Source organism: Paenibacillus sp. FSL H7-689, from assembly GCF_000517905.1.
Classification (GTDB): domain Bacteria; phylum Bacillota; class Bacilli; order Paenibacillales; family Paenibacillaceae; genus Paenibacillus; species Paenibacillus amylolyticus.
Genome location: NZ_ASPU01000021.1, coordinates 1 through 57671, shown reverse-complemented (window position 1 = coordinate 57671; position 57671 = coordinate 1). Strand labels below are relative to the sequence as shown.

The 57671-nt window shown below is 47.7% G+C and carries 41 protein-coding genes (1 of these 41 running past the window's edge); 34 read left to right on the top strand and 7 right to left on the bottom strand.

Going from position 1 to position 57671, the window contains the following annotated elements:
• From argC to argH, 7 genes are all read left to right on the top strand, one after another.
• Positions 1-147, top strand: the final stretch of a protein-coding gene (gene argC, locus C170_RS17770) for an N-acetyl-gamma-glutamyl-phosphate reductase (RefSeq protein ID WP_036612448.1). 903 nt of this gene lie to the left of the window's left edge; the window shows 147 of its 1050 coding nt (coding positions 904-1050); the start codon falls outside the window, past its left edge; the stop codon is at positions 145-147.
• 132 nt (positions 148-279) lie between these two features.
• The gene (argJ, locus tag C170_RS17765) at positions 280-1518 is read left to right on the top strand and encodes a bifunctional glutamate N-acetyltransferase/amino-acid acetyltransferase ArgJ (RefSeq protein WP_051447267.1); all 1239 of its coding nucleotides are present in this window, start codon (positions 280-282) and stop codon (positions 1516-1518) included.
• A gap of 336 nt (positions 1519-1854) precedes the next feature.
• The gene (gene argB / locus C170_RS17760; protein WP_036612446.1) at positions 1855-2694 is read left to right on the top strand and encodes an acetylglutamate kinase; all 840 of its coding nucleotides are present in this window, start codon (positions 1855-1857) and stop codon (positions 2692-2694) included.
• A 358-nt stretch (positions 2695-3052) separates the two neighbouring features.
• Positions 3053-4306, top strand: coding sequence for an aspartate aminotransferase family protein (locus C170_RS17755; RefSeq protein ID WP_036612443.1), 1254 nt, complete (start codon positions 3053-3055; stop codon positions 4304-4306).
• A gap of 200 nt (positions 4307-4506) precedes the next feature.
• Positions 4507-5472 carry an ornithine carbamoyltransferase gene (argF, locus tag C170_RS17750; protein WP_036612439.1) on the top strand — a complete coding sequence of 322 codons (966 nt, stop codon included), beginning with the start codon at positions 4507-4509 and terminating at the stop codon, positions 5470-5472.
• Positions 5473-5758: 286 nt separating this feature from the next.
• The gene (locus C170_RS17740) at positions 5759-6994 is read left to right on the top strand and encodes an argininosuccinate synthase (protein ID WP_036612433.1); all 1236 of its coding nucleotides are present in this window, start codon (positions 5759-5761) and stop codon (positions 6992-6994) included.
• A 107-nt stretch (positions 6995-7101) separates the two neighbouring features.
• On the top strand, positions 7102-8505 hold the full coding sequence (gene argH / locus C170_RS17735; protein ID WP_036612430.1) for an argininosuccinate lyase: 1404 nt from the start codon (positions 7102-7104) through the stop codon (positions 8503-8505).
• A gap of 205 nt (positions 8506-8710) precedes the next feature.
• Here the strand turns inward: argH and C170_RS17730 are convergent, their stop codons facing one another.
• The gene (locus C170_RS17730) at positions 8711-9499 is read right to left on the bottom strand and encodes an alpha/beta hydrolase (RefSeq protein ID WP_036612428.1); all 789 of its coding nucleotides are present in this window, start codon (positions 9497-9499) and stop codon (positions 8711-8713) included.
• A gap of 274 nt (positions 9500-9773) precedes the next feature.
• On the opposite strand from C170_RS17730, the gene C170_RS17725 reads away from it, so the two are divergent.
• From C170_RS17725 to C170_RS17710, 4 genes are all read left to right on the top strand, one after another.
• Positions 9774-10397 carry a YhbD family protein gene (locus C170_RS17725; RefSeq protein ID WP_036612427.1) on the top strand — a complete coding sequence of 208 codons (624 nt, stop codon included), beginning with the start codon at positions 9774-9776 and terminating at the stop codon, positions 10395-10397.
• A gap of 14 nt (positions 10398-10411) precedes the next feature.
• Positions 10412-11140 (top strand): polymer-forming cytoskeletal protein, encoded by a 729-nt coding sequence (locus C170_RS17720; protein WP_036612425.1) that lies wholly within the window; start codon positions 10412-10414, stop codon positions 11138-11140.
• A 34-nt stretch (positions 11141-11174) separates the two neighbouring features.
• Complete coding sequence (locus tag C170_RS17715) at positions 11175-11858, top strand: hypothetical protein (protein WP_036612422.1); 684 nt, start codon at positions 11175-11177, stop codon at positions 11856-11858.
• A 72-nt stretch (positions 11859-11930) separates the two neighbouring features.
• Positions 11931-13484: an MDR family MFS transporter gene (locus C170_RS17710; protein ID WP_036612421.1), complete on the top strand. Its 1554-nt coding sequence runs from the start codon at positions 11931-11933 to the stop codon at positions 13482-13484.
• 230 nt (positions 13485-13714) lie between these two features.
• Here the strand turns inward: C170_RS17710 and C170_RS17705 are convergent, their stop codons facing one another.
• Positions 13715-15148, bottom strand: a complete 1434-nt coding sequence (locus C170_RS17705; RefSeq protein ID WP_036612419.1) for a VanW family protein — start codon at positions 15146-15148, stop codon at positions 13715-13717.
• 254 nt (positions 15149-15402) lie between these two features.
• On the opposite strand from C170_RS17705, the gene ftsE reads away from it, so the two are divergent.
• The 5 genes from ftsE to C170_RS17680 all read left to right on the top strand — a co-directional run bounded on the left by ftsE (position 15403) and on the right by C170_RS17680 (position 21465).
• The gene (ftsE, locus tag C170_RS17700; RefSeq protein ID WP_024631580.1) at positions 15403-16089 is read left to right on the top strand and encodes a cell division ATP-binding protein FtsE; all 687 of its coding nucleotides are present in this window, start codon (positions 15403-15405) and stop codon (positions 16087-16089) included.
• Positions 16079-16996, top strand: coding sequence for a permease-like cell division protein FtsX (gene ftsX / locus C170_RS17695; protein WP_036612410.1), 918 nt, complete (start codon positions 16079-16081; stop codon positions 16994-16996). The genes ftsE and ftsX overlap by 11 nt, the downstream gene beginning before the upstream one ends.
• A 187-nt stretch (positions 16997-17183) precedes the next feature.
• Positions 17184-18464 (top strand): murein hydrolase activator EnvC family protein, encoded by a 1281-nt coding sequence (locus tag C170_RS17690; RefSeq protein ID WP_036612408.1) that lies wholly within the window; start codon positions 17184-17186, stop codon positions 18462-18464.
• A 135-nt stretch (positions 18465-18599) separates the two neighbouring features.
• Positions 18600-20072: a S41 family peptidase gene (locus C170_RS17685; RefSeq protein ID WP_036612405.1), complete on the top strand. Its 1473-nt coding sequence runs from the start codon at positions 18600-18602 to the stop codon at positions 20070-20072.
• Between the two features lie 64 nt (positions 20073-20136).
• Complete coding sequence (locus tag C170_RS17680; RefSeq protein WP_036612403.1) at positions 20137-21465, top strand: PDZ domain-containing protein; 1329 nt, start codon at positions 20137-20139, stop codon at positions 21463-21465.
• A gap of 95 nt (positions 21466-21560) precedes the next feature.
• Here the strand turns inward: C170_RS17680 and C170_RS17675 are convergent, their stop codons facing one another.
• Positions 21561-22250 carry a response regulator transcription factor gene (locus C170_RS17675; protein ID WP_051447266.1) on the bottom strand — a complete coding sequence of 230 codons (690 nt, stop codon included), beginning with the start codon at positions 22248-22250 and terminating at the stop codon, positions 21561-21563.
• 21 nt (positions 22251-22271) lie between these two features.
• Positions 22272-23483, bottom strand: a complete 1212-nt coding sequence (locus C170_RS17670; protein WP_036612401.1) for a sensor histidine kinase — start codon at positions 23481-23483, stop codon at positions 22272-22274.
• 211 nt (positions 23484-23694) lie between these two features.
• On the opposite strand from C170_RS17670, the gene C170_RS17665 reads away from it, so the two are divergent.
• Genes C170_RS17665 through C170_RS17655 form a run of 3 tightly spaced genes read left to right on the top strand, consistent with a single transcriptional unit; the run spans position 23695 to position 27010 of the window.
• A complete protein-coding gene (locus C170_RS17665) occupies positions 23695-24630 on the top strand; it encodes an ABC transporter ATP-binding protein (protein WP_036612398.1) in 936 nt (311 codons plus the stop codon).
• A gap of 12 nt (positions 24631-24642) precedes the next feature.
• Positions 24643-25839, top strand: coding sequence for an ABC transporter permease (locus C170_RS17660; protein ID WP_036612396.1), 1197 nt, complete (start codon positions 24643-24645; stop codon positions 25837-25839).
• Positions 25832-27010, top strand: coding sequence for an ABC transporter permease (locus C170_RS17655; RefSeq protein ID WP_036612393.1), 1179 nt, complete (start codon positions 25832-25834; stop codon positions 27008-27010). Before C170_RS17660 ends, C170_RS17655 begins: the two co-directional genes overlap by 8 nt.
• Before the next feature lie 100 nt (positions 27011-27110).
• Here C170_RS17655 and C170_RS17650 read toward each other — a convergent pair whose 3' ends face one another.
• Both C170_RS17650 and C170_RS17645 read right to left on the bottom strand, forming a co-directional pair.
• Positions 27111-27953: a flagellar motor protein MotB gene (locus C170_RS17650; protein WP_036612391.1), complete on the bottom strand. Its 843-nt coding sequence runs from the start codon at positions 27951-27953 to the stop codon at positions 27111-27113.
• Complete coding sequence (locus C170_RS17645) at positions 27937-28734, bottom strand: flagellar motor protein (RefSeq protein WP_036612388.1); 798 nt, start codon at positions 28732-28734, stop codon at positions 27937-27939. The genes C170_RS17650 and C170_RS17645 overlap by 17 nt, the downstream gene beginning before the upstream one ends.
• 169 nt (positions 28735-28903) lie before the next feature.
• Between C170_RS17645 and uvrB the strand changes: the two genes are divergently transcribed.
• The 15 genes from uvrB (at position 28904) to ligA (ending at position 55414) form a co-directional block, all read left to right on the top strand.
• Positions 28904-30895 carry an excinuclease ABC subunit UvrB gene (uvrB, locus tag C170_RS17640; protein WP_036612386.1) on the top strand — a complete coding sequence of 664 codons (1992 nt, stop codon included), beginning with the start codon at positions 28904-28906 and terminating at the stop codon, positions 30893-30895.
• Positions 30896-31401: 506 nt separating this feature from the next.
• Positions 31402-34260, top strand: a complete 2859-nt coding sequence (gene uvrA, locus C170_RS17635; protein WP_036612384.1) for an excinuclease ABC subunit UvrA — start codon at positions 31402-31404, stop codon at positions 34258-34260.
• Between the two features lie 337 nt (positions 34261-34597).
• A complete protein-coding gene (locus C170_RS17630; RefSeq protein ID WP_017692026.1) occupies positions 34598-34810 on the top strand; it encodes a hypothetical protein in 213 nt (70 codons plus the stop codon).
• 278 nt (positions 34811-35088) lie between these two features.
• Entirely contained in the window at positions 35089-36258 is a 1170-nt protein-coding gene (locus tag C170_RS17625) for a S1C family serine protease (protein ID WP_036612382.1), read from the top strand.
• A gap of 43 nt (positions 36259-36301) precedes the next feature.
• Positions 36302-38197, top strand: coding sequence for a stalk domain-containing protein (locus tag C170_RS17620; protein WP_235200792.1), 1896 nt, complete (start codon positions 36302-36304; stop codon positions 38195-38197).
• A 327-nt stretch (positions 38198-38524) separates the two neighbouring features.
• Positions 38525-41038, top strand: a complete 2514-nt coding sequence (locus C170_RS17615) for a U32 family peptidase (protein ID WP_017692029.1) — start codon at positions 38525-38527, stop codon at positions 41036-41038.
• A gap of 110 nt (positions 41039-41148) precedes the next feature.
• Positions 41149-44799 carry a DEAD/DEAH box helicase gene (locus C170_RS30470; RefSeq protein WP_081745976.1) on the top strand — a complete coding sequence of 1217 codons (3651 nt, stop codon included), beginning with the start codon at positions 41149-41151 and terminating at the stop codon, positions 44797-44799.
• Between the two features lie 296 nt (positions 44800-45095).
• Positions 45096-45974: a UTP--glucose-1-phosphate uridylyltransferase GalU gene (gene galU / locus C170_RS17605; RefSeq protein WP_036612381.1), complete on the top strand. Its 879-nt coding sequence runs from the start codon at positions 45096-45098 to the stop codon at positions 45972-45974.
• Positions 45975-46155: 181 nt separating this feature from the next.
• A complete protein-coding gene (gene rfbC / locus C170_RS17600) occupies positions 46156-46704 on the top strand; it encodes a dTDP-4-dehydrorhamnose 3,5-epimerase (RefSeq protein WP_036612378.1) in 549 nt (182 codons plus the stop codon).
• Between the two features lie 54 nt (positions 46705-46758).
• Positions 46759-47784, top strand: coding sequence for a dTDP-glucose 4,6-dehydratase (gene rfbB / locus C170_RS17595; RefSeq protein WP_036612376.1), 1026 nt, complete (start codon positions 46759-46761; stop codon positions 47782-47784).
• A complete protein-coding gene (gene rfbD, locus C170_RS17590; protein WP_036612373.1) occupies positions 47781-48662 on the top strand; it encodes a dTDP-4-dehydrorhamnose reductase in 882 nt (293 codons plus the stop codon). The genes rfbB and rfbD overlap by 4 nt, the downstream gene beginning before the upstream one ends.
• A 122-nt stretch (positions 48663-48784) precedes the next feature.
• Positions 48785-49660: a phosphatidylinositol-specific phospholipase C/glycerophosphodiester phosphodiesterase family protein gene (locus C170_RS17585; RefSeq protein WP_036612370.1), complete on the top strand. Its 876-nt coding sequence runs from the start codon at positions 48785-48787 to the stop codon at positions 49658-49660.
• A gap of 115 nt (positions 49661-49775) precedes the next feature.
• A complete protein-coding gene (locus tag C170_RS17580; RefSeq protein ID WP_036612366.1) occupies positions 49776-50471 on the top strand; it encodes a heptaprenylglyceryl phosphate synthase in 696 nt (231 codons plus the stop codon).
• Positions 50472-50827: 356 nt separating this feature from the next.
• Positions 50828-53182: a DNA helicase PcrA gene (pcrA, locus tag C170_RS17575; RefSeq protein ID WP_036612363.1), complete on the top strand. Its 2355-nt coding sequence runs from the start codon at positions 50828-50830 to the stop codon at positions 53180-53182.
• Positions 53183-53392: 210 nt separating this feature from the next.
• The gene (gene ligA, locus C170_RS17570; RefSeq protein ID WP_036612360.1) at positions 53393-55414 is read left to right on the top strand and encodes an NAD-dependent DNA ligase LigA; all 2022 of its coding nucleotides are present in this window, start codon (positions 53393-53395) and stop codon (positions 55412-55414) included.
• 134 nt (positions 55415-55548) lie between these two features.
• On the opposite strand, the gene C170_RS17565 is transcribed toward ligA, so the two are convergent.
• Complete coding sequence (locus C170_RS17565; RefSeq protein ID WP_036612357.1) at positions 55549-56922, bottom strand: molybdopterin-dependent oxidoreductase; 1374 nt, start codon at positions 56920-56922, stop codon at positions 55549-55551.
• Positions 56923-57671: the final 749 nt, after the last annotated feature.

Below are 57671 nucleotides of genomic sequence, written 5' to 3'. Positions count from 1 at the left end.
GTGGATCCTCGCACAGGGCGTTTAACGATTATTTCGGTCATCGACAACCTGGTGAAGGGTGCTTCCGGGCAAGCGATTCAAAATATGAACCTGATGATGGGATGGGAGGAGAACCTCGGGCTGAACATGACACCGGTATATCCATAAGGGATTGGAATTCAGGAGGAGCACTGGGACATTCGGTGTAAGAGTGCTCTCTCTCAGAGTCTTCTAGGGAGAACGGATCAGGTTAAGCAGGCGATCATCAGCATATAGCTGAACGCATACGGGGGATATGATATGGGAACGAATGTGGAGCAACAGACTTTTACCGTGGTTGAGAACGGAACAATTGTAACCCCTGAGGGATTCACTGCTGGTGGACTTCACTGCGGATTGAAAAAGACATCTCGCAATGACATCGGAGCGATCCGATGTGATGTACCGGCTACAGCTGCTGCTGTATACACAACGAACGTGTTTCAAGCGGCACCACTCAAAGTAACGCGCGAAAGCTTGAGCAATGGACGCCTTCAGGCTGTTATCGTTAACAGTGGTAATGCTAATGCATGTACAGGGCAACAAGGGGAAGAAGATGCTTATGCGATGCGTTCGGCGGCTGCGCGTGAGTTGGGTGTGGCAGAAGAGGACGTGGCTGTGGCATCCACAGGTGTCATTGGTGAATTGCTCAAAATGGATGCTGTACATTTAGGCATTACTGGTCTTCCAGCGCATATGGGCAAGGAGTCGAATGAGGCGGAGCAATTTTCACAAGCGATTCTGACAACGGATTTGGTGAAAAAGGAAGCTTGCGTCTCCGTTCTGGTTAACGGCAAGACGGTTACGATTGCGGGAGCCGCCAAAGGCTCGGGTATGATTCATCCGAATATGGCGACAATGCTCGCTTTCATGACCTCTGACGCGGTCATTGGTGCAGAAGCGTTGCAGCGCCTGTTGCGTCAGGCAACGAATCATACATTCAACATGATTACAGTCGATGGGGATACAAGTACAAACGACATGCTGGTAGCGATGTCTAGTGGATATGCAGGCAATGAAGAGCTGACGATGGAGCACCCGGATTGGGATGCTTTTGCAGCTGGATTCACCTATGTATGCCAAGTGCTGGCCAAAGCCATTGCTCGCGATGGCGAAGGAGCAACCAAACTGGTTGAGGTAGAAGTTACAGGTGCGGTAAGTGATGATTCCGCGCAAGCAATCGCGAAAACTGTCATCGGTTCCAGTCTGGTGAAATCCGCCATGTTTGGCGCAGACGCCAACTGGGGACGGATTATTGCAGCCGTAGGGCGTGCAGGACAGCCGGTGAACCCGGATACGGTAGATATTCGTTTGGGAGATATCTCCGTACTCGCACAGTCCCGCCCGGTCGTGTTTGACGAAGAAGCAGCATTGGCCTATTTGCAGACCGATACAGTTCGCATCGTGGTGGATTTGCACCACGGCGAAGGAACAGCAACAGCCTGGGGCTGTGACCTGACGTATGACTACGTACGAATTAACGCCGCATACCGCACGTAATAAACCTTTGGGGTAAAGGTTTTGCGAAACAGCTGTCTTCTATTGTGAAGCTGTTTCGTGAGATGTTTCAAAAATTATCAATGAAATTTAAACTTGTTGTTTGGTGTTGGACATATAGCGATAGTAATGGAGAAGACGGAATTGATTCTGCAGAAGCGGAGCGGTCGCCTTTGTCTCCGGGTGTTCCCCTATATAGGGATAATTCAAGAAACCTGGAGACAACAGCGATCGAAAGAACAATCCGAATTCGGAATGGACTCCTACCAGCCTTCGTCACCTTATAAAAGTGTTATATTTTTTTGAATATAATTTTTACTATGATAGGAGCTTGCCCTCATGAATTCAATAATGCCAAACGAGAGTACCGCAACGGAAGCGAGCACAGAGAAACAGATGTTTGTCATGAAATGTGGAGGCAGCACGCTGGCAGCATTGCCCGAGTCTTTCTTTGCGGATCTGCGTGATCTGCAGTCTCAGGGCACACAGCCGGTAATCGTGCATGGCGGAGGTCCTGCGATCTCGGATAACCTGGCGAAGCTTGGTATCGAAACCGAATTCGTTAACGGCCTGCGCAAAACGACTGAACCTGTGCTGGACGTAGTGGAGATGGTCCTGGCGGGTAGCATCAACAAACAGATCGTGCGCCTGATTCAGCGTGTGGGCGGCCGTGCACTAGGCTTGTCCGGCGTCGATGGAGGTCTGATTCAGGCGAAGCCCGTATCGAACCACGCAGAGATCGGTTGGGTAGGTGATGTCACTGGTGTGAACGCAGAGATTATCCAAGGTATCGTGAACATGGGATACATGCCGGTTATCGCACCGGTTGGCGTAGATGCAACTGGACAACGCTACAACATTAACGCAGATACAGCTGCGGGTGCAGTGGCATCTCATCTCGGCGTAAGCCGGATGATTGTCGTGACAGACGTTCCTGGCATCATGAAGAACGTAGGCAGCGAGAAAAAAGTACTGCCATCCGTATCTGTACAAGAGATTGAGGACATGATCCAGACTGGAGAAATCTATGGCGGCATGATTCCCAAAGTGCGTGCAGCTATCGCTTGTATTCATGGTCAAGTACGTGAGGTCGTCATCGTAGACGGCAGCGAACCCCAAATCCTGAGCCGAGTGCTCGGCGGAGAAATCATCGGAACAAGAATCATCCGTATGCAATAATTTGCTCTCGATGCGCTAGGGTCTTAATAGCCTTATATTATATATAAAAATATGTGCACGATTTTTTGTGAATCTGGGCATAACGCGATAACGGAAGAGTGCAGACCAATCTGAAGAAAAGACGCAAGAACGGAGAGGACAGAAATAACCTGAAGAAGCGAAGCGTGCGCCTTTATCCCCGGATTTCCACCTTTAAACAATTAATCAAAGAAATCCGGGGATAACAGCGATCGGAAGGTTGTTCTGTCATCGAAGTGGAAGTATGCATACGTTCGGAAGATGGACTGCAATCGAAGAGGTTTAGTGTTATGTGTTATTCACCTTAGGCGTGCACCAACCAATAAGGAGTGATATGGTCATGGCAAAAGGCAACGAACAGCCAGGTTCTGGCACAGCGGTAGCGGGCGCAACAGCAACAGGTGCAGCGGCACAGACGGAAAGCTCGCTTTTCCAAACGTATGCGCGTTATCCAATCAGTCTGGTCAAAGGTAAAGGCAGCTGGTTGTGGGATGACCAGGGCAACCGTTATCTCGATTTTATGTGCGGACTCGCTGTAACTAGCCTGGGCCATGCACCGGAGAAAGTTGGAGCCAAGCTGAAAGCTCAGATTGATGAGTTGTGGCATGTGTCCAACCTGTTCCAGATTCCAGGCCAGGAGAAAGCAGCAGCATTGCTGACAGCCAATACATGCGCTGATGCAGTGTTCTTCTGCAACAGTGGTGCCGAAGCGAACGAAGCAGCTATTAAAGTAGCACGTCGTTATCACCAAAAGGTGAAGGGTACAGATCGCTATGAAGTGATCACATTTGCCCAGTCCTTCCATGGACGGACACTCGCTACACTGACAGCAACCGGACAGGATAAGGTGAAAGAAGGATTTTTGCCATTGCCAGCCGGATTTGTAACTGTACCTTTGCATGATATCCCTGCCCTTGAAGCGGCAATTGGACCCAACACAGCAGCTATTATGCTGGAAATGGTTCAGGCCGAGGGTGGTGTATATCCGGTTGAACCGGAATTCGTCAAACATGTACGGAAATTGTGTGACGAGCACGGATTGTTGCTCATTGTTGATGAAGTACAAACGGGAATGGGACGTACAGGCAAACTATTCGCACACGAACATTATGGCATTGAGCCAGACGTGTTCACCGTTGCCAAAGGTATCGGCAGTGGTTTCCCTGTAGGCGCAATGCTGGGTAAAGGTTTCCTGCGGGATGCGTTCACGCCAGGTAGCCATGCGACAACATTTGGCGGAACACCACTTGCTTCATCCGTTGTGATAGCAACAATCGAAACAATGCTGGAAGATCGCTTGCCAGAGCGCGCAGCGGAGATGGGTGAATACCTGATGAGCTCCCTGCGGAATCGTTTGGCGGGTAATTCCTTTGTGAAGCAAGTTCGTGGTTTGGGATTGTTAGTCGGTATTGAATGTGCTGAGCCGGTAGGTGATATTGTGCTTGCTGGGCAAAAACGAGGTATCTTGTTTGTCTCTGCAGGACCAAATGTGATTCGTTTGCTTCCGAACCTGTATGTGAGCAAAGAAGAGATCGACGAGGCCGTATCGCTGGTAGCCACATTGATCGAAGAGCACGTAGCGGCGAAAGCCTAACCTAAAAATGAGAACCTTTCTGTCTCGGGGCCATTACCGGCCTCGAAGCAGAACGAGATGATGAATCCCTGTAGCCGCGCGGTGAAACTTGCAGAAGGCGGAAAAGAATAAACTTGAGAAGCACCAAGACAAAGTGTCAATTTTGCTCTCTCTTCTGCCCATGCGGGTGCAGGGAACCGGAAATAAGGAGGACATTATACATGACAGCACAACAGACGGAAAAGATTCAGAAGATTGATTTGAGAGGCCGGGATTTTATCGAATTCACGGACTACACAGCAGAGGAAATTCGTTATCTGCTTGATCTCGCGATTGAGATTAAAGGTAAGCAAAAAAGCGGTGTACCTTTTCAACCGTTGAAAGGCAAAACGATCGGACTTATTTTTGAAAAATCATCCACACGTACGCGTGTATCCTTTGAAGTGGGTATGTTCCAATTGGGCGGACACGCGCTCTTCCTGAGCAAAAATGATATCCAGCTGGGTCGCGGGGAAACAACACATGATACAGCCAAAGTATTGTCCCGTTACCTGGACGGCATCATGATCCGTACCTTTGGACACCATAATGTAACTGAACTGGCAGAGCATGCGGATGTTCCGGTCATTAACGGCCTGAGCGATGCAGCGCATCCTTGTCAGGTACTGGCAGACTTCCAAACGGTGCTGGAGCAAAAAGGCAAGCTGGCAGGTCTGAAAATGGCCTACATCGGAGATGGCAACAATATGGCACACTCCCTGATGCTCGGTGCAGCGAAGATGGGTATGCATGTTGCTGTAGCAACGCCAGAAGGTTATGAGCCGGATAGCGCAGTTGTGGAGCAGGCGCGCATTATCGCACAGGAGAGCGGTTCTGAAGTAACTGTAACGTACAGTGCACAGGAAGCGGCGAAAGATGCAGATATCGTGTACACGGATGTATGGGCTAGCATGGGCTTTGAAGAAGAGCAGAAGATTCGGGAGCAGGCATTTGCGGCATATCAAGTGGACGAGGAACTGATGAAAGGCGCGAAGCCGGACTACATGTTCTTGCACTGTCTGCCAGCACACCGCGGCGAAGAAGTGAGTGCCGGTGTAATTGACGGACCGAACTCTCTGATCTTTGATCAGGCGGAGAATCGCTTGCATGCACAGAAAGCATTAATGGCTGCGTTAATGAGCGAATAGATGCTATTTGCCTTTATGGGTTGATTTTAGGCGCAGATTTCGCGATGATAGATTCATCTATAATGTACTTTAAAAAGTTAATTAAACAAGAAGCATACACAAAAACGAAGAGACAGAAAAAGCCTGAAGAAGCGAAGCGGTCGCCTTTATCCCCGGATTTTACCCTTTATCATAAAGGGATGAAAAAATCTGGGGATAACAGTGATCGGAAGGGTTTTCTGGCTCGTAGGATTCAGTGTATGAAGGCTCTGTTTAACTTAACTGATCTTGGGGAGGACCATTGAACATGGCTAAGGAAAAAATTGTACTCGCGTATTCAGGCGGGTTGGACACATCTGTAATTTTGAAATGGTTGAAAGAAACATATGATGCAGAGATTATCGCTTTCACAGCGGATATTGGACAAAAGGATGAATTGGACGGTTTGGAGGAAAAAGCACTGGCAACAGGCGCTTCCAAAGTATACATCGACGATCTACGCGATGAATTCGCAAAAGATTTCATCTATCCGATGTTCCAGGCAGGTGCCCTCTATGAAGGACAATACCTGCTTGGCACAAGTATTGCTCGTCCACTGATCGCTAAACGTATGGTGGACATCGCTCGTGCAGAAGGTGCTACAGCCATCGCTCACGGCGCTACAGGTAAAGGAAATGACCAAGTTCGGTTTGAGTTGAACGCGGCTGCACTGACACCAGACATTAACGTAATTGCACCTTGGCGTCTGGAAGAATTCCGTAACCAATTCCCGGGACGTGCCGAGATGATCGCGTACGCTGAGAAACATGGTATTCCGGTAACCGCTTCTGCGGCTAAACCATACTCCACAGACCGTAACTTGCTGCATATCAGCTATGAGAGCGGTGTGCTCGAAGATCCTTGGTTCGATCCAAGCGTGGACGAGAACAAAGACATGTTCCTGCTGAGCAGTGCACCTGAAGATGCACCAGATCAAGCGGAATATGTTGAACTGGAATTCGAACAAGGTGACTGTGTTGCACTGAACGGTGAGCGCTTGAGCCCACTGCAAGTGATGGAGCAACTGAACGAGTTGGGTGGCAAACATGGTATTGGCCGTGTAGATATGGTTGAGAACCGTTTTGTTGGTATGAAGAGCCGTGGCGTATACGAAACACCAGGTGGAACAATCTTGTTCACCGCACATCGCAAAATGGAGTCCATCACGATGGACCGTGAAGTGATGAACCTGCGTGACAGCCTGATCACACGTTACAGCACACTCGTTTACAACGGCTTCTGGTTCGCACCGGAACGTCTGGCGCTGCAAGCGCTGGTGACTGAAAGCCAGAAGAACGTTACAGGTACAGTTCGTGTGAAACTGTACAAAGGCAACATCATCGGCGCAGGCGTGAAAAGTCCTGTCAGCCTCTACAATCCGGACATCGCAACGATGGAAGCTGATCCAACGCAAGCCTACGATCAAGGTGATGCAACAGGCTTTATCCGCCTGAATGCACTGCGTTTGAAAGTAAACTCCGGCGTGGAGCAAAACAAAAACTAATTTCAACCTGCATCTATAGAGCTATATCAATATAAATGACAAGGCAGGCCGTTCTTGCACATCTGGCAGGAGCGGCTTTGTCCATGAGCGAAAGGGGAGTACTCACTGTGAGCAAGTTGTGGGGAGGACGTTTTACAAAACAAACCAATCATTTGGTTGAGGAATATACGGCATCGATCAATTTTGACAAGGCTTTGGCTGAGGAAGATATTCAGGGCAGTCTGGCCCATGTGACGATGCTGGGCAAATGCGGCATTCTGCCGGCGGAAGATGTAGAGACGATCAAAGAAGGATTGATCACCGTTCTGCACAAAATCCGTGCGGGCGAAGTGGAATTCTCCGTATCGGACGAAGACATCCACATGAATATTGAGAAAAACCTGATCGAGACGATTGGTCCTGTAGGCGGTAAATTACATACAGGCCGTAGCCGGAACGATCAAGTTGCAACAGATATGCACCTATACCTGCGCGAACGCGTGGTTGGATTTGTAGGCATGCTGCATTCCTTGCAGGAAGCACTGATTGGACAAGCAAAAGATAACCTAGATACCATCGTACCGGGTTATACGCATCTTCAACGGGCACAGCCAATTCTGTTCGCACATCACCTGATGGCGTATGTATCCATGTTCCAACGGGATGCGGAGCGTCTGATGGACAGCTACAAACGCATTAACATCCTGCCACTGGGCGCAGGTGCGCTCGCGGGCACAACATTCCCGATTGACCGTCATTTTGTCGCGGAACAACTGGGCTTTGATGGCGTGTACGAGAACAGTCTGGACGCAGTAAGTGACCGTGACTTTATCGTTGAGTTCTTGGCGGCGGCTTCGCTGATCATGACTCACTTGTCCCGTCTGAGTGAAGAGCTGGTATTGTGGAGCAGCACGGAGTTTGGTTTTGTGGAATTGGACGACGCATTCTGCACAGGCAGCAGCATCATGCCACAGAAGAAAAACCCGGACGTTCCTGAACTCGTGCGTGGTAAAACAGGACGTGTGTACGGCAACCTGATCGGTTTGCTGACGGTACTGAAATCTCTTCCACTGGCATACAACAAAGACATGCAGGAAGACAAAGAAGGTATGTTTGACACAGTAGCGACGCTGGAGGGTGCACTGCAACTGTTTGCTCCAATGATCGCGACAATGACAGTGAACAAGGATCGGATGCGTCAAGCGGTCAACCAGGATTTCTCCAACGCTACGGATATTGCCGACTTCCTCGTGGGAGAAGGCTTGCCTTTCCGTCAGGCGCATGAAGTGATTGGTAAAACGGTGCTGTACTGCATCCAGAACAGCAAGTATTTGCTGGATCTGACGATTGATGAATTCCGTCAGTTCTCACCACTGTTTGATGACCGGATCTATGATGTGTTGCAACCGGAAGCGGTAGTGAACGCTCGTAATGTTTACGGCGGGACAGCTTCGGGTCAAGTTGCTGAAGCGATTGGACGCAGTGAGAAGGTACTGGAGATCACCGAGCAATGGATTACGAACCGCGGTTAATACCACCGCTACTATAAGGTACCCTTACAGATACAACAGTACAACAAAGAAGCAGGCCAGAGAACTTGTTCTCAACGGCCTGCTTCTTTGTGTTGTACAGCGATGTGCTCTAGATATATTGAACTCAACCGCGAACGGAAGGTAGGTTGTTCTACTATCGGAGTACCAGTTTAGTTACTCGCGGTAGCTCCATTGTAATTCTCCACTAATCGCGCTTTTGTAAAGGCAACCATTTCAATACATCCTGAATCTTGGTATCCCAGTAGCCCCACTCATGTTCACCAGGCCCTTCCTCGTATGTCAGTTCGAAGTTCGTCTGTTCACAGGCTTGACGGAAGGTTTGATTATCCTCATACAGGAAATCTTCCGTTCCGCAGCATTGGTAGAGCAAAGGCCGAGGACTTTCGCTAGATTGTCTTTCTTTTAACAGATGAATCAGATCATTCTCGGTGCCTGCCACCTCTGGTCCGAAAATACGTTGTAACTCCGTCTGTTGCAATGCTGAGGATGCGTTTCTATCCATATGTGCAGACATATCGAGTGCTCCAGACAAACTGGCAGCTGCAGCATATTGATCTGGTTTACGAAGGGCCAGCTTGAACGCCCCATAGCCACCCATGGATAATCCGGCAACGAAATTGTCCTCCCGTTGGTCTGAGAGTGGGAAGAAAGAACGAGCAAGTGCCGGCAGTTCTTCACTGATAAAGCTCCAATAACGTCCGCCTTCTACCATATCTGTATAGAAGCTGCGGTGAACCTGTGGCATAACAACGGCGATCCCGAGGTTGGCCACATAACGTTCGATGGAAGTCCGACGCAGCCAGATGGAATCATCATCAGACAGGCCGTGCAGCAGGTACAGGGTTGGGTGCAGTCCTTTGCCAGTCACATTCTCCATACCGATCTGATTGTGGGTTTGTTGCGGCAGAATGACATGCATGCTGGTGCTAAGCCCGAGCGTATCCGAGTAAAAATCACATTTAATAAGTGCCATGAGTATAAGAAACCCCTTTCATAAGTTCGTTAACCACGTGTTCTGACATGAGACGATGGGATGGAAATTGGATGCCTAGGCCTCCAAAGTGTTTATATGTAACAGGTTATACGCATTACGCTTCCATTGCAATAACAAGATCTACAGTAGAAAACAAAGAATTTCACACCAGTGGTTAAAGTGGAAAACTGTAATCTGATCATCGATTTTTCAATCTGGTTTACAACGTAACAATGTTATGTTACACTCGTTTCAATAAAAAGGGGGACCATATATGACGGATGATTTGATCTCCAAGAAAGAATTGTTGGACCTGACAGGAATCTCATACGGCCAGTTATACCGCTGGAAGCGGAAAAATCTCATTCCGGAAGAATGGTTCATTCGGAAGTCGTCCTACACCGGACAAGAGACCTTTTTTCCCAAACAACAGATTTTACTGCGCATTGACAAGATTCTCAATATGAAAGACGGATTATCGCTGGATGAGCTGGCAGACGTGTTCTCACCTACGTTGGGTGAAGTAGAGATGTCTGCACAGCAACTATTAGAGCGAAACATTGTTTCACAAATCTCGCTGGATCTGTTAAAAGAAGCAGGTCGAGAACAACCGCTGTATGCTTTGGAGCAGATTATGATGCTCTACGTCCTTGATAAGCTGTTAATGAGCGGAGATATTACTCGGCAAGAGGGTGCGTTGCTGATCGAAGTGATGTCCGAACATTATTATCGTTTTACAGGCAAACCCAGCGAACTCGTGCTTATTCGTAAGATGGGTGTTCCTTCATTCATGCTGGTAACAGCAGGAACGGAGTTTTATTTTGACAATGGTGTGAAAGTGGTTCTTAGGCAGCCGATGGGAACATTTATGGAAGAATTAAAACTCAAATTGGGATAAGGAGAGGATCATCTATGGAAGAGCGGAATAAGCGGAATGATCTGAATGTGGCAGGCATAAGTCAAACGGCAGGCGGGAATTTTCACCGTGTATCTATTGATGGCATGGCTAAGGTGAACGGCAACCTGGACTGCACCTCTATGGAAGTGAATGGAACATTGAAGATGCACGGCGCTTTGACCTCCGAGAGTGCAGCGATTAACGGCATGTGCACGTTGAATGGACCTCTGACCAGTTCTCGTGTTCGGGTGGATGGCATGACGACGATTAACGGAGATCTCCATAGCCCTGAACTTGAAGTGAACGGAAAGTGTACCGTACGTGGAAGAGTAGATGGGGAACGAATTGATATTGGCGGTGTGATCGATATTGAAGGGGATGTCCAATGTGAGTCCCTGAATGTACGGGGCAATATTAAGATCAGCGGTTTACTGAATGCGGGAACAGTGGAGATCAGGCTGCATACATCTTCTTCGGCTAAAGAGATTGGCGGAGAGCGTATCGATATTCGTCGCAAGGAACAACAGAATGGCTTTTGGAAAAGTATTGGTCTGGGCGGGACCCCTTCATTTAAGACATCCTTAATTGAGGGTGATGAGATTGTGCTGGAAGATACCGAAGCTGACGTTGTTCGGGGGAGTAACATTTTTATCGGTCGCGGCTGTAACATCAGACTGGTTGAGTATTCAGGTGAACTTGAGGTAGATCAGGATGCCAAGGTGGGCAGCAGTCAGCGAATTTAAAGTTTGGATATGGAGAGAAAGGGATGGGATCGACATGAATAACAATCCGGGGCGTTCATTGGACAAAAAAATGGATATCAGCATCGTTGGTGATGGCAGTTCTTCTGGTGGCGTGTACGGCAAGATCAAGGTCGTAGGGGACGCGTCCTTTAACGACAATCTATCTTGTGATCGATTCAAATGTACGGGTACATCGGTCATATACGGATCGCTTGAATCCACAGATATTAAAATTACCGGAACCCTGACTCTGACAGAGCGAGAGGCCAGCAACGGTGGTGAGGATGGAATCCAGGCATCTGGCCTGCATGCCAAAGCTGAGCATATAAAAGTGGTCGGTGAACTTCATCTGTCAGGGGATTGTCAGGCGGAAAATATCAAGCTGAACGGCCGTTTGACGATAGCGGGAATGCTCAGCGCTGAACACATCATACTCAAAATCATGGGTCCATCCGAGGTCAAGGAAATGGGTGGTTCCATCATCTCGGTGAAGAGTGGCCGTTTGAATGACTTGTTTACGGGGAATAAATCAATTCTCAAGGCACAGATTATCGAAGGTGATGACATTGAATTAGAGAATACGGAGGCCGAGATTGTCCGTGGCGATAAAATAAAAATCGGTCCTGGCTGCCGGATTGGTACAGTGGAATACCGTTCATCTCTGCAAATTCATCCGCAATCGGAAGTTTTGCTGCAAAGCAATCGGTCCTTGGACTGATTAACGCAGACTTCTTTTCGGATATACTAATGCAGTCATATGAATAGAGCGTGAATGGAGAGATTGAGTACAATGGCTGCACGTAAAAACAGTATTGGATTGGTGCTGGCAGGGTTACTGCTCAGCATACTAATGGCTTCGATGGATAATACCATCGTGGCAACAGCTATGGGGGATATTGTCGGGAAGCTGGGTGGGCTCGACAAGTTCGTCTGGGTTACCTCCGCGTACATGGTGGCTGAGATGGCAGGGATGCCGATCTTCGGTAAGTTATCCGATATGTATGGACGGAAGAAGTTTTTTGTATTTGGTATTATTGTGTTTATGCTTGGCTCAGCGCTGTGCGGAACGGCAACGTCTATTGTGGAATTGACGATGTACAGAGCGATTCAAGGTATTGGTGCGGGGGCCCTGGTGCCGATTGCCTTTACGATCATGTTTGATGTCGTTGCACCAGAATCTCGTGGTAAATTGGGTGGATTGTTTGGAGCCGTCTTTGGCCTCTCCAGCGTATTCGGACCTCTGCTCGGTGCTTACATTACCCAGTATGCGACATGGGAATGGGTATTCTATATCAACCTGCCGCTAGGCTTGATTGCATTTGTGTTTATTGCGTTCTTCTATAAAGAATCCCATCAGCATCAATCCCAACAGATCGACTGGCTGGGTGCTGTAACACTGATCGGTGCTGTTGTGTGCCTGATCTTTGGTCTGGAACTGGGCGGCAAAACATTTGCCTGGGGTTCGTGGCAGATTCTTGGCTTGTTTGCCGGATTTGTAGCATTAGCGCTGCTCTTCCTTTTTGCAGAAACAAAAGCCAAAGAACCAATCATCTCCTTCAGCATGTTCCGCAACCGGGTCTACTGGTCCAGTAACGTTATTGGTATGTTCAGTGGTGCGGCGTTCATTACAGCATCCGTGTACATTCCGATCTTCATACAGGGGGTACTTGGTGGTAAAGCGACCAACTCCGGTCTTGTGCTGCTACCCATGATGCTTGGGTCCGTTGTGACAGCGTCCTTGGGCGGGGTGTTGATGACCAAAATCAAGTATCGTAATATCATGATCCCTACGTTAGCTTTACTTGTCATTGGACTTGGATTGCTGACCACACTGGATGAGAATTCTTCCCTTTGGACGATACGTATCTACATGGTGATGGTTGGTCTGGGTGTCGGTGCGTCGTTCTCTGTACTTAGCAATGCAGCCATGAATGCGTTTGAACCGCAAAGGCGCGGAGCAGCAAGCTCCACACTTAACTTTTTGCGGTCCCTCGGCATGACGATGGGCATTACGATCTTTGGTATCGTACAGAGCCAGGTATTTACGCGTAAAATGAACGATGCTCTCGCTGGTTCAGCTGCGGAAGCAGGTGGTGCTTCAGCGGGTGGCGTGCCGCAGGGAGTGGATCTGACCGATCCACATGCGTTGCTCTCACCAGAACTCAGACAGGCGATTCCGCCTCAGGTGCTGGATACCATCACACATGCCCTGTCCTCTTCCATCGTGCAGTTATTTGCCTGGGCTGTAATTCCGGCTGCACTCGCGTTGGTCGCTTCCTTCTTCATGGGAAAAGAGAAGATGGTCGTAGGGGAAGGGCAAGGCGAATACACAGGCGGTCACTAAACCGTAATGCAGTAAACCGTAAGCTACGGTAGTAAAGCTGATTGTAGCTTGATAAAACTCGAATAACTTATCTTGAAAATGTAGAGACACACTTCTCGCTTATCCCCAAAAGGGACGTGAAGTGTGTCTTTTTGTTTTCGTGTGATCAGCTTATGTTTATCCATGAATTACGGCAGGACCTTGTTTGTACCATTCCGTGATCTGTAAGTTGTCGGTTGCTTTGAAAAAAATTAAGGTTGTTTCGTATCGCTAATCCCGTCCTCGACCACAGAAGGCCCTTGCGGGTCAGGCAGGCTGCTATGACCGGAGCGGGCAATCAGGCGATTCTGAGCTTTGTACGTATCCCTTGTAATCGTTTTGGATTCGACCACTTTGCCGTCCAGCCTCTTGGTTCTTACCGTCTCCACAATATATCCAGGCTGTCCGTCTTGCAGCACCTGCTGTGCACCATCAGGCAGTACCGTACTGGACACATACTTTACCGGAACACTTAATGTTTCAATGGTGCGAGATTCAAGTGCATAGCTGACATTCTCCGGGAAGGTGCCGAAAAATTTCACCATCAATTGATGGTTCTTCACCTCTGCATGAATGAGTAAGGATTTTCCTGTATTGTTCTTGAAGCGAAAATTGATGGCTCCCGAGGCAAAGGTGGCATCCAGTCCTTTGGGCAAATATTTGACCGGCAGGGAATGGTTGCGACGCTCAATAATATCAAGACCCGTCAATAGCGCTGCGTTATACACCGTACTGGATACCTGACAGATTCCCCCGCCAATTCCGGGGGTTAGTCTGCCATTAACAATGACCGGGGCCTCACGAAACCCATACTCCTTTTCAGCTTGACGGACGACCTTCTCATAATCGAATGTGGCATTTGGTGGCAAAATCATGCCGTTAATCGCTTCCGCTGCTGCGCTGACATTATGTATCCGGCCTTCACTACTATTGCCCAGACCCGTGGAGAACTGGATGATCTTTCGGTCAATGCCTTCCTGGCGCAGCGAATCAAGAGTTACTTCGGGTTTCAGCGTATACAGTGGTACCTGGATCAGCAATGGGGCGGGTTTCTCATCCCGGTTCAGTACACTGAAATCCCTGTGCAGCTTCGTCTGAATGAGACTTGTGAGTGTATTCCAATCAATCCGGCGGACGCCCTTTTCCGGGATATACTGGACTTTGTCACTTGTGGTAATGCGGCGAACAGCGTCCGCAGGTGTACCGAAGGTTTCTTTTTCCCAGGCAGGGCTGAGATGTTCTTGGAGTGGTCTTGAGTTATAGGTCATATCGAGAGAGAACTCTTTCGGAAAATGATAACGTGCATAAGCGCGTTCCCACAGGTTACCTTCCTCCAGCTGCTGTATTGCGGACTCCAAGCTGTTAACGTTGTAACTCACCCCCACCTGAGCTGCGGTATACGACATCGTCTGGGGGTTGGGTTCAGTCACTTCAAAGGTGACAGGCCAGTCCTCCAGCTTTTGGATCTGTTCATCCAATTCATGCAATACGTTCTTACGATTCTTCCCCTCCACCAGCATCTCGCCAACATGAACGTTTTTGGGCAGGGCAGGTTGATTCACGTACATATACAGCAATCCATAAGACGCGGAGCCGATCAAGAGGATGGAGAATAGAACAATGACCGTCAAATGTATTTTTTTCATAACCGTACGCTCCTTTATACTTCGGTTGTTCCCGACTTTGTAACACTTTCTATATATATGATCCAATGCAGGAAAACTTTCGGGTACTCAATAGGTAACAAATTTGTTACAATAAACTTCATATGAATCCATGCTTCACCATTGAAACAGGAACGAAGTGGATTTTTTCCTGATGAAATTCAGGTCTTTTTAAAGGAAATGCCGGGATTGTGTCGAAATTATAATGGCTAACTATGCGAGCAGGAAGTGATGATGTGATAGAAATGCAGGACGTGTGGAAGACCTACGCCAATGGGACCCACGCATTACAAGGGGTGTCGGTGAAGATCGACCGCAATGAATTTGTCTATATCGTCGGTCCGTCCGGCGCAGGTAAATCAACATTTATGAAATTGATGTACAGAGAAGAAGTTCCGACCAAAGGACAAATATCCATTAACGGATTTAATATTGGTAAGTTGAAGCCAAGAAAGATTCCTTATGTGCGTCGTAACATCGGCGTTGTGTTCCAGGATTTTCGTCTGTTGCCACGGATGACAGCATTTGAGAATGTGGCATTTGCGATGGAAGTTATTGAAGCGCCGAAGCGTCATATCAAAAAACGGGTGATGGAAGTGCTCGACTTGGTGGGACTGCGGAGTAAGGCAAATCGTGAACCTTCACAGCTCTCGGGTGGAGAACAGCAGCGTATTGCTATTGCACGGGCTATCGTCAATAACCCGTCGGTTATTATCGCGGATGAACCTACAGGTAACCTCGATCCGGAGACGTCGTGGGGCATTATGCAACTGCTGGATGAGATTAATTTCCGGGGAACAACCATTGTTATGGCAACCCACAACAAAGATATCGTGAATACGATGCGTAAACGGGTAATCGCGATTGAACGTGGACAGATTGTACGGGATCAGATGAGAGGGGAATACGGTTATGAATTTTAGTACTCTCTTGCGCCATCTGCGGGAGGGATTCAAAAACGTATTCCGCAACGGCTGGATGTCCGTGGCCTCCATCATGTCCATCATTGTGTCGCTATTGATTCTTGGTGTGTTTATGTTACTGGTGCTCAATGTGAACTCCATGGCGAATCAAGTTGATAGCCAGGTGGAGATCAGCACGTTCCTCGAACTGAATGTGGACGAGAACCTGCGTAACACACTGGAGCAAGAAATCAGCGCGATGCCTGAAGTAAGTGAGATTCGTTTTGTTTCCAAGGAAGAAGGACTCAAGGAGTTCCGTGAGCGTCTTGGAGAGAGCGCAGATAACGTGCTTAGCGGTTTCGATGTGGACAACAACCCACTGCCGGAGACCATTGAAGTTGAGGTCATTGAACCGGAAACCGTCACTTTTGTGGCGCAAAAAATCGAAGCTTTGAACGAAAAACACCCGGAGAAGCCGATCATGAAAGTGAACTACGGCAAGGAAACGGTGGAAGTGTTGTTCAAATTTACGAAGCTTGTTCGTAACATCGGATTTATTTTTGTCGGGGGACTGGGTCTCATGTCCATGTTCCTGATCTCGAATACGATTCGCGTAACGATTCTGGCACGTCGCCGGGAGATCGGAATTATGAAGCTGGTTGGTGCAACCAATACCTTTATTCGCTGGCCTTTCTTTATTGAAGGTGCACTCATTGGATTTATTGGCTCGGTCATTACGGTTGGTGTGCTGTTTGTTGGATACAGCCAGTTGATGAAGACGATTGGTCAGGATGTCTTCATGCAGATGCTTAACTTGATTCCGCTCGGCGAAATCTGGGGGCTGTTTGGAACACTGTTGATCGGACTTGGTGTGCTGGTAGGTATTTTGGGAAGTACACTGTCCATTCGGAAATCACTCAACGTTTAATTTTGTTTTCAACGATCGAATTGCAGAATATGTCGAAAAGAATGGTAAAGCAGGTTCATTAATGGACGCTGTTTGACGATATGTAGGAAAGACGGAGTCTTTTAAGATTGAAGAAAGCAAAGAACATGCTGTTCACCACCTGTGCAGGTTGCTTTCTTGTGAAATCATAGGATGGGGGATCATCATTTTGAAAAAAACCGCTTCGCTGCTGGCCTTTACGTTATTGGCCAGTTTGACGCTTCAACCTTCTGACGGATATGCCAAGAGTAGCATCAGCGATATTGACCAACAGATTCAGCAACTGGAGAGCAAGGCGGCTTCTGCCAAGCAGGAGCAAAAAAAAGCGGCTTCCAACAAAAAGGAAGCACAGCATTACAAGAACAAAACCAACGCTTATCTGAAGGTTGTTATGGAACAGATCAATGTCGTTAGTGATGAACTGGCGAGTGTATCCTTGCAGATCGAGAACACGGAGGAAGATCTTCGTACAACGAAAAAAGATCTGCAAGCGGCAGAAGAACGCATTGTTGCAAGGGAAAAATTGTTGGAGTCACGCGTGCGCCTGATGTATACGGACGGTGCTGTATCCTATCTGGATGTATTGTTGTCCTCTACTAGCTTCACTGACTTCCTGACCCGTGCGGATTCACTCAAAACGATTGTGGATCAGGATCAGCATCTGCTGGATGAGCACAAAGCGGACAAGCAACTTGTCGTGGACAAAAAGGCAGAATTGGATGTGCAATATGCGGAAGCCAAGAGCCTGTATGCACAGAAGAAACAGCGTAAGTCCCAATTGAATGAAAAAGAAGCGGAAAAGCAAGTGCTTCTCGCTTCATATGATGCTAAAATTGAAGAGTCAGAAGAGCTGACACAAGAGCAGGAAGATGTATTAATGCAGATTGCCAGCAAACGTTCGGCACTTCTTCAAGAGAAAAATAAATTGCGTGAACAGCAGGCGGCTGCCGCAGCCAAAGCAAAAGCCGCAGCAGCGGCTCGGGCGAAAGCTGCAGCCAAGGCGCCTACTAGAGTGAGTTCGGATAGTAGCAGTGAGGTCACGTATTCATCCGGTAATGGTATCTTCTCAAGACCGGTATCTGGAGGACGTATTTCTTCTGGATTCGGCCCCCGTACCCATCCGATTACGGGCGTAGTGGGTAAAATGCATGCCGGTGTCGATTTTGCTGTTCCTCAGGGAACTTCGGTTCATGCTGCTTCTGGCGGAATCGTGATCATGGCTGAATGGTATAGCGGTTATGGTTATACGGTTATTGTGGACCACGGCGGTGGACTATGGACGTTATATGGTCACTTGCGCGAAGGTGGATTCAAAGTCAGCAAGGGAGATACAGTAAGCAAAGGGGATACCATTGCGGAGTCAGGAAATACAGGGAACTCTACTGGACCTCACTTGCACTTTGAAGTGAGAGACAACGGTACCGCTGTAAATCCGATGAACTATTTGTAATTATTGCTCCATCGTTCGAATGGAAAAAACATATTCCGTACAAGCTAGACATATACTAAGCTGGCATGTTTAGGGAATGGATTCTGGCAACAATGGAATCTGACACGCTTCAAAACTAAAGGCGGTGACAAACGGATGATGAAGAAAAGATCGGCGCTACTGCTTGTCATTGTGGGTCTCCTTGGCGGTAGTTTACTAACCCTGGTATTAATGACGTATCCGGGAATAGCGAGCCAGGCCACACCGGGCGAAGGTTTGCTGGCCAGTGTAACCGGTAATACACAGCAGAAGAACGATTTGAAGAAGATTGAAACCGCGATGGATTTGATCTCAAGCAACTATTATAAAGATGTGGATCAGACCAAATTGATTGACGGTGCGATCAACGGCATGATGGAATCCCTTGGTGATCCGTACTCCAACTATATGGGGCAGGAAACAGCTGCTCAGTTTGAAGAGTCGATCGAAGGTTCATTTACCGGTATTGGCGCAGAGGTATCCTCACAGGATGGAAACGTTGTTGTTGTTTCCCCGATCAAAGGATCACCTGCCGAGAAAGCGGGTATTCGTGCGAAAGACATGATTATGTCGGTAAACGGTGAATCCCTGCAAGGTTTGGAACTGAACAAGGCTGTTAACAAAATAAGAGGTCCAAAGGGCAGTGAAGCGAAGGTACAAGTCAAACGTGCTGGATCTTCAGAACTGATTGAATTTGTGATTGTACGGGATGACATTGATCTGGAGACCGTATATGCTCACATGGAGGATGGCGGAATTGGCGTTATTGCCATTACTCAATTCTCTTTGAATACAGGCGATCGCTTTAAGGAAGAGTTGGCGAAGCTTGAGAAGCAGAACATGAAAGGTCTGGTCATCGACGTACGGAATGACCCAGGCGGTGTATTGCAAGTTGTTATTGATATTGCTGAACAGTTTGTTCCTAAAGGCAAGGTTATTGTGCAAGTTGAAGACAAGAACGGCAAAAAGGAACAAAGCAAGTCCAATGGATCAGCCAAAGCTTACCCAGTCACAGTCCTGATGAACAAAGGCAGTGCGAGTGCGTCGGAGATTTTGGCCGGTGCATTACAACAGTCAGCAGGTGCTAAGTTGATTGGTGAAAACTCCTTTGGTAAAGGAACCGTCCAGACGAGTTATGACAAGCAGATGGGTGATGGCAGCTTGCTGAAGATCACTATTGCCAAGTGGCTCACTCCGAACGGAGACTGGATTCATGAAAAAGGAATCAAACCGGATATTGCGGTAGACCAGCCGGATTATTTCTCGGTGGCACCGATTAACAAAGAGAAGTTACCACTGAAATATGACAGCAATAGCTCGGATGTGAAAAGTGCGCAGACGATGCTGAGAGGACTCGATTTCAAACCGGATCGTGTGGATGGATACTACGACCAGAAGACGGAAGAAGCGGTCAAGGCATTCCAGAAGCAAAAAGGCATTCAGGCTACAGGCCAGATTGACGAGAAAACCGCTGAATCACTGGAAGCGGCTCTGATTGAACGTATTGCCAATCCTCAATATGATGCACAGCTGAAACGCGCGATCGAAAATGTCTCGAAGGATATTTCGTCCGCTGTGTCGAAGCCATAAAGAAGGCTGATTTTCAGCCTTCTTTTTTTCTGAACCGGCTGAAAGAGAGGGGTGACCGACCACAATGGAATGGGTATGGCCGTGGTTAACTACATTAGGGGAAGCTTTGTTGCAGTTGTTTATTCAGCCGTTTTATTATATTGCGGTGATCCTGATTGCGCTGATCTATCATCGTCAGTTACTGCAGGAGCGTAAATTGTTTCATGTCCGTTTGCAAAGCTCGATAACACAGACGATTCGTGCGGTGCTCGGAGGCATACTCATCGGTAGCATCGTCTCGATTGTATCCCTATTCCTCGGTGCACATCTTACACTGGGAAGCCTGATATGCATATGGGCTGCAACATTAATTCTATCCTTGTTCCGTATCCGGTATCTGTGCTTTGCTTATGCGGCCGGGTTACTGGGTGTGCTGCAATTTGGTTTGAATGTGGCTTCAGGCTGGCAACCATCGGGTTGGATGGGCACTATCACGGAAACGCTACGTACCCTGGATATGCCTGCACTGCTTGTCCTGGCTGCCCTTCTACATATGGGTGAAGCCTTGTTGGTACGCATGCAGGGGGTATCGATGGCATCCCCACTTCTCTTCGAGGGAAAACGTGGGAAACTGGTTGGGGGATATCAACTGCAACAGTTCTGGGCCATTCCTCTATTGATTCTTGTCCCAGTCACAGGTAGTGGCGCGGAGCTGGCTTGGAATCCACTGATGAATGCAGGTCATAGTTACATGCTGGTTGCGTTGCCGATTATGCTCGGATTTGGTGAGATAACGCAGAGTATGCTTCCGGGACAAAAGGTACAGATCTCATCCAAGCGGTTGATGATATACGGGGCAACATTGCTTGTGTTCAGTTTGCTTGCTGCCTGGTGGTCTCCACTCATGGTGGTTGCTGCGCTGATTGCATTTATTGGACATGAATTTCTGGTATGGTACAGCGCGTTTGAAGAGCAAAACCGCAGTCCGGTATTTGTCCATCCGCAGCATGGGTTGAAGGTATTGGCTGTTATTCCGGAGAGCCCTGCGGCAGATTTGGGGATTGAAGCAGGTGAGACATTGTACAAGGTGAATGGTAAGTTGGTTCATTCACCGGAAGAGTTACATCGTGCCCTGCGGATGAACCCGGCCTTTTGCAAACTTGAGGTGCGAAATCACCAGGGAGAAAGCAAGTTCATGCAACGAGCGATCTATGAAGGGGAGCATCATCAGCTTGGTGTCATTATGGCACCGGACAATCACGAGGTCTGGGCGATTCGGTTACGTCCACTGACGTTGTTCCATATCATCAACCTCAAATTGTTTGCCCGTCTGAAAAAACCACAAAGGGATGAAGCTCCCTTGGCGTTACCGCCAGCCCCTGTGGGCAGTGATAAAGGGTCCATAGAGATGTAACAACTAAGCATACGTGATGAAGTATGTTGCATAAATCAAGCAATGAAAAAGGTATTTCCGAGCGCCGTCACAGGCAAGGGAAATACCTTTTTTTGTTATTGTTTTAACATAAAGATGGCGATTTGGGTTCGATCACGCAAGCTCAGCTTGCCGAGAATATCCGTGACGTAGTTTTTGACCGTGCCTTCACTGAGGAACAGTTTGGCGGCAATTTCTTTATTGGATAATCCCTCCGATATGGCCCCGGCAACCGCCAGCTCCATACGTGTCAGTCCATAGGCTTCGATTGGATTCTGTGTCAGGGGAGTCGTAGCAGGACGAAGAAGTCCTGTTAGCTTGCGAGCAATATCCGGATGAATTAACATATCACCGTTATGTACGGTCTTAATGCCTTGAATGATCCGCTCAGGCGGGACATTTTTGAGCAAATATCCACTTGCTCCATTCTGTAATGCCTGAATGATATACTCGTCATCGTCAAACGTAGTCAGCATGAGTACCTGGATTTCAGGAAAACGTACCTTGATAAGTTGTGTGCCTTCCACTCCGTCACATTCCGGCATCCGAATATCCATCAACACCACGTCCGCAGGCGTTCCTGCTTCAAGCAATGCCAACGCTTCCTGTCCATTTGAGGCTGTGCCTGTAACGCGAATGCCGGAGCCGAGTCCGAGCAGCACTTTCAGGCTCTCACGAATGAAGTAATCATCGTCTGCGAGAATCAGCCGAATAAGTGGGAGCTGGCCTGAATCATTCTTGTTGTTCACATCAATACGTTCGGACATGAGAACATTCACTTCCTTTTTTCAGAGTATATCAACTTTGTTCGTTAATGGAATGCGTGTAATCACTGTATACGGATAAGCCGATTGAATCTCCAAGGTTCCTCCCACCATTTGTGTGCGCAGAAGCATACCTTCCTGTCCTATGCCATTTCGCTTGGAAGAAGGAGGATTGATTTTGCCATCATTACTTACACTCATACGGACTTCCTGATCCCCAAATACCAGCTCTACTGTGATTGAAGAAGCATTTCCGTGTCGCAGGGCATTGGTCAAGGCTTCTTTGGCATTTTTGTATAAGACAATCTGTATGCTGGGATACAGCACATGGGATGGGCCATGAACCTCATAATTTGTCTTCACGCCGGTATCTCTACCGACTTCCTCTAGGAGATGATCCAGGGCGTAGGCTTCGGATGCATAGGAATTAGGTTGCAGTTTGTGCAGTGTGCTGCGCATATCATCCATACTATCGGCCAATTGATCGCGAATCTGTCGCACCATTTCCGTTCCTTGTTCCATATCGAGGGGGAGGGTCAACAGGGCGGCTTCCGACATCATTTTGGTGCGAATCAGTCGATGCCCGATATCATCATGAAGCTGTCTGGAGATACGAGTGCGTTCCTCTGCCTGAGCTACTCCTTCAAATTGCTTTGTAAATAACAGCAGCTGCGCACGAGTTTCTTGTAGCTCGTAATGTTTGCTGCGAAGTTCGTCATAGACTTGTTCCAGTTGTCCGCGGCTGCTCGCCGTTCTTGATCCCTGCCAGGACAGAGCCGCTGTGATGAGCAGAAGCAGGTTGCCAAGAACCATCGCAGTTGTCTCTGCGGTGAGTAATGTAGTGGCGGTTGTATTTAGTGTGGTTAACCCTCGCTGCGGTGCCTGTGGGACAGCATAATGCCAATGCAAAGCGACATTGTTAGTGACAAGCTGAATTGCAAACGTCAACCATCTCCGACTTCCCTCCAGTCTGTATATATACACGTAGAGCACGGATAGAGAGAGGAAAAACATAAATGGTCCATACGAAGCAATCAACCAGCAACTCCAGAGTATTTCGGCCAGCAGCAACAGCCATTGCTGTGTACTTGAACGGTTAAAATCTTTCCACACGGAGAGTCCAAGCGCGATGATGATATACAAGGTGTAGACGGCTTCATTTTCCAAGGGCAGCATCAACAGGTACAGCACTGCTGGAACGATAATTAATCCGTATTGCAGAAACCGCATTGGCATATGTAAATGACATCCTTTATATAAAAAGTGGAATAGAAAATCTCTTGGTAATGCGCCCTTGATTATACCATAAGCAGCATTCGAATCAGGAGATGACTTAAGTCACCTTCGATTCATGACTTTTTGTACCTTCGCTACAGATTGCGATCCGTTACAATAAAATTATGAAATCCAGCGGCGAAGGCCGAAACGGAAAAGGGGCGTAAAAGGGATGGGCATACTTGAAGTGGATCATGTAGTAAAACGATACGGCAGCAAGCTGTCCGTGGATCATTTGAACCTTAGTGTTGGCAAAGGCGAGATTTTTGGATTGCTTGGTCCCAATGGAGCAGGAAAAAGTACGACCATCAGCATGATTGCAGGGCTCCTTAATATGGATCAGGGTGAGATCAGATTAGATGGGATCTCGGTCAAGGAGCGACCGCTTGAAGTAAAGCGCAAGATCGGACTCGTTCCGCAGGATCTGGCTTTATACGAAACCATGTCTGCTGCGGAGAATGTGACCTTTTTTGCCAGACTGTATGGACTGCGTGGAAAACTGCTTAAGGAAAGAGTCCAGGAGTCCCTTGAATTTGTAGGGTTGCAGGATAAAGCAAAGGATGCCCCCTCGACCTTCTCTGGTGGTATGAAACGCAGGTTAAACATCGCATGTGCGATTACACATCGCCCGGATCTAATTATCATGGACGAACCGACAGTTGGCATTGATCCGCAATCTCGGAATCATATTCTTGAATCGGTACGGACACTCAACAAGATGGGTTCAACGATCATATATACAAGTCATTACATGGAGGAAGTGGCTGCGATTAGTCACCGGGTTGCGATTATGGATCAGGGGCGAATTATTGCCTGTGGGACTGAAGCAGAGCTGAGAGAACGTGTAGCATCGGAGGAAAAAGTAGTGCTCTCCACTTCCGGTATCGGTCCCGACGTCGTGGAAGAACTGAAACTTCACCCCCGTGTGCGGATGGTAGACGTTTCAGAGAATACACTGACCATTACGCTGCCTTCGGCACAGCAGGATCTGCAGGATCTGCTCTTCATTTGCAGCAAACATGAAGTAGCGATTCAGTCGCTCAAGGTTGAAGAGCCGGATCTGGAAACGTTGTTCCTCAATCTGACCGGGCGTACGCTTCGGGACTAGGGGGAGCAAGAGATGAATATATGGCATATTTGCATCTTTGAATTAAGGCGTATTCTTAAGATTCGATCTGTAGTGTTAAACCTGTTCATTCTGCCGTTGTTACTGATTTTTATATTGGGCACGGCACTTTCCAGTACGATGGGTACGGCGGATGATGTTATTCCAGATACTGTACGTGTGGGAATTATCCATTTGAATACTGAATCTGGTGGAGGATCAAGTACGCTTAATCAAGCGCTGGATACATTCGTTAAATCCCCGGAAGTAGCTGAGATGGTCAAGGTGCAGAACTTTACGACAGAAGAAGAGGCCGTTCATGCGTTGCGTACCGGCAAGCTGGACTTTGCTGTAATGATTCCTTCGGATTTTGAGCAAAACGTGATGATGGGGAAAGAGGCCAGATTACAGTGGATACGAGGAAAGGACAACACACTTAATACCTTGGGTGAAACATTGTTCACACGTTTTACGGATGAATGGAACCGACAGATGGCGATTACCAAAGTACTCGGTCCGGAAGTGATTGCTGCCATGGCCTCTGCTTCGGAGTCTGGTACGGCGAATTCCACCTCCATTGCTGTCACTAATCCCGGTAAGACAGGTACGGCGTATAGTGCCTCCCAATACTATGCAGCTTCCATGCTGGCGATGTTCATGTTGTACTCAGGCATGACAACCAGTACCAGTCTTTTTGGAGAGCGTGATAACAAAACGTTAATTCGCCTTCAGGCTGCGCCTATAGGTAATGGAGTTATTTTCGCTGGCAAAATTGCAGGTAATAGTCTACTCGCTTTCTTACAGGCAACAACGATCATACTTATGACGTATTGGTTCTACGGTGTAGATTGGGGAACGCATCCTTGGTATATTGTGCTCACTTGTGTATGTATCACATTGGCATCCATGACCCTTGGCGTGATCGTGGCATTGGTATGCAAAAGCACGGCATCGGCCAGTGCAACCTTACAAGGTATCATCGTTGCCATGACATTCATTAGCGGTGGGTTCATGCCCATTCCGATTGATTTTGTACAACGGCTTAGCCAATTTACGGTTAACCACTGGGCACTCCAGAGTTTTCTGAGAATGATGCTGGATGCACCTTTACGAGAGATTGTATACAACATTCTAATGTTAGGCGTGGTATGCGCTGTATTACTGTTCATCTCAGGAATGATCTATAGAAAGGCAGGATACCGATATGAATAGTCTACACATCGCCTGGTTGATGATTAGACGTACACTTGGCCGTAAAATGGGCTTCATTACGTTTCTGCTTCTACCTTGCCTGGTGATTACAGGAGCGGTTGCTCTTTTTGGAAGCGATCAGATTACACGTACTGTTATTCCCTATGTGAATGAGGATGGAGGGGTGGCAGGGACATGGATGATTCATGAACTTGCTGGCAAAGAGGAGTATCTGCTCAAACCGATGACAAACGAAGCAGAAGTGAAGGAAGCCATCGCTCAGCAAAAAGGAAGTTCTGGCATCATCATTCCGGCACATTATACGGAGGATCTGTTACAAGGAAAGCCAACCGAAATTCAATTGGTGGAACTGCGTATAAGTGAAAGTTCCTATACCCTACGAGCAGCAGTTGAAGGTTTGACGAGCGGATTGTTACAATCCGCTTCAGCTGTTAAGGTGGCGGCAGGTCCTGTCTCAAGTGAGACGGACATACTATCGAGTACACAGAAGCCATTTGAACAGCTTTTACAGGAGATAGGAAAACATCAAGTTGCTGGTGAAGTCACCGATTTGCAGATCTATCCCAAGCCAGGCCTAAACAATGTGACTGGATTTACAATCATGTTTATGATGGGGCTGCTGACCAGTGCAGTGGCTGTGATAATGGAAGATCGCAGGAAACGTACGATGGCCAGAGTATATACGGCACCCGTCCGTGCATATGAGATTACGCTGGGTAACTTCCTCGGCAGCTTTGTCATTGGCTTGATTCAGATTGTTCTCGTTTTGGGAGTCAGCAGGTGGCTGCTGCATTATGATGCCGGTATTCCTTTTGGCATTCATTTCATCATCTTGGCCGCATTCATGCTGGTCTCCATGGGAATCGCAAGTACCGTGGCAGGATTAATCCGTAATCCCAAAAATGCCAACATGCTGAATTCACTCGTCATTATGCCAACTTGCATGATAGGTGGTTGTTTCTGGCCGATCTCGTTGATGCCGGATTATATGCAAAAGCTCGCCAACTTTGTTCCACAGAAATGGGCGATTCAGGCGGTGGAGACGATCTCTGCTGGCGGTACATTGTCGGATATCACATTGCCACTATTGATTTTGTTTGGCATGGCTGCCATTTTGCTGACTGTAGGCTCTGCGATTCTACGCCCTAGCCAGCCAGGAGTAGAGGCATAAGGTAATACGACATAAAAGAAAGCACGCTCTGCTGAATTGAATTCAGTTAGAGCGTGCTTTCTTTGCATAAGTAATGATGCATTATGGGAGATATTGATGATTAAGGTTGGAGTTGACGCAGGACCGTTATTTCAACCCGACGGTTCTTTTGTCTTCCGGCGGCAGTGGTGTTGTCACCCGTTGGGCGAGTATCCGCATATCCGGCATACTGGAAGCCGTCCGGGTTAAGTTTCTCTGTATCCAAAAAGAATCGTAATACAGACAGTGCACGTTCTCCAGAAAGTTCCCAGTTGTCTTTGTACGTGGAGTTGGCCCCGACCGGAATATTGTCCGTATGTCCTTCGATGCTGACAACGGTATTCAGATCACGGAACAGGCTGGCAAGTTTACTGAGCGTTGGTGCTGCACCATCCTTTAGAGCGGCCTGTCCCTGATCAAACAGGAAGCGGTCACTGAGGGTAATGGATAGGCCCTGTGGCTTGTCCGCAACAAAAATCTGATTTTCCAGTTTATTATCCTCGATATATTGGGTAATCACATTGAACAGATTTTGCAATTCCTGCTCCTGTGATCTGAACTGTTCTTCCCGTTCTGTGAGGGGCTTGTTGTCATCATCTGGTGTTGCAGTCCCGGTATCGGAAGGGTTTCCTTCACCTTTTGAAGGATCTTCACCCTGCACCTCGGATGGTGGAGTCTCTGTAATCGTTTGACCGGGTTTCTCGCCGAGTCCCTCACCAAGCTCAAGGATAGAGTCGGACGCATTAAATGTATTTTGTAACGATTGAGTAACGACGTCATATTTACCGGAATCGAGATTGCTCATGGCATACATGATGACAAAAAAGATCAAAAGCAGCGTTATGAGATCGGCATAAGTAATCATCCAGCGATCCCGATGATCGATAGTTTCACGTTTTCCGCGCCGTTTACTGCGCCGACTCATCCAATCCCTCCTTTGCTAGGGGGCGTATATGCTGACGATGCGTAAGGGTGAAGGACTCCAGTCTTTTGCGTACAAGCTGGGGATTCTCACCGTTCTGAATGGCAAGTACACCTTCGAGAAGCATTTCCATGGTCTGAACTTCGTCGGCACCTCTGGATTTGATCTTGGAGGCAATGGGCAAAAAGATAAGATTGGCACTGGCGACCCCATACAGGGTTGCGGTAAAGGCAACAGCAATGGCAGGTCCGAGTCCTGTGGGATCGGTCAAACTGCCAAGGACCTGAATAAGTCCCATCACGGTTCCGATGATCCCCATGGTTGGAGCGTACCCACCAGCGGATTCGAATATTTTGGCATAACCCTCATGTTTTTGTTCAATCGAGTCAATTTCCATCTCCAGGATCTGGCGAACCACATCCTGATCGGTACCATCAACAACCATCTGAATACCGTCTTGCAAAAATGGATGCGGATGATCCATAACCTTGCGTTCCAATGCAAGTACACCTGAGCGGCGTGCGATTGAAGACATCTCCACCAGTTCTTCAACCCACAAGCCTGAATCATTATTGTTACGTCCAAAAGCCATACGCAGAGCAGCTGGAATCGTACGAAGGCGATGCGCCGGGAAACTGGCAACCACAGCAGCAATCGTTCCACCGAATACAATTAAAGCAGCCGTTTTTTGCAGGAGACCAGACAATTGGCCGCCTTCCCACAAAAAACCGCTAATGACTGCGGCAATTCCGGCAATAATACCGATAAGTGTCGCAATATCCATAAATTAACCCACTCCTATCTTCATTTCACGTTTGCATCACTAAAACGAACGAGGTATAATTAAACGGGAACAAATATTCCTATTACTATAAGTTTTCCCATATGAAAATTCGGGGAACTTCGACAATATATAGTGACTATTATTTTAGACGATAGGGTGAGATACGGCAATGAGCGATATTATAATGAGCGACAAAACGTTCGAAATCGAGTCAGAGTTTTCTCCCCAAGGTGATCAGCCTGCAGCCATTATAGAATTGGTGAAGGGTGTTCAGGAGGGGAAGAGATACCAGACACTGCTGGGTGCAACGGGTACGGGTAAGACGTTTACGATAGCCCAGACGATAGCCCAACTGCAACGTCCGACGCTGATTATTGCACACAATAAAACGTTGGCAGCGCAGCTTGCAAGTGAGTTCAAAGATTTTTTTCCTAATAACATGGTTGAGTATTTCGTCAGTTATTACGATTATTTTCAGCCAGAAGCATATATCCCGTCCTCCGATACGTATATCGAGAAGGATTCAAGTATTAATGAAGAGATCGACAAACTGCGGCACGCAGCGACAAGTTCGTTGTTTGAGCGCAGGGACGTCATCATTGTAGCGAGTGTTTCCTGCATTTATGGTTTGGGTTCACCGCACTCGTATTCAAGCATGTTGCTGTCACTTCGGGTAGGCATGGAGAAACCGCGCAATCAGATTTTGTCCCGTCTGGTAGAGATCCAGTATCAGCGGAACGATATTAACTTTGTGCGGGGTACATTCCGTGTTCGTGGGGATGTTGTTGAGATTTTCCCTGCTTCCAAGGGTGAACATGCAATTCGGGTTGAATTGTTTGGTGATGAGATCGAGAAAATTACGGAGATTGATGTGTTAACCGGAGAACTGATTGGTGAACGTGAACATATTGCCATCTTCCCGGCGTCTCACTTCGTAACGCAAGAAGAGACAATGAAGGTTGCGCTGGTGAACATTGAGCGTGAACTGGAGGAGCGTCTTGAAGTGTTGCGTGAACAGGGGAAACTGCTGGAGGCTCAGCGACTGGAGCAGCGCACACGGTATGATATCGAGATGATGAAGGAAGTTGGATTCTGTTCGGGGATTGAGAACTATTCCGGTCCGCTGACTTTCCGCGAACGCGGCGATACCCCATACACACTGATGGATTACTTCCCGGATGACATGTTGATCGTGGTCGATGAGTCTCACGTGACTCTGCCACAGATCCGTGCGATGTACAATGGTGACCAGGCGCGGAAGACGGTATTGGTTGAGCATGGTTTCCGTCTGCCGTCAGCGCTGGATAATCGTCCACTCAAATTCGATGAGTTCGAAGGCAAGATGGATCAGATCATCTATGTATCGGCTACACCAGGCCCGTATGAGATCGAGCATACCGATACGATGGTGCAACAGATTATCCGTCCAACCGGACTGCTTGATCCAATCATTGAACTGCGTCCAACAAAGGGGCAGATCGATGACTTGATTGGTGAGATTAACGACCGGATTGCCAAAGACGAGCGTGTGTTGATTACAACATTAACGAAGAAGATGTCCGAGGACCTGACGGATTATCTGAAGGAAGTTGGAATCAAAGTTCGTTATCTGCACTCTGAGATCAAGACGTTGGAACGGATGGCGATTTTACGTGATTTAAGATTGGGTGTTTTCCATGTCCTAATCGGAATCAACTTGCTCCGGGAAGGTCTCGATCTGCCCGAAGTATCCCTCGTCGCTATATTGGATGCTGATAAGGAAGGATTCCTGCGTTCCGAACGCTCACTGATCCAAACGATTGGTCGTGCGGCACGGAACAGCGAGGGTCGTGTTATTCTATACGGTGACAAAGTAACGGATTCGATGGATAAAGCAATAAAGGAAACAGAGCGTCGTCGTGCAATCCAGATCGAGTACAACGAGAAACATGGAATTACACCACAGACGATTCGTAAAAAAGTGCGTGATGTAATAGAGGCAACCAAAGTTGCCGAATCCAAGAAAGACTATCTCACAGGCGCAGCCGAGAAGATGTCGAAGAAAGATCGCCAGGCGCTTATTCAGCGCCTAGAGGTAGAGATGAAAGATGCAGCCAAAAACCTGCAGTTTGAGCGTGCTGCCGAGCTTCGCGATGCGTTGCTGGAACTTCGCGCTGAATAAGATACAGCTCATTCATATGCTCCGGTAAAGATGGATCTGTAACAAGAGAACGGCCAATTGGCCGTTCTCTTGTTGAGTAAGGAAATCGTTGATATCTACCGATAATAAGAGATGTTGAAATCTTGAATTCAGGTCTATACTGATAGAAATGTTGAAATTGGTTAAAAGGTTTATAGGAAAGCAATTGGGAGTCGAGAGTGCCCCAGTGTTGACCTCGGAGCCGAGCCAAAGGCAATGGCGACCCTGTCGCGACCAGGGCGAAGCCGAGAGCGTCACCTCGCAGTAGAGCGGCCACATAAGGTTCCGGCAATGAGCCGGAACCTTATGTGGAGCCGCGGGCACACGACAACCCTTCACATAGCAAGACCCGACCCCTCACCGTTGCACCGCTTGTTTCGGGTGTCCAGAGGGCTGCGCCCTCTGGGGCCCTCCCTTGGAAGGGAGGGTTTGGGAGGGATCGAAAAGCTTTAAAGGTTTGGATTAACACACTGAGAGGATGAATACTATTGGCGAGCGATAACATTGTCATTAAAGGCGCACGAGCGCATAACCTGAAAAATATCGACATTACCATCCCGCGTGACCGCTTTGTTGTATTGACCGGCCTGAGTGGCTCAGGCAAGTCCTCGCTGGCTTTTGACACCATCTATGCCGAAGGACAGCGGCGTTATGTAGAATCATTGTCAGCTTACGCACGGCAGTTTCTGGGACAGATGGAGAAACCGGATGTGGATTCCATCGAAGGATTATCTCCTGCCATTTCAATAGATCAGAAAACAACAAGCCGTAACCCGCGTTCCACAGTAGGAACCGTGACCGAAATTTATGATTACCTGCGTCTATTATTTGCACGTGTGGGTCATCCGCATTGCCCAGACCACGGCGTAGAGATCAGTTCCCAAACCGTAGAACAAATGGTTGACCGCATTATGCAATACCCGGAGCGTACCCGGCTACAAATATTGGCACCCATTATCTCTGGTCGTAAGGGTGAGCACAAAAGTGTATTTGCCGATGTGTCCAAGCAGGGCTTTGTCCGTGTACGGGTGAACGGGGAACTGCGTGACCTCTCAGAAGATATTCAATTGGAGAAAAATAAAAAGCATACGATTGAAGTGGTCGTTGACCGGATCGTTGTTAAGGATGATGTACAGGCGCGTCTGGCGGACTCCATTGAAACGGCACTTAATTTGTCCGGTGGACAACTCCTGGTGGACATTATGGGCGAAGAAGAGCTGCGCTTTAGTTCCAACTTTGCCTGCCCGGTGTGCGGATTCAGTATTGAAGAGCTGGCACCACGGATGTTCTCATTTAACAGCCCTTTCGGGGCTTGCCCGGATTGTGATGGGTTGGGTGTCAAAATGATTGTTGACCCTGATCTTCTCGTACCGGATCGGACTAAGACCATCGAAGATGGAGCTTTTGATGCTTGGACAGGTGGCACATCCACCTATTATCCTCAGTTCCTGAAGTCAGTATGTGAGCACTTCAACATTCCGCAAAATGTACCTGTCGAAGATCTGCCAGCTGAGCAGATGAACAAGTTGTTACAGGGTACAGGTACGGAGAAAATCCGTTTCCGGTATGAGAATGATTTTGGACAACGGAAGGAAGCACTGGTTACCTTTGAAGGTATTGTGAATAATCTGGAGCGTCGTTACCGGGATACAGCATCTGAAGGCATCCGTGAGTTTATTGAGGGTTACATGAGTGCGAAGCCTTGTGGTACATGTAAAGGTCAGCGTCTGAAACGGGAAAGTCTCGCAGTTACGATTAATGATCACAACATGGCGTATGTGACTAGTTTGTCCATTGGTGAAGCTGGCCGATTCTTCGATTCATTGGAATTGTCGGAGAAAGAGCAGACGATTGCCAAGCTTATTCTGAAAGAAATCAACAGTCGTCTCGGCTTCCTGGTGAATGTTGGTCTGGATTATCTTACACTGAGTCGTGCTGCCGGAACATTGTCAGGTGGGGAAGCTCAGCGAATCAGACTGGCCACACAGATTGGTTCCAGCCTGATGGGTGTGCTGTATATTCTCGATGAGCCAAGTATTGGCTTGCATCAACGGGATAATGACCGTCTGATTTCAACCCTTGCGCATATGCGGGATATTGGTAACACATTGATCGTGGTTGAACATGATGAGGACACGATGATGGCTGCCGACTATATTATTGATATTGGCCCGGGTGCAGGTATCCACGGAGGTACCATTATGTCACAGGGTACACCGGAGGAGATCATGAACGATGAGAACTCATTAACCGGTCAATATCTGAGTGGTCGCAAATTCATTCCTATTCGTGCAGAACGTAGAAGTGTAGGAGACCGCTGGCTGGAAGTACGCGGAGCCAAAGAAAATAACCTGAAGAATCTGAATGTGAAGATTCCTGTAGGTGTATTTACTGCGGTAACGGGTGTGTCTGGCTCAGGTAAATCCACATTGATCAATGAGATCCTCTACAAAACGCTGGCACGTGATCTGAACCGTGCTCGGGTGCGCCCGGGTCAACATAAAGAGATTCGTGGTCTGGAGCATATCGATAAAGTTATCGATATTGACCAGTCACCAATCGGGCGGACACCACGTTCCAACCCGGCTACGTATACAGGTGTCTTTGATGATATCCGGGATCTGTTTGCTCAGACGAACGAAGCCAAGGTACGTGGATACAAGAAAGGCCGATTCAGCTTTAATATCAAAGGTGGACGTTGTGAAGCCTGCCGTGGAGACGGTATTATCAAAATCGAGATGCACTTCTTGCCGGACGTTTATGTCCCTTGTGAAGTCTGCAAAGGCAAACGATACAACCGGGAAACACTTGAAGTGAAATATAAAAACAGAAATATTTCCGATGTGCTGGAAATGACGGTTGAAGATGCAACCCAATTCTTCGAGAACATTCCGAAGATCCATCGCAAAATGCAGACGCTGATGGATGTGGGATTGGGTTATATCAATCTGGGACAACCTGCAACCACATTGTCTGGTGGTGAAGCCCAGCGTGTGAAGCTTGCTTCTGAGCTGTATCGCCGCAGTACAGGGAAAACCATCTACATCCTCGATGAACCGACTACCGGTTTGCATGTCGATGATATCGACCGTTTGCTGAACGTGTTGCACCGTCTGGTTGATTCCGGGGAATCGGTGTTAGTGATCGAGCATAACCTGGATGTGATCAAAACGGCAGACTATGTTGTTGATTTGGGTCCAGAAGGCGGTAGCGGTGGAGGTACCATTGTTGCAACCGGAACACCTGAGGATATCGTTAAAGTGGAAGCTTCTTATACCGGCAAGTACTTGAAGCCGGTTCTGGAGCGGGATACCGAGCGGAGCAAGGCACTGCAGTTGGTGGACTAAGGTCCTCTAACCAGTAGTTATATCAATATGAAGTGGCAGTATTGGCCCTTCTTCTCGAAAAGGTAAAGACGTTGGATTACGATCTAATGTGCTCTGCTTCTGAGAAGAAGGGCTTTCATTATGAATTATGCACGGTGTTTCCTTCGGACTAAGGTTATTTCGTGAAAGTGTTTACATATGCATTGCGACAAGCGTTACAGGAATATTCGGCCAAATTGTCTTTTTTTCATTTTTATGGATGATAGGGCTTGCATTACAAGCAGGGTACAGATAACATAGAGGAAGATATTAGGGTATGCGTTAGCTGTTCAACTATGGTAAGGAGGTCTGTCTATCCATGCTGTTTGCAGAAGCTGCCACGGCGAGTACATCGAATTTTAATGCATTTGATATTTTTGTCATCTTATTTACGATCCTGATTTTCATCGGAGTTGTTCGGCTTCTTCGGGCACCGAAGAAGAATCTGTTTGCGATCGGATTTGCAGTAGTCAGCCTACTGGTATTTCTGATGACAGACTATGCGATGATAACGGGTTGGTTTGCTCAGTAGGAATGCTGCTGAAGTGAATGGAATTTAAGCCAAAAGAGATATGGAGGAACACTTTCCATGGGAGACATGGAGGGTGTTTTTTTTCGTTTATATGGAGCGATTGAACAGGATTCTATCTTCTCTACTAAAATAGGACTTAAAACAATTGTATATCCAGATTCTGTATGATACATTGAGGGATACCGGAATTGCAGATGAGAGAAAGAGAGAATAGATTCAGCGATGAATCCGATGTCGAGTCGCGCAAGAAGGATGTATAGAGAGGGTCAGGTGAGAATATGAGCGTGTTGGGTAAAAAGGGGATAGCCATACTGATGGCTGCTGTACTCTCGATTAGTGTAGCGGCAACGGCCGGTGCAGCTGAATCCAAAGCGGCGATGCAAGCGAAAGTGGTAGACGGTCAAGTCTATGTGAACACCAAGGATCTGCTCAAGGCAGTTGGTGGAACTGGACAATATGATGCCAAATCAGGAACGTACACGTACAAGGGAAGTGAAGCCATTCCCAAAGTGATCGAAAAGGTATCTCCTTCCGTCGTAGGAATTATTGGGAAATCTACCGAAGCGCAGGACGGTGCAACATCAGACGACCGTTATAATCTTGCACATGGTACAGGTGTCATTATCCGGTCCAATGGATGGATTGTAACGAATGCACATGTGGTCGACGGATTAACGAATCCGGTTGTCGTAACGACGGATGGCAATACATACAAAATTACGAAAACATACAGTGATGCACTCAGTGATCTGGCGCTAATCAAAATCAATGCCAAATCACTCAAACCGGCGAGCTTTGCCAAAGCTTCACAAACCACTGTTGGAGAAACGGTGATTGCCTTGGGTACGCCGATTTCCTTTTCTTTGCGCAACTCGGCAACGGTAGGGGTAATTAGCGGCTTGAATCGTGGTGTTGAGGCGACCTATCGGTTGATTCAGACCGACACGGCCATTAACCCAGGAAATAGCGGAGGACCACTGGTCAACCTGAAGGGTGAAGTGGTTGGTATCAATTCCATGAAATTTTCTGCGGTCGGCGTAGAGAGTTTGGGGTTTTCGATTCCCGTGGATACCGTTCAATATATCATCGATCAGTTTTTTAAATATGGCAAAATAAAACGTGCAAGTCTGGGGCTACAGCTGGAAGAAAGCTGGTCTGCGATTGTGGGCCTGCCTACAGATGATCCCTTAACGATTACGGGCGTACTGTCTCCTGAAGCCAAGAAAGCCAAAATCAAAGAGGGCGATGTCCTTTATAGTGTGGCAGGTACACGTGTCTCCTCAGTAGTAGATATCAATGAGTTGCTCAAAAAGTATCTGCCTGGGCAAAAGGTAAAGCTGTTGATGCAATCGGATGGCGATATCGTCACCCGCACGTTGGTGCTTGCTGATCGCGCAGACATCGTAGACGAGGAAGATGAAGCGTTCCTTGCAGATGAAGAACAATAAAGCCCGGCGATCAGCCCGGATGGAGAGAGGACGAAAGAACGGAATGAAAAAGTCATGGATACGTGTGCTAAGCACAGGTGTATTAACCGGGATGCTGACCATTGGCGCGGCACTGCCTGTATGGGCATCTGATCTGACGACAAGTGAACTACGGGTGAAAGCGGGGAGCACGAGCGCCTACATCAACGGCGATAAGCAGGCCATAGCCAAACCTTACAAGTTCAAGGGTGTTACGATGGTGCCTGTGGGAGTGTTCAAGAAAGCATTTGGCAGTGAAATCCGGCTGGAGAAAAATGATGTCGTCAAAATCAAGGAAGGTCCACACACGGTTACCCTAACGATTGGCAGTTCAATTGCCTGGGTGGATGGTGTAAAACATGAGATGGGTGCCGCTCCCAAGATGGTGAATGGTGTACTTATGGTTCCACTTCGTCCGGTTGCTGCCGGTATCGGGGCGACGCTAGCTCCAACTAGCTCCGGAGAAATGGTCATTCGTCTGTTGCAAACCGATGATTCGGTGGATGACGAGGATGGCATTCATCCGGATGAAGGCAAAACCAGAATTGGTAACAGTTTTTACGGTTGGTCCATTAACTACCCGGCAGACCTTATAGTTTTCCAGACCGGTGAGCAGGAGCGCATGATGACTTTTGGCACTGCGGACAACAGTTATTATCTTGAAGTGTATGTCAGCGATCAGGATGTGGCTCTGGATGCGGATGATTTGTTGCAGCAACTCGTCCAGGAGGCCAAACAATCGGGAGATACGGTGCTGGATCGTCAAGCGGTGTCGAAAGGCAAGACACCTTATGCACGGATTATCGTGAAAGATGTAGACGGCATGTTATGGGAGATGCGTCAGTATCTGAGTGAAGGTCGTCAATATGATGTGTACCTCGCGGATTACGAAGCCCTGAATTATAAAGATCTGGGCAAACGTGCAGCGCTACTCAATTCATTCCAGCCAACCTATGCAGAGTCGGATCGAACGATTAAGGATCTATCCACCGTAGATAATGGCATGCGCTCCGCGTGGAACGATGACTATGGTATTGAATTGAAGATTCCAGCCGGCTGGTCGATGGATAACAATCAGATGATCTATGAAGCCAAGGATGGTGCGTATCTGCAATGGCGTGTCACTTCGGCGAAGGCAGGTACAACGGTAAAAGACTGGAGCGGCCAACTGGATAAGTGGATGCGCGAGACATTTACACCAGAGAGTTACGAGCCAATTGGTTCATATACGATGGATATCTCGGGAGAAACTGCCGAGGTGAATGAATTCCGTTATAACTTTGGCGGGGGCTGGCAGACCGAGTTCGATGTTCTTTTGCAGAAGAATGGGTATCGGTATTATGCAGAGTATACGTTCCCTGAGGAGCAAAGTGCAGATCGGGCATGGTTTGAACGGATTATGAAGAGTGTGGAGATTGATTTTGATACGGTTGCCGATAATTTCGGTCAGCTGGATGAAGATCCTTATTTGACAGACAAAACGAAGACACTTACACGTACGTCCAAACGTTATAAATACAGTGTAGATATTCCGCGTTACTGGACGCCGTATAGTGATCGATTCGAATATTCACCTGTGGTGTACACCTTTACTGGCGGAGAATTCTCCATTGCGGCGAGCGAAGACAAGTCGATCGAGATGACGGTCAGCCAATTGAGAGAAGCCTATGCCGAAGCCACCAAAACCCGTAAGAACTTCAAGTTGCTTGGCAGTGAAGAGCTGACGTTTGCGGGTGTGCCTGCATTTTCCTTTACGTATCATGAGCTGGACAAAGGCGTGCCATATGCTGGTCGCCAGATCGTGTTTGAAAAGGACGGAACAACCTATACGATCACAAGTGGGCTGAATGATGCCAACAAGACAGAAGTTCAGGCGGCAGCCTTGGAAAAAGCAGTGAACTCATTTACTTTTATTAAATAAATGTAGTGGAGCCGGAGGGTCAAAAGACCTTTCGGTTTTTTTCGTTGTACTGGAAATGAAAATGGGAAACGGTTTTTTCAGGAAAACGTAGAAGAGTCGGTGCAGAAGTGGTACACTATACTAGTTCAGGAGTTATGACTGCTGATCTGATGATTATGAATGACTGTAAGCTTGGAGTTCAGGCAATACAGACATAATAGATAGATATTGTAATACCGTGACAATGCAGGTGTACCCGATAAGGTGCAGTTTTAAGCTTAGGATGTTCAGGCGTTTAAGGATATAGGGATGAAATCCGGCGGATAGCCGGTTATGGGGAGGATCTACATGAAAACAGCAACAATACGAAGAGAAGACGTTGAACTTCTGGCACCTGCTGGTGACTGGGATTGTATGCGTTCGGCGGTAGCTAATGGCGCAGATGCAATTTTCTTCGGAGTCGAAAAGTTTAATGCACGGGCACGGGCGAACAATTTCCGCATGGACGAGCTGCCGGAGATTATGGCGTTTTTGCACAGTTATGGCGTAAAAGGTTTTTTGACCTTTAATATATTGATTTTTGAAAATGAATTAACGGATGCCAAAGAACTGATTGACGCTTGTGTCGATGCAGGTGTGGACGCTGTAATTGTTCAGGATTTGGGTTTGGTGAAGATGATCCGCGAGATATCACCGGATTTCCCGATTCACGGTTCAACACAGATGACAATTACGTCTCCGGAAGCGGTCGAGTTTACGAAGCCGTTTGATATGGAACGTGTCGTTCTGGGACGGGAGAACAACCTGAAGCAGATCCAGAAGATCGGTGAGCAGGCAAAACTTCCAATGGAAGTATTTGTTCATGGTGCGCTGTGTGTATCCTACTCGGGGCAGTGTCTTACTTCCGAAATGTGGGGAGGACGTTCGGCGAACCGTGGGGAGTGCGCACAAGCTTGTCGTCTTCCATATGACCTGATGGTGGATGGGGTACACAAACCGATGGGTGATGTAGCCTATCTGTTGTCTCCGAAAGATCTGGCAGCGATTGACCTGATGCCGGAACTGATCGAAGCAGGAGTAACTTCTTTCAAAATTGAAGGACGTCTCAAAACGCCGGAATACGTAGCAAACGTAGTAAGCAAATATCGTAAAGCGATTGACCGTTATTTTGATGGAGATAACACACCGCCAAGCAAGGAAGAAGTTCGCGAATTGCAGCAAAGCTTCTCCCGTGGCTTCACGCATGGTTTCCTGAGCGGTACAAATAACAAAGAACTGGTGGATGGAACGTTCCCGAAAAGCCGTGGTGTCTACCTTGGTCGTGTGGATCAAGTGTTGCGCGATGGTGTGGTCCTGAAGCTGGATGCACCTGTGAAACGTGGAGACGGGATCGTATTTGACGCCGGAGACCCGACTCAGAAGGAAGAGGGCGGACGTGTATACGATGTACGTCGCAAAGGCGTAAAACTCGAAGGCGAAGCCGAAGAGGGCTGGATCGTTGACGTTGTGCCAGGCCGCAGTGATGTGGATCTGCGACGCGTAAAAGTTGGCGACAAAGTGTGGAAAACGAATGACCCGGCGCTGGACAAACGTCTGCGTCAAAGCTTCGAGACCGAGAAGCCGTACCGTGTATTCCCGGTGAAGGTGAAGGTCATCGGCAGCCCAGGGCAGCCGCTTAGCACATGGTGGACAGACGTACAGAAAGGCACGACCGTCCGTATTGATTCCGAGATGGAACTGGACATCGCCCAGAAGCGTCCAATGACACATGAATTGCTCGAAGAGCAGTTCGGTCGTCTGGGAGGCACCGTGTTCCAGTTGGAAGGAATGGACGTCAATCTGCACGGTGACGTTATCATCCCGATGCGTGAGTTGAATAACATTCGTCGTCAGGCTGTAGAACAACTCGCGGGCGAGCGTCCTAAACCACCCGTCTACGTGAAACGCGCGGTAGATGTGTACGGCGATTCGGTTAAACCGGCATCACCAGTCGCTCGCGGTCAAGCAGAACTAACCGCACTCTGCCGTAGCCTGCCACAAGTGGAGGCAGCGATTGAAGCAGGAATCGGTATGATCTATGCCGACTTCGAGTTTATCAAACAGTTCCCGGCAGCCGTGGAAGCTGTGCATGCCGCTGGTCGCAAGATCGCGCTGGCAACACCGCGTATTCACATGCCTGGGGAGAATGGATATCACAACAACATCTTGCGTCTGAAGCCGGATGCGGTATTGGTACGTAATACAGGCGCACTCTACTTCTACCTGCGTCACCGGATGGAAAACCCGGATGCGAAGCACCCGGAACTGATCGGCGACTTCTCATTGAACATCGCCAATCACAAAGCAGTAGAATTGTTCCTGGAAGCCGGATGTGACTGGATTACGCCATCCTATGACCTGAACATTCAACAAATGGTTGATTTGCTGGGTCACTCCCGTACAAGTCAGACCGAAGTGGTTATCCATCAGCATCTGCCGATGTTCCACACCGAGCACTGTGTGTATTGTACGTTCATGAGTGAGGGTACGGACTTCACGAACTGTGGCCGTCCTTGTGAGGAACAGCGTGCATCACTGCAAGACCGGATTGGCATGTCCCACCCGGTACGTGTGGATGAAGGTTGCCGTAATACGGTGTACAATGCAGTGGAACAGTCAGGTGCCGAGTATCTGACCAACTTTATGGATCTGGGTGTATCCCGTTACCGTGTGGAATTCCTGGAAGAGACACCGGAGCAGGTACGCGAAGTTATCGATCTATACAACCGTGCACTGCGCGGCGAGATCAGTGGTACACAAGTTTGGAAAACACTCAAAGCAACGAACCAATTGGGCGTTACACGTGGTCAATTGGTGAAATAAACAGATTGTATGTTACATCAACATTTACAATCAAGCATGAAGCAACCCCAATCTCTGCTTTACGGAGCTCTTGGGGTTTTTTTACATCATGACACAGGAGGCGAAGAAGCGTGGCGCCATTCACAATTATGGATATCAAATTGCTGTGCGGGGTCACGGCATTCAAGCGCGGAGAAGATTATAACCAATCTGGCAGGGTGACTAATCTGGTGGTCAGTGAGAATCAGCTTCATTATGAAGCACAGGTACGTGGATCGGAGCGTTATCAGGTTACGGTGGATGTAGATGGATCAGGTGAGATTGTGGCAGGCTGCAGTTGTCCGGGTGACGGTAGGCATTATGACTATTGCAAACATGTCGCTGCTGTCCTGTTGGCTATTCACGAATGGGGTGAGCAGCAGGAGCGTAATGCCACGATTGCTTCGGGGAAGCCTCCTCAACCTGCTCTAGGCCAAGGAGCCAATACCAGTTCCAGTTCAGGTTCCAAGTCCAGGGTTGGGACGTTGGTCGAAGAGAGCATGTGGGAGCGACCGCAGTCCCCTTCACAACGAGAGCAACTGAATGATGCCCCAGAGCGTCCGCCCGTTCACTTTGCCCAAGCAGGTCGGCCAAGCTCAGCTTCGGGGTGGGGCCGCTCGGCAGATAAACCTTCTTACCGTACGGCGGATCAGATTCTGTCCATGTTTGCCAAGGATCGGAGACCGCTGCATGGAAATGATCGTAAATACACTGCCCCTGTCAGCCGTTCCTCCCTGCGGGAAGAATTGCAGGTTCAGTTTATATGTAAGCTGATACAGGTTCACAAGGGTGGTGGGAAACTTGCTCTTGAATTGAAAGTGGGTAACAAACGTCTGTATGTGGTGCAGAAAGTGAAGCAATTCCTGAACTGTATCGAGAAGGGCGAGCCCATGTCATTTACCAAGCTGTTTCACTATGATCCATTAATGCATGTTTTCACTCCGCAGGATCAGGCCATTCTCTCGATGCTTATTCGAATGAGACAGAGTGAGGAGGCCTATCGCCAATCCATCTCCGGTTATCTGGGAGCTTCGGACGGACGGGATATATTGATTGCTCCTCTCGTATGGAAGCCATTGCTGGAGTTGTTGCTACAGGCTGACAGCCGGATGGAGGGCACGGGATTTGCCAATGGACCACTCACACTGGGTGAGGGGGTACTTCCTTTATTTTACCGGATCGCCCAGGGAGCGAATGAAGGATATCAGCTTGAAATTTCTGGACTGCGTGAGCTGATTCTTCTCCCTGCTTATGATGCCGCTGTGGTGGAAGGACAGTTGCATATGTTGGAGCCGATGCAGATGCGAAGTCTGGAGGACTTGAGTGGGGCGCTCACGTCGTATGGAATCAAGGAAAGCATCGATATTTCGACTCAGCAGGTGGATGAATTCGTACAGCATGTCGTGCCAGAACTGCGTACGCTTGGACATCTGTCCATTGATTCGCAGGTGCGTGAACAGATCGCGGAACCGGAACTTTCACCGAAGCTGTACATTGACTTCTATCGTGAACGTATTACAGCGCGTCTGGAATTCGATTATGAGGTCATGGTTATTAATCCGCTTGCCGAGTATTTAATAGATGAAGAAGAGAAAAAGGTTATTTTGGTGCGTGATCGATACAAAGAGCGGAATCTGATTGAACGGCTTGATCGATCCTTTCTCGAAAGGGATGGTAGTGTTTGGGCGAGCGAACGGGAAGATGCAATATATGATGTAATGTATCATCTGTTGCCTGAGCTTGAGAAACAGGTAGATATCTATATGCCAAACGCCGTGAAGGCGATGGTGCAATCCTATCCAACACCGCCGAAAGTACGGGCAGATTTGGGAAGAGGATTGGACTGGCTGGAGATTTCATTTGAGATGGAAGGTGTGGACGAGCAGGAGCTTCAGGAACTCATGCGTCGCATTGTGGAAAAGAAACCGTATTTCCGTCTCAAGAGCGGTGTCTTTCTTTCACTTGAAAATGAAGGTGCAGATAGCTTCGCTAACATGGCCGATTCACTTGGGCTGGGAGCAGATGACATCAAGAGCAGCCATATCCGGCTGCCAGCTGTTCGGGCGTTACAATTGCCAGGCAGGGACGAAGTTTCCGGTCATGTGAAGTGGGGAGGCTCTCTGAAACGTTTCCTCGATGATCTCCGAGATCCCGAACGGATGGATTTTACATTGCCGGGATCACTGACCCCCATCCTGCGGGATTATCAGAACAGTGGATACCAGTGGCTGCGTACCCTCGCTTATTATCGTTTTGGCGGCATTCTGGCGGATGATATGGGACTTGGCAAAACGTTGCAAAGTATCGCCTATATCACAGCGGTTCTTCAGGAGAAGCCCGACTACAACATTGAGCATACGGGCGGTGATAAATACCGGGAGAGCGGATCATTACGGGGTGGTGAAACGTTGGCGACTACCGACATCGATCCCGAAACTGGGCTCCCATTGGACAAGATGGCATCAGTGAATACAGATGGCCTATGGTCCACGATGCAGCAGGATGGACTGACGATCCGAACGAGGGTCATTCACCCTCCGGTACTTGTCGTGGCGCCTGCCTCGCTAACCTATAACTGGGCCAATGAGTTTGCGCGGTTCGCCCCGCATCTGAACGTACTGATTGCCGCAGGTCAGAAAGAAGAACGAGCCAGCATGCTTTCAGGCATGGATGAGGCAGATGTAATTGTGACGTCGTATCCTCTGTTGCGACGGGATTTGGACACCTACCTGGGCCGAACCTTTCATACGCTCATTCTGGATGAAGCTCAGGCAATCAAAAATGCTTCTTCCCAGACCGCGCAGGCAGTGAAACAAATTCAGGCCCCGCGTCGTTTTGCACTCACAGGAACGCCTGTAGAGAACTCACTGGATGAATTGTGGTCCATTTTTGAAGCAGTATTCCCAGGATTATTTCCAAGTTACAGAAGATTCCGCGACCTTCCTCCGGAACGGATCTCGCGGATGGTTCGTCCGTTTATTCTGCGCCGCCTGAAGAAGGATGTGTTGGAAGAATTGCCTGATCGAATTGAAACGGTACAGCGGTCAGAGCTTACGGTTGAACAGAAGAAATTGTATGCCGCATACCTTTCCCAGCTTCAGGATGAAGCATCGAAGGACATGGAGGATAACGGATTCCAGAAGAATCGTATCAAAATTCTGGCTGGCATCACGCGCTTGCGTCAGTTGTGTTGTCACCCGGCCCTCTTTGTGGAAGGCTATCAAGGCGATTCCGGGAAAATGGAACAGTTGCTTGAAACGGTCGAGGATTGTTTGGCTGCAGGCAAACGAATCCTCATCTTCTCCCAATTTGCGAGCATGTTGAACCTGATTCGTCAGACCCTTGCAGCACAGGGAAGGAATCTGTTCTACCTCGATGGTCAGACCCCTGCGCAGAGCCGGGTTGAGATGTGTCACAGATTTAATGAGGGCGAAGCTGAACTGTTCTTAATCTCCCTGAAAGCTGGCGGTACCGGATTAAACTTAACAGGGGCAGATACCGTTATATTATATGATCTATGGTGGAATCCCGCGGTGGAAGAACAGGCAATTGGCCGTGCCCATCGTATGGGACAGAAACAAGTGGTGCAAGTCATCCGCCTGGTTACCGAAGGTACAATCGAAGAGAAGATTTTGGAACTCCAGCAGCGCAAGAAGGACTTGATTGCCGAAGTGATCGAACCGGGAGACGGAGGATCGACGACCTTATCCGAACAGGATATCCGCGAATTGTTGATGGTATAATGGAGTCCAAGCATCCTAGCAATAAGAATCATTAAATATATGAATCTATACAAGATGGACTAATCATTTACATGATAACGGAGAGGACAGAAATAACCTGAAAAAGCGAAGCGTTCGCCTAAAAGCTTTCTGAAAGAAAGCTGCATCGGAAGCATACGCTATCCCCGGATTTTCCCCTTTAAAAAAGGGAATGAAAAAAATCTGGGGATAACAGCGATTGGAAGGTTGTTCTGTCATCGTAGTGTCAGTGTAAATAATCTTTAGTTCAACTTATCTAGCAAAAGGAGTGGGTTCGTGTGCGTATTCGCAAAGCGATTATTCCAGCCGCAGGGCTGGGTACCCGGTTTCTGCCTGCCACCAAGGCGATGCCTAAGGAAATGCTACCCATCGTGGACAAGCCAACGATCCAGTACATTATTGAAGAAGCCGTAGCTTCAGGCATTGAAGATATCATTATTGTGACAGGTAAAGGGAAACGGGCCATTGAAGATCACTTCGATTATTCTTTTGAGCTGGAGCAGAATCTGGCGGACAAACAGAAGTGGGACTTGCTTAACGAAGTACGCAAACCCTCCGAGATGGCAGATATTCATTATATCCGTCAAAAGGAACCGAAGGGACTTGGTCACGCCATTTGGTGTGCCCGCAAGTTTATCGGCAACGAGCCTTTTGCCGTCCTGTTAGGGGATGATATTGTGGAAGCGGAACATCCCTGCCTGAAGCAGATGATCGATGTCTACGATGAACTGCAATCTCCGATTGTAGGTGTACAGCCTGTTGATTGGAGCGAGGTATCCCGCTATGGGATAGTGGACGGAGAGTTGCTGACCCCTACCGATGATCGTGTCTTTCGGGCCCGCCGCTTAATTGAGAAACCAAAGACCGAAGACTCTCCCTCCAACCTGGCTATTATGGGACGTTACATTCTTACACCGGATATTTTCGAGATCCTGGGTCAACAATCTGCCGGTGTCGGGGGAGAAATCCAGCTCACGGATGCCTTGTCCCGATTGAATGAACAGCGACAGATTCTCGCATATCATTTTGATGGGTTACGTCATGATGTTGGTGAAAAGTTGGGCTTTATTGAGACATCGATTCACTACGCAATGCAACGCCCGGATCTACGGAAAGATCTCTTAAAGTATTTGGAACAGGTTGTAAAGGATCAATAAATGGTTTTCCGCATGCCCTTGAAGTCCAGCCGAAGAATGATATCGCGGCTGGGCTTTAATTTATTTTATGGAAGAGCAAATATGAGGGTTATACAGGCCAATGAACAAACACATACCCGACACTTTACATATACATAGTCAATATGAAGAAATGATGTCAACAGCAAAACGGAGGGATGTCATGAAGGTACTTCCGCTGTTTATGGATGGTGCTGCCATATTGGAACCCAAGGTTTATGGTGATCACCGTGGATATTTTATGGAGAGTTATAATGAGCAGGTTCTGCATGAACAGGGGATACAGCACGTCTTTATTCAGGACAATCAATCCTTATCGGCTGAAGCAGGTGTTCTGCGTGGGCTTCATTACCAGCTCCAGCCCAAAGCACAGACTAAATTGGTGAGGGTTATATCTGGGGCTATATATGATGTGATTGTGGATGTCCGCAAGTCATCCCCTACCTTTGGCCAATGGAAAAGTGTCATTCTAAGTGAGTACAACCAGCGGCAATTGCTTGTTCCTCAAGGATTTGCTCATGGTTTCTGTACCTTGGTGCCTCATTCCCAGGTAACTTATAAGGTGGACGCCTATTATTCGCCTGAACATGACCGTGGAATTCTGTGGAACGATCCGGCACTCGCCATTGATTGGCCTGTGACGAAACCTATATTATCGGAGAAGGATCAGAAGCATCCTTTACTGAAAGATGCTGAACTGAATTTCGACTAATTAATCAGACTTTTCAGATACTTCGGTATCTGGAGGCAGAGGGAGAGAGACAGCATGAAACTACTGGTTACGGGTGGGGCCGGATTTATCGGCAGCAACTTTGTGTTATATATGCTTCGTGAACATCCAAGTTATGAAATTATCAATGTGGATGCATTAACGTATGCAGGGAACTTGGAGAACTTGCATACGGTAGAGTCCAATCCCCGATATACCTTCATCAAGGCAGATATTGCAGCTGTACAGCAGATGGAAGCTGTTTTTTCCCAAGGCATCGATGTGGTTGTGAATTTCGCTGCCGAGTCTCATGTGGATCGAAGTATTCTGTCCCCGGATATCTTTGTGCGTACCAATGTGATGGGGACTCAGGTTCTGCTGGATGCGGCAAAGAAGTATCAGGTCACCAAATTTGTTCAGGTATCGACGGATGAGGTATATGGATCATTGGGTGCAACAGGGTTATTTACTGAAGATACACCTCTGATGCCAAACAGTCCGTACTCTGCAAGTAAAGCTGGCGGGGATCTACTCGTAAGAGCTTATCACGAAACCTTTGGACTTCCTGTAAATATTACACGTTGCTCTAATAACTACGGGCCTTTTCAATTTCCAGAGAAACTGATTCCGCTGATTATATCCCGTGCATTAAATGATGAAGCCATTCCAGTATATGGTGACGGCCTCAATATTCGTGACTGGCTTTATGTCGAGGATCACTGTAGCGCGATTGATTTGGTGATTCATAATGGACAATCTGGAGAGGTATACAATATTGGTGGTAATAATGAACGTACTAATATTTACATTGTGGAGAGCGTATTGGAACAACTGGGTAAACCAGCGAGTTTGATTCAATATGTACAGGATCGATTGGGACATGACCGACGTTATGGTATAGATCCTACCAAGATACGTACAGAGCTCGGATGGCAACCTGCACACAATTTTGAGACAGGGATCAAGGAGACGATCGAGTGGTATCTGAAACATCAAGATTGGTGGACGAGAATTCAATCAGGCACATATCAGGACTATGTTCAGCTTCAGTACGGTAAGCGGATGGGTGATTCGTCCAAATGAACTATAGAGTTATGGTGACTGGCGCGGCAGGACAGCTGGGTTATGATGTGGTGCAGACCTTTCAAGCAGAGGGTCATCAGGTATTGGCCTGTGACAAAAACCAGATGGATATTACCGATCAACAGCAGTGCGCAGATATGATTACAACGTTCCGACCTCATATCATTATTCACTGCGCTGCTTACACGGCGGTCGATCAGGCTGAGGTAGATGAGGATACAGCATACGCAATTAATGCATCAGGTACTAGAAATATCGCGGTTGCCGCCGAGAAAATGAAAGCAAAACTGGTATATATCAGTACCGATTATGTATTTGATGGGAGCGGGAGTACACCTTACCGCGAGTACGATGTAACGAATCCACAGAGTGTATATGGCAAGTCGAAGCTTGCCGGGGAACGGCTGGTTCAAAGTTTGTGTACGCAATGGTTTATCATTCGAACATCATGGGTGTTTGGCGTGTATGGCAGTAATTTTGTCAAAACCATGCTGGAATTTATGGAAAAACGTCCACAACTGCAAGTTGTTCATGACCAACAAGGTTCGCCTACCTATACGGTGGATCTTGCCCGATTCATTCATATCCTTTCCATAAGTGAAAAGTATGGCATCTATCATGCCTCCAATTCAGGAACTTGCACATGGTACGAGTTTGCAGAGGCAATAAAAGAAGAAGCCAATAAGCAGAGTGGGTTCGAGCCTGCAGCCGAACTTACGCCATGCACAACCGATCAGTTTCCGCGTCCAGCCCCTCGTCCTGCATACTCGGTGATGGATCATCTGGCGATTCGAACGAACGGTCTGGAACCTCTGAGACCTTGGCGTGAGGCACTGATTGCGTTTTTGAAAGAGTTGAGTGTACAGCAAAAGGACTGAGCATGTGGAGGGTCTCTGCTTTATTCCCAAACTTAACAGCCGCCTCGGGCGGCTATTTTGTTTTACACCTCATCAATTCGGGTAGTTAGCTAACAAAAAGGTACTGAGGATGTGAATGTGATATGAAACGCATTGCCGCCGTGTTAATACTACTGATCGTTACCGTGGGCACACTCTTTTTCGCCTATGAAAGCGAGAGTGAGGAACAGCGGGACGGATTTACCGCTTATAGATTAATCGCCCATGCGATGGGCAGCATTCGTGATCAACCATATACTAACGCCTATGAAGCGATGATTGCCAATTACGAGAAAGGCACACGTGTATTTGAGATCGACTTTATGTTAACATCGGATCGCAAAGCCGTAGCCAGACATGAATGGACCGCTAATATGAGCAAAATGCTAGGACAAGACGAAAAGCTTCCGGAGGATAAACAAGCCGGGGCACTGACACATGATGAATTTATGAATACGCCTATTTTAGGCATGTACCAACCCATGGATGCCGACGGCATTATAGATGTACTGGCCGAGTATCCGGATATGTATATCGTAACCGACACCAAGGAACAGAAGGATGAGGATATTCAGCAGGTGTTAAGATCCCTCGTGGATGCAGCCAAAGAACATGACCCATCTGTGCTGGATCGGGTGGTTGTACAGATTTATAACGAACCGATGCTCGAAACGGTGAAAGAAGTCTATGCATTCCCTTCCATTATCTATACGTTATATGCCACACAGGATACAGAAGCTCAGGTTGTTGATTTTGTGCAAAAGAATGATATTGATGCCGTGACTATGCCGGAATATAAAGTAAACCAGAATTTCGTCGCCAAGCTGAATAGTGCAGGTTCTGTCACCTACGTGCACACCATCAACGACACTGAACAGGTGGCTAACTATGAGAAATGGGGCGTGTACGGGGTATACTCTGACGTGCTGACGGAGCAGGAGTTGGATGAGATGAATACACGTTTTGCCTGGAAACCGTAAAAATACATGTTTTTCTGTTCCCCTTTTTATACGAACATTGACACTCGCTGCCTGCTGACTTAGACTTAGTTTACAAGCTTTCTAGGATGCAGAAGAACCTCTGGAGGAATGTTCGTTGATAGACATGATTAAGCAGTGGAGACATGTATTTAAGCTTGACCCAGACCGGGAAATTACGGACGAAGAACTCGATCTGGTCTGTATGTCGGGGACCGATGCAATTATCGTTGGCGGATCTTCGGGGATTACCTATGATAACACGGTAGACCTGATGTCCCGTGTGCGTCGTTATGAGTTGCCATGTGTGCTTGAAGTATCCGATCTGGAGGCTGTTGTTCCCGGGTTTGACGGATATTTGATCCCGATGGTCTTGAATGCAACGGACAGCAAATGGATGATTGGGCACCACCAGCAAGCGATAGAGCGTTATGGTTATCTCATCCCGTGGGATCTACTTATTGCCGAGGGTTATATTGTGCTCAATGCAAACTCCACGGTAGCTCGGTTGACTGGCGCAGATACGGATCTGACGACAGGAGCTGCGGTGGCATATGCCCAGGCTGCGGAGCGTCTACTCAATCTTCCAATTGTATACATGGAGTACAGCGGAACGTTCGGAGATATGGAGCTTGTTGGTGAGACACACAGACAATTGGATCGGGCACACCTTATCTACGGCGGCGGAATTGATGATTCGGAGAAAGCCGCGCAAGCTGCCCAGGTGGCAGATACTGTCGTGGTAGGTAACATTGTGTACAGCGATTTAACTAAGGCACTTGAGACGGTTTTGGCTGTAAAAGGAACCATTTAATCGGTTTAGTTTACCATTCCCCCATTTTCCCCTTATGATCTGTTAAAATAGAACTTTGCCCTTACTAATTAAGCAATTCGTATACAAGAGTAAGGTTTACACAGAAACGAAGTGTTCTCTCTTGTATTTTTACTACCTTTAAATATAAGCTAAACTAATTTTTACACGAGAACGAAGAGGACAGAAATAAGCTGGAGAAGCGGAGCGTTCGCCTTTATTACCGGATTTTTACCTTTGAAAAGTAGATCGAAAAATCCGGGAATAACAGCGATCGGAAGATTATTCTGTCATCGGAGTGGCGAGTGTAACCTATTAATTTTGCTTTATAGACCAACCAACGAAAGGAGCATGCATGCATGCAACCTGTAAATATACATGATGCCGTTGCACGACTTAACACCCCTCAACGGCAAGCCGTCGAGGCGACGGATGGCCCGCTGCTGATTATGGCCGGAGCCGGCTCCGGCAAGACGCGGGTGCTGACACACCGGATTGCCTACCTCATTGCAACACGGAAAGCGCCCCCGTGGGGCATTTTAGCGATTACATTTACGAACAAAGCCGCCCGTGAGATGCAAGACCGTGTATCCCAACTCGTAGGTGGATCTCAGGGCCGCGACATATGGGTATCCACGTTCCACTCCATGTGCGTGCGTATTTTGCGCCGTGACATTGAACGTATTGGCTTTACCTCCAACTTCAGTATTTTGGACTCATCGGACCAATTATCTGTAATTCGTAGCTGTATGAAAGATCAGAATATCGATACCAAGAAATTCGAGCCCAAAGCAGTTCAATCCATGATGAGCACGGCCAAGAATGAACTGATCAGTCCGGAGCAATATGAGAAGCAGTCGGGAGACTATTTCGAGGGTATTGTGGCGAAGGTATATAAGATGTATCAGAAAAAGTTAAGAGCCAACAACTCACTTGATTTCGACGATCTCATTATGCAGACCATTCAACTGTTCAAAGAAGTGCCGGAAGTCCTCGACTTTTACCAAAAGAAATTCCAATACATTCACGTGGACGAGTATCAGGATACGAACCGTGCACAGTACATGCTGTGCCGCATGCTCGCTGACAGTCACCACCACATCTGCGTTGTAGGGGATAGTGACCAGTCGATCTATCGCTGGCGTGGGGCGGATATCAGCAATATCCTGAACTTTGAGAAAGATTACCCTGAAGCAAGTACGATTTTGCTGGAGCAGAACTATCGTTCAACTTCCAATATCCTGAATGCAGCGAATGAAGTGATCGGCCTGAATACAGGGCGTAAACCGAAGAAACTGTGGACGGACAAAGAGGGTGGTTCGAAGATCAAGGTGTACCGTGCGGATTCCGAGCATGATGAGGGGTATTTTGTTACCTCTGAGATTAGTAAAAATGTGAAGAACGGCAAATCCTATCAGAACCATGCCATTTTGTACCGTACCAACGCTCAGTCCCGGGTTATAGAGGAAATTCTGATCAAGTCTGATATTCCGTATCAGATTGTCGGCGGCATCAAGTTCTATGATCGTAAAGAGATCAAGGACATTCTGGCGTATCTGCGCCTGTTATCCAACCCCGACGATGATATCAGTCTTACACGGATCATTAATGTACCAAAACGTAGCATTGGTGATACAACAGTAGCGAAGCTCGCGGCTGCGGCAGGAGAGCGTGGAATTTCTATTTTCCGTGTGCTTCAGGTCGTAGATGATCTTGGTTTTGCTGGTCGTACGCGGAATGCGCTGGTGGAGTTCTATGACATGATCGCTGCGTTGCATCAGATGGTAGAGTATCTGTCTGTAACTGAACTGACCGAGAAGATTCTTGAGATGAGCCAATACCGTCTTGAGATGCAAAATGAAAACACACTCGAATCCCGTGCACGGCTGGAGAACATTGAAGAGTTCCTGTCGGTAACGATGGAATTTGAGAAAAATAATGAAGACAAAACGCTCGTGTCGTTCCTCACCGATCTTGCATTGATTGCTGACATCGACAGCATGAACGATGATGAAGAGGATCAGAGCGACGCGGTTACCCTGATGACCATGCACAGCGCCAAAGGTCTGGAGTTCCCGGTTGTCTTTATCGTGGGTATGGAGGAAGGGGTCTTCCCGCATAGCCGTGCCTTTATGGACAATGAAGAATTGGAAGAAGAACGCCGACTTGCTTATGTAGGGATCACCCGTGCGGAAGAGCAACTGTTCCTGTCTTGTGCACAGATGCGGACGTTGTTTGGACGTACAACAGCGAACCCGCCTTCCCGCTTCCTGGATGAAATTCCGGATGAGCTTAAGGAAGACACCTCCATGGCTCGTGATCGTTACCGTCGTGGAAGTAGCGGAGGCGGCTCATATGGTGGACGTGGGTTAGGCTCTAGTGGAGGAAGTAACTTCGGTGGCGGCACCAAGCTCTTTGATCACCAAAGTAAAAGCGGTTCATCTGCTACCTCATCCACGCCAACTTCGCGTGTGACCACAAGTGTCTCCCGCCCAACATATTCTACGCCATCATCTGCTTCCAAGCCGGTAGCTTCTGATGGTGAAGCAGGATTCAAGGCAGGAGATAAAGTGCAGCATGGCAAATGGGGGACAGGCACCATTGTTGCGGTCAAAGGGACAGGTAATGATACCGAACTGCAGATTGCCTTCCCGGCTCCGGTGGGTGTGAAACGTTTGCTTGCCGGATTTGCCCCAATTACAAAAGTAGAATAAGAACGAAACCCCCTTTTGTACGATAACAGAGAGAACAGAAATAACTTGAAGAAGCATAGCGTTCGCCTTTATCCCCGGATTTCCACCTTTTAAAATGGATTAAAAGAAATCCGGGGATAACAGCGATCGGAAAGTTAATCTGTTATCACAGTTCAGTGCAATAGGAGTGTTCGTTCTACATAGATCAAATTAACGGAGGGATGGCCCTGTATGGACCCGATGCACCGGATGGAGCAACTCGTTACCGAGCTGAACCAGCATAATTATCAGTACTACACGATGGATCAGCCACAGATCAGCGATAAGGAGTATGATCTTCTGTACGATGAACTGGTTACGCTGGAACAGGAAAGCGGCATGGTTCTGCCTGATTCTCCAACACAGCGTGTGGGTGGCGAACTGCTAAAGGGGTTTACCCCGCATCGCCACTTATCCTCCTTATGGAGTCTGGACAAAGCACAGAATATTGAGCAGCTTCGGAGCTGGAATACCCGTGTACTAAAACTGATTAATGACTATAACAGTAAAAATCCCGATACGCCTTTACCGGAACCAGGTTATGTCATTGAGTTGAAGTTTGACGGATTGACGCTGAACCTGACATACACCAACGGTGAGTTGGTGCAAGCCTCTACACGAGGGAACGGTACCGTAGGTGAAGGTATTTTGGCACAGGTAAGAACGATCCGATCCGTTCCGCTCAAAATTCCTTACACAAGCGGTACGATTGAAGTACAGGGTGAAGGCATCATGAATCTGTCTGTCTTGGACCGATACAATGAGACAGCGGCAGAGCCACTCAAGAATGCGCGTAATGCAGCAGCAGGAGCGCTCCGCAACCTGAATCCGAAGGCGACGGCTGAGCGTCGGTTGAATGCTTATTTTTATAATGTAGGTTATTCGGATGACATTCAGTTTGCCAATCATCAGCAGATGATGGATTTCCTGCGTGAGAACCGCTTCAAAGTTAATCCATCGATTACTTATTTCCATGAGTTTGATGATGTGATGGAACAACTGGCCGCGATTCAGGAGAACCGAGGGCAGCTAGACTATCTGATCGATGGAGCTGTTATCAAAATTACGGACATGCGCACCCGCGAAGTGTTGGGTTATACCGATAAGTTCCCTCGCTGGGCGGTGGCATATAAATTCGAGGCTGAAGAGACCACAACGGTTCTTAACGCTGTGGTATGGAATGTGGGCCGTACTGGCAAAGTAACTCCGCTGGCACGCGTAGAACCGGTTGAACTTGCCGGGGTAACGGTACAGAACTGTACTCTGAACAATGTCGGCGATATTGAGCGCAAAAATCTGAAGTTTGCTCTGGGCACACGGGTCTTTATCCGTCGCTCCAACGACGTCATTCCTGAGATTCTGGGTAAAGTGACGGAGGAGAGTGATGGTGAGGAGATCGTCTTCCCTGAGCAGTGTCCTGCATGTGGATTCCCACTGGAGCAACGCGGAGCGCATCTGTTCTGTAACAATAGACTTGCGTGTAAACCACAAACGGTGGCACGTATTTCCCATTTTGCTTCCCGTGATGCTATGGACATCGAGACGTTCAGTGAGAAAACAGCGATTCAGTTGTATGATGAATTGAACGTACGTGAGCCTGCCGACCTGTATACGTTACAGTTTGATGATTTGGTGAAGCTGGAGCGGTTTGGGGAAAAGAAAGCGAACAACTTTATCGCTGCGCTTGAGCTTAGTAAAGATAGAGACTTGGCTTCCTTCTTATACTCACTGGGTATTCCGAACACAGGTAAATCGACAACGCGCATGCTCGCTGATCATTATCGAGATCTGCACGCCATTATGAATGCAACCGTGGAAGAACTGGTTGAACTACCCGACGTCGGTGGTATTGTGGCAGAGAGCATCGTAAACTTTTTTGCAGATCCGTTTACACAGGCTGCAATTGAGAAAATGCTCAACTTGGGTGTGAAAGCTCAGGCACCTGAGGCACCAGCCGTTGCTGTTGTGGAAGATTCCTTCTTCAGTGGTAAAACGGTCGTCTTGACTGGAACGCTACATCAATTGACGCGGGAAGAGGCAACGCAAAGACTGGAAGCGCTCGGAGCGAAGGTGACTGGCAGTGTGTCGAAAAAGACAGATTTGGTTATTGCTGGAGAGAAGGCAGGTAGTAAACTAACCAAAGCTCATGATCTCGGTATTCCAACGATTGAGGATGAGGATGAACTTGTACGTCTTTTGAACCCACAGGGTTAAAGTGTATTCAGAGAGTTCATAATGAGGAAAAAGAAAAAGGCCCCCGAAGACACGAATATGTGATCGGGGGCCTTTTGCTATTTATTGAATTATTTTTACAACGAAAGAACGCTCACCAGTCTTATCTTATCTGATCATGATCCACTTAAATTGTTAGGGATGCGCTGAGATGCGCCTGTAAGCCATGCATCCTTGTCATATCCTCGTTCTTCCCAGTAACCAATATGTTCGCTGTCGATGAGTTCAATGCGATTCAACCATTTCACTGATTTATAGGCATACATCTGAGGAATAACGAGCCGTACCGGACCGCCAAGATCAGCAGGGATGGGTTTGCCATCATGCATGACAGCGACCATAATATCCTCCATTTGCGCTTGATCCATCGTAATGGCATCTGTATACACACCATCACCGGAATAAAACTTCACACTATGAGCTTCCGGTTTGACCCCGGCTTGTTTCAAAAGCTTTACAAGAGAAATGCCTTCCCAGGTATTTTTATATACAGACCATCCCGTTACACAGTGGAAATCACTAACCTGTACGGTACGCGCCATCTTCACGAATTGTTCCCAGTTCCATACCTGTGCCCGTTCAACCAGCCCATCGATTCGGAAAGACCAGTTAGCATTGGAGAAGGATGGTATAGGCGTAACTGTATATACGCGGAAATGACCTTCAGCTCCGCCTCCAATGGGAGGTGAAGAGGCAGACAGCGGTTGTGGCAGAGGAACCATACGGTTAGGGTCGTTCTCCAGCATGCTATCAATACTGTTATCGATTTTGAGATTTCGTCCTACCCAGGATATAAAAGTAGGACCAAGAGTCACGGCGAGACCAACCCCCACAGCAGAACGGATGAAAGCTCGTCGTGTATACAACGGTTGTGGTCGCTCCTCTGATTTGAGGAGATCTCTCTCGGAACTGCGATCAAACTGGGAAGAAGATATAGCAGCCGGAGTTTCTTTTTCATCTATTATTGTGTCAGATCGATCAGCTGTATGTTGAGTTCGTGTTGAAGTTGTAGTGGTTTTAACCGCACGACGTGCAGGATCCTTTAACCATTTGGTCCGAGTGATGGAGTGATAGATAATATAAGGTAAGCCCACCCAAGTCAGCAGGTCATGGATTAAAAGTGCAGCATTCGACCATCGAGGTCCAGCTAGCTTGAACTGCCATAATACAATACCCGAGAGGAGCCAGCCTACCAGCAGCGCAAGAACAAAGATGGTGTTTACCCTTTGCCAAGGCCTATTTCGAAGTTGTTTCCAGTGCTTTCCGGCCAAAATCAAGTAATATATTACGGGTGCCAGCATAGCTAGCCCAACGATGATATGTAGCCATTTTAACCAGACACGTCCAATTCCGAGTATCTCGCGCCAAAAGCCGCCCACCAGCATAAGACCTGTTATAGCAAGGATCACAACAATCCAGGCATTCCACGCATGGATGGAAACCAACTTTTTGCCGTAACCTTTGCGTCTGTTCTTTAACCATTGCTTCAAGTGCGATCACCCCATATAGGTTAGTAATGAGTTTATTCAGAACTTTGATATGTAATAGCTAGCTGTGAATGGAGTACGTGATCTGTGTAAAGGTGCAATGCGAGAGGGTTATACGATTGTTCATAGGCTACTTATGAAAGTAGTTCACTTGACTGCTTAACCTTATCTCTATATCTATATACCTTATTATAGAGTTTTTGGATCACTTTCTTCAAACCAACAGAAGGGCAGGGATCGTTATCCCGATCGGTACTCTAACTAAAACTCATCTAGATCATTATTACTTGTGGTTATAGAAGGCAGTATTATAGAAATGAGTTATTTCTTTTATATGTAATGCACTTTAAGGGTAGCCCTTCACTTGTTCAGAGAATGTGCTAATCTGTCGAATACAGGTTGGAAACAAGACACCGTAGATGAAGATATCATGATATCAAAAGGTTGATTAAAAATGCTTGCTAAATAAATCACTACGTGATATATTATTTCTTGTCGCTTCAAACGAATGATTGTCATAATCATTTGAAAGATGACGAAAATAAAGTGTTGACAGTAAGTTAGTTAACATGATATGATAAGATTCCTGTCCGGTTGACAAACATCAACATAAACGGACATACAAGTTCCTTGAAAACTGAACAAATGGATAGTAACTTTTGATTCACAATGAATCGTCAGATTCAAAATGAGCTTATCGCTCTTTTCAATACTTTATTGGAGAGTTTGATCCTGGCTCAGGACGAACGCTG

What these genes read in the sequence shown, in the direction of transcription:
- argJ (WP_051447267.1), top strand. Translation starts at nt 280, where the DNA reads ATGGGAACGAATGTGGAGCAACAGACTTTTACCGTGGTTGAGAACGGA.
- argB (WP_036612446.1), top strand. Translation starts at nt 1,855, where the DNA reads ATGAATTCAATAATGCCAAACGAGAGTACCGCAACGGAAGCGAGCACA.
- C170_RS17755 (WP_036612443.1), top strand. Translation starts at nt 3,053, where the DNA reads ATGGCAAAAGGCAACGAACAGCCAGGTTCTGGCACAGCGGTAGCGGGC.
- argF (WP_036612439.1), top strand. Translation starts at nt 4,507, where the DNA reads ATGACAGCACAACAGACGGAAAAGATTCAGAAGATTGATTTGAGAGGC.
- C170_RS17740 (WP_036612433.1), top strand. Translation starts at nt 5,759, where the DNA reads ATGGCTAAGGAAAAAATTGTACTCGCGTATTCAGGCGGGTTGGACACA.
- C170_RS17730 (WP_036612428.1), bottom strand. Translation starts at nt 9,499, where the DNA reads ATGGCACTTATTAAATGTGATTTTTACTCGGATACGCTCGGGCTTAGC.
- C170_RS17725 (WP_036612427.1), top strand. Translation starts at nt 9,774, where the DNA reads ATGACGGATGATTTGATCTCCAAGAAAGAATTGTTGGACCTGACAGGA.
- C170_RS17720 (WP_036612425.1), top strand. Translation starts at nt 10,412, where the DNA reads ATGGAAGAGCGGAATAAGCGGAATGATCTGAATGTGGCAGGCATAAGT.
- C170_RS17715 (WP_036612422.1), top strand. Translation starts at nt 11,175, where the DNA reads ATGAATAACAATCCGGGGCGTTCATTGGACAAAAAAATGGATATCAGC.
- C170_RS17710 (WP_036612421.1), top strand. Translation starts at nt 11,931, where the DNA reads ATGGCTGCACGTAAAAACAGTATTGGATTGGTGCTGGCAGGGTTACTG.
- C170_RS17705 (WP_036612419.1), bottom strand. Translation starts at nt 15,148, where the DNA reads ATGAAAAAAATACATTTGACGGTCATTGTTCTATTCTCCATCCTCTTG.
- ftsX (WP_036612410.1), top strand. Translation starts at nt 16,079, where the DNA reads ATGAATTTTAGTACTCTCTTGCGCCATCTGCGGGAGGGATTCAAAAAC.
- C170_RS17685 (WP_036612405.1), top strand. Translation starts at nt 18,600, where the DNA reads ATGATGAAGAAAAGATCGGCGCTACTGCTTGTCATTGTGGGTCTCCTT.
- C170_RS17680 (WP_036612403.1), top strand. Translation starts at nt 20,137, where the DNA reads ATGGAATGGGTATGGCCGTGGTTAACTACATTAGGGGAAGCTTTGTTG.
- C170_RS17675 (WP_051447266.1), bottom strand. Translation starts at nt 22,250, where the DNA reads ATGTCCGAACGTATTGATGTGAACAACAAGAATGATTCAGGCCAGCTC.
- C170_RS17670 (WP_036612401.1), bottom strand. Translation starts at nt 23,483, where the DNA reads ATGCCAATGCGGTTTCTGCAATACGGATTAATTATCGTTCCAGCAGTG.
- C170_RS17665 (WP_036612398.1), top strand. Translation starts at nt 23,695, where the DNA reads ATGGGCATACTTGAAGTGGATCATGTAGTAAAACGATACGGCAGCAAG.
- C170_RS17660 (WP_036612396.1), top strand. Translation starts at nt 24,643, where the DNA reads ATGAATATATGGCATATTTGCATCTTTGAATTAAGGCGTATTCTTAAG.
- C170_RS17655 (WP_036612393.1), top strand. Translation starts at nt 25,832, where the DNA reads ATGAATAGTCTACACATCGCCTGGTTGATGATTAGACGTACACTTGGC.
- C170_RS17650 (WP_036612391.1), bottom strand. Translation starts at nt 27,953, where the DNA reads ATGAGTCGGCGCAGTAAACGGCGCGGAAAACGTGAAACTATCGATCAT.
- C170_RS17645 (WP_036612388.1), bottom strand. Translation starts at nt 28,734, where the DNA reads ATGGATATTGCGACACTTATCGGTATTATTGCCGGAATTGCCGCAGTC.
- uvrB (WP_036612386.1), top strand. Translation starts at nt 28,904, where the DNA reads ATGAGCGATATTATAATGAGCGACAAAACGTTCGAAATCGAGTCAGAG.
- C170_RS17630 (WP_017692026.1), top strand. Translation starts at nt 34,598, where the DNA reads ATGCTGTTTGCAGAAGCTGCCACGGCGAGTACATCGAATTTTAATGCA.
- C170_RS17625 (WP_036612382.1), top strand. Translation starts at nt 35,089, where the DNA reads ATGAGCGTGTTGGGTAAAAAGGGGATAGCCATACTGATGGCTGCTGTA.
- C170_RS17620 (WP_235200792.1), top strand. Translation starts at nt 36,302, where the DNA reads ATGAAAAAGTCATGGATACGTGTGCTAAGCACAGGTGTATTAACCGGG.
- C170_RS17615 (WP_017692029.1), top strand. Translation starts at nt 38,525, where the DNA reads ATGAAAACAGCAACAATACGAAGAGAAGACGTTGAACTTCTGGCACCT.
- rfbC (WP_036612378.1), top strand. Translation starts at nt 46,156, where the DNA reads ATGAAGGTACTTCCGCTGTTTATGGATGGTGCTGCCATATTGGAACCC.
- rfbB (WP_036612376.1), top strand. Translation starts at nt 46,759, where the DNA reads ATGAAACTACTGGTTACGGGTGGGGCCGGATTTATCGGCAGCAACTTT.
- rfbD (WP_036612373.1), top strand. Translation starts at nt 47,781, where the DNA reads ATGAACTATAGAGTTATGGTGACTGGCGCGGCAGGACAGCTGGGTTAT.
- C170_RS17585 (WP_036612370.1), top strand. Translation starts at nt 48,785, where the DNA reads ATGAAACGCATTGCCGCCGTGTTAATACTACTGATCGTTACCGTGGGC.
- pcrA (WP_036612363.1), top strand. Translation starts at nt 50,828, where the DNA reads ATGCAACCTGTAAATATACATGATGCCGTTGCACGACTTAACACCCCT.
- ligA (WP_036612360.1), top strand. Translation starts at nt 53,393, where the DNA reads ATGGACCCGATGCACCGGATGGAGCAACTCGTTACCGAGCTGAACCAG.